The organism is Endozoicomonas sp. SESOKO2 (assembly GCF_024606245.1).
GTDB lineage: Bacteria > Pseudomonadota > Gammaproteobacteria > Pseudomonadales > Endozoicomonadaceae > Endozoicomonas_A.
The window spans coordinates 1-57,671 of sequence record NZ_JAHHPQ010000636.1 but is presented as its reverse complement, the minus strand read 5'-3'; the positions used below and the strand labels follow the sequence as shown (position 1 = coordinate 57,671).

General features: G+C 47.5%; 51 protein-coding genes (1 of these 51 running past the window's edge). 28 read left to right on the top strand and 23 right to left on the bottom strand.

Going from position 1 to position 57,671, the window contains the following annotated elements:
* Nucleotides 1-258, top strand: the 3' end of a protein-coding gene (locus KDK17_RS15840; RefSeq protein ID WP_257280078.1) for an LPS O-antigen chain length determinant protein WzzB. 885 nt of this gene lie to the left of the window's left edge; 258 of the gene's 1,143 nt are visible here — the last part of the coding sequence; its start codon lies off the left edge, out of view; the stop codon is at nt 256-258.
* A gap of 4 nt (nt 259-262) precedes the next feature.
* On the opposite strand, the gene hslU is transcribed toward KDK17_RS15840, so the two are convergent.
* The 4 genes from hslU to KDK17_RS15820 form a co-directional block, all read right to left on the bottom strand.
* Nucleotides 263-1,603, bottom strand: coding sequence for an HslU--HslV peptidase ATPase subunit (hslU, locus tag KDK17_RS15835; protein ID WP_257255451.1), 1,341 nt, complete (start codon nt 1,601-1,603; stop codon nt 263-265).
* A gap of 98 nt (nt 1,604-1,701) precedes the next feature.
* Nucleotides 1,702-2,250 carry an ATP-dependent protease subunit HslV gene (gene hslV, locus KDK17_RS15830; RefSeq protein ID WP_257255452.1) on the bottom strand — a complete coding sequence of 183 codons (549 nt, stop codon included), beginning with the start codon at nt 2,248-2,250 and terminating at the stop codon, nt 1,702-1,704.
* A gap of 152 nt (nt 2,251-2,402) precedes the next feature.
* Nucleotides 2,403-4,523: a S9 family peptidase gene (locus KDK17_RS15825; RefSeq protein WP_257280077.1), complete on the bottom strand. Its 2,121-nt coding sequence runs from the start codon at nt 4,521-4,523 to the stop codon at nt 2,403-2,405.
* Nucleotides 4,524-4,591: 68 nt separating this feature from the next.
* Nucleotides 4,592-5,191, bottom strand: coding sequence for an SPOR domain-containing protein (locus tag KDK17_RS15820; RefSeq protein ID WP_257255454.1), 600 nt, complete (start codon nt 5,189-5,191; stop codon nt 4,592-4,594).
* A gap of 330 nt (nt 5,192-5,521) precedes the next feature.
* Here KDK17_RS15820 and KDK17_RS15815 point away from each other — a divergent pair, with 330 nt between their 5' ends.
* A complete protein-coding gene (locus KDK17_RS15815; RefSeq protein ID WP_257255455.1) occupies nt 5,522-5,881 on the top strand; it encodes a hypothetical protein in 360 nt (119 codons plus the stop codon).
* A gap of 89 nt (nt 5,882-5,970) precedes the next feature.
* Here KDK17_RS15815 and KDK17_RS15810 read toward each other — a convergent pair whose 3' ends face one another.
* Nucleotides 5,971-6,912 (bottom strand): hypothetical protein, encoded by a 942-nt coding sequence (locus KDK17_RS15810; protein ID WP_257255456.1) that lies wholly within the window; start codon nt 6,910-6,912, stop codon nt 5,971-5,973.
* 889 nt (nt 6,913-7,801) lie between these two features.
* Here KDK17_RS15810 and leuS point away from each other — a divergent pair.
* On the top strand, nt 7,802-10,399 hold the full coding sequence (leuS, locus tag KDK17_RS15805; protein WP_257288498.1) for a leucine--tRNA ligase: 2,598 nt from the start codon (nt 7,802-7,804) through the stop codon (nt 10,397-10,399).
* A gap of 130 nt (nt 10,400-10,529) precedes the next feature.
* Here the strand turns inward: leuS and KDK17_RS15800 are convergent, their stop codons facing one another.
* Nucleotides 10,530-10,946 carry a response regulator gene (locus KDK17_RS15800; protein WP_257280074.1) on the bottom strand — a complete coding sequence of 139 codons (417 nt, stop codon included), beginning with the start codon at nt 10,944-10,946 and terminating at the stop codon, nt 10,530-10,532.
* A gap of 138 nt (nt 10,947-11,084) precedes the next feature.
* Here KDK17_RS15800 and KDK17_RS15795 point away from each other — a divergent pair, with 138 nt between their 5' ends.
* Together KDK17_RS15795 and KDK17_RS15790 are read left to right on the top strand one after the other, a co-directional pair.
* Complete coding sequence (locus tag KDK17_RS15795) at nt 11,085-11,261, top strand: co-chaperone YbbN (RefSeq protein WP_257280073.1); 177 nt, start codon at nt 11,085-11,087, stop codon at nt 11,259-11,261.
* Nucleotides 11,262-11,342: 81 nt separating this feature from the next.
* Nucleotides 11,343-13,154 (top strand): hypothetical protein, encoded by a 1,812-nt coding sequence (locus KDK17_RS15790; protein ID WP_257288497.1) that lies wholly within the window; start codon nt 11,343-11,345, stop codon nt 13,152-13,154.
* 183 nt (nt 13,155-13,337) lie between these two features.
* Here KDK17_RS15790 and KDK17_RS15785 read toward each other — a convergent pair whose 3' ends face one another.
* Nucleotides 13,338-13,907 carry a YceI family protein gene (locus tag KDK17_RS15785; protein ID WP_257288496.1) on the bottom strand — a complete coding sequence of 190 codons (570 nt, stop codon included), beginning with the start codon at nt 13,905-13,907 and terminating at the stop codon, nt 13,338-13,340.
* Nucleotides 13,908-14,051: 144 nt separating this feature from the next.
* Here KDK17_RS15785 and KDK17_RS15780 point away from each other — a divergent pair, with 144 nt between their 5' ends.
* Nucleotides 14,052-14,210 (top strand): hypothetical protein, encoded by a 159-nt coding sequence (locus tag KDK17_RS15780; protein WP_257288495.1) that lies wholly within the window; start codon nt 14,052-14,054, stop codon nt 14,208-14,210.
* 68 nt (nt 14,211-14,278) lie between these two features.
* Here KDK17_RS15780 and KDK17_RS15775 read toward each other — a convergent pair whose 3' ends face one another.
* From KDK17_RS15775 to KDK17_RS15765, 3 genes are all read right to left on the bottom strand, one after another.
* On the bottom strand, nt 14,279-14,845 hold the full coding sequence (locus KDK17_RS15775) for a hypothetical protein (protein ID WP_257288494.1): 567 nt from the start codon (nt 14,843-14,845) through the stop codon (nt 14,279-14,281).
* A gap of 473 nt (nt 14,846-15,318) precedes the next feature.
* The gene (locus KDK17_RS15770) at nt 15,319-15,726 is read right to left on the bottom strand and encodes a hypothetical protein (RefSeq protein ID WP_257288493.1); all 408 of its coding nucleotides are present in this window, start codon (nt 15,724-15,726) and stop codon (nt 15,319-15,321) included.
* Nucleotides 15,727-16,084: 358 nt separating this feature from the next.
* Nucleotides 16,085-17,743: an ankyrin repeat domain-containing protein gene (locus tag KDK17_RS15765; RefSeq protein ID WP_257288492.1), complete on the bottom strand. Its 1,659-nt coding sequence runs from the start codon at nt 17,741-17,743 to the stop codon at nt 16,085-16,087.
* Nucleotides 17,744-18,202: 459 nt separating this feature from the next.
* Between KDK17_RS15765 and KDK17_RS15760 the strand changes: the two genes are divergently transcribed.
* Together KDK17_RS15760 and KDK17_RS15755 are read left to right on the top strand one after the other, a co-directional pair.
* The gene (locus tag KDK17_RS15760) at nt 18,203-19,069 is read left to right on the top strand and encodes a hypothetical protein (RefSeq protein ID WP_257288491.1); all 867 of its coding nucleotides are present in this window, start codon (nt 18,203-18,205) and stop codon (nt 19,067-19,069) included.
* Nucleotides 19,070-19,186: 117 nt separating this feature from the next.
* Nucleotides 19,187-19,276: a 3,4-dihydroxy-2-butanone-4-phosphate synthase gene (locus KDK17_RS15755; protein ID WP_257288490.1), complete on the top strand. Its 90-nt coding sequence runs from the start codon at nt 19,187-19,189 to the stop codon at nt 19,274-19,276.
* A 36-nt stretch (nt 19,277-19,312) separates the two neighbouring features.
* Here the strand turns inward: KDK17_RS15755 and KDK17_RS15750 are convergent, their stop codons facing one another.
* Nucleotides 19,313-20,023 (bottom strand): DNA-3-methyladenine glycosylase I, encoded by a 711-nt coding sequence (locus tag KDK17_RS15750; protein WP_257288489.1) that lies wholly within the window; start codon nt 20,021-20,023, stop codon nt 19,313-19,315.
* Between the two features lie 151 nt (nt 20,024-20,174).
* Between KDK17_RS15750 and KDK17_RS15745 the strand changes: the two genes are divergently transcribed.
* The gene (locus KDK17_RS15745) at nt 20,175-21,344 is read left to right on the top strand and encodes an alanine--glyoxylate aminotransferase family protein (protein WP_257288488.1); all 1,170 of its coding nucleotides are present in this window, start codon (nt 20,175-20,177) and stop codon (nt 21,342-21,344) included.
* A gap of 127 nt (nt 21,345-21,471) precedes the next feature.
* Nucleotides 21,472-21,681 carry a hypothetical protein gene (locus KDK17_RS15740; protein WP_257280061.1) on the top strand — a complete coding sequence of 70 codons (210 nt, stop codon included), beginning with the start codon at nt 21,472-21,474 and terminating at the stop codon, nt 21,679-21,681.
* 73 nt (nt 21,682-21,754) lie between these two features.
* On the opposite strand, the gene KDK17_RS15735 is transcribed toward KDK17_RS15740, so the two are convergent.
* Nucleotides 21,755-21,925: a hypothetical protein gene (locus tag KDK17_RS15735; RefSeq protein WP_257280060.1), complete on the bottom strand. Its 171-nt coding sequence runs from the start codon at nt 21,923-21,925 to the stop codon at nt 21,755-21,757.
* A gap of 485 nt (nt 21,926-22,410) precedes the next feature.
* Here KDK17_RS15735 and KDK17_RS15730 point away from each other — a divergent pair, with 485 nt between their 5' ends.
* On the top strand, nt 22,411-23,598 hold the full coding sequence (locus KDK17_RS15730) for a hypothetical protein (RefSeq protein WP_257288487.1): 1,188 nt from the start codon (nt 22,411-22,413) through the stop codon (nt 23,596-23,598).
* Nucleotides 23,599-23,637: 39 nt separating this feature from the next.
* Here KDK17_RS15730 and KDK17_RS15725 read toward each other — a convergent pair whose 3' ends face one another.
* The 3 genes from KDK17_RS15725 to KDK17_RS15715 all read right to left on the bottom strand — a co-directional run bounded on the left by KDK17_RS15725 (nt 23,638) and on the right by KDK17_RS15715 (nt 26,246).
* Nucleotides 23,638-24,936 (bottom strand): ankyrin repeat domain-containing protein, encoded by a 1,299-nt coding sequence (locus KDK17_RS15725; RefSeq protein WP_257288486.1) that lies wholly within the window; start codon nt 24,934-24,936, stop codon nt 23,638-23,640.
* A 282-nt stretch (nt 24,937-25,218) separates the two neighbouring features.
* A complete protein-coding gene (locus KDK17_RS15720) occupies nt 25,219-25,425 on the bottom strand; it encodes a hypothetical protein (RefSeq protein WP_257288485.1) in 207 nt (68 codons plus the stop codon).
* Nucleotides 25,426-25,472: 47 nt separating this feature from the next.
* Nucleotides 25,473-26,246 carry a ferredoxin--NADP reductase gene (locus KDK17_RS15715; RefSeq protein ID WP_257280056.1) on the bottom strand — a complete coding sequence of 258 codons (774 nt, stop codon included), beginning with the start codon at nt 26,244-26,246 and terminating at the stop codon, nt 25,473-25,475.
* A 593-nt stretch (nt 26,247-26,839) separates the two neighbouring features.
* Here KDK17_RS15715 and KDK17_RS15710 point away from each other — a divergent pair.
* The 10 genes from KDK17_RS15710 to KDK17_RS15665 all read left to right on the top strand — a co-directional run bounded on the left by KDK17_RS15710 (nt 26,840) and on the right by KDK17_RS15665 (nt 37,413).
* Nucleotides 26,840-27,793 (top strand): LysR family transcriptional regulator, encoded by a 954-nt coding sequence (locus KDK17_RS15710; RefSeq protein WP_257288484.1) that lies wholly within the window; start codon nt 26,840-26,842, stop codon nt 27,791-27,793.
* Nucleotides 27,794-27,835: 42 nt separating this feature from the next.
* Complete coding sequence (locus KDK17_RS15705) at nt 27,836-28,708, top strand: aspartoacylase (protein WP_257255021.1); 873 nt, start codon at nt 27,836-27,838, stop codon at nt 28,706-28,708.
* A 111-nt stretch (nt 28,709-28,819) separates the two neighbouring features.
* Nucleotides 28,820-31,270 carry an aminotransferase class V-fold PLP-dependent enzyme gene (locus KDK17_RS15700; protein WP_257288483.1) on the top strand — a complete coding sequence of 817 codons (2,451 nt, stop codon included), beginning with the start codon at nt 28,820-28,822 and terminating at the stop codon, nt 31,268-31,270.
* A gap of 177 nt (nt 31,271-31,447) precedes the next feature.
* Nucleotides 31,448-32,011, top strand: a complete 564-nt coding sequence (locus KDK17_RS15695) for a hypothetical protein (RefSeq protein ID WP_257280053.1) — start codon at nt 31,448-31,450, stop codon at nt 32,009-32,011.
* Entirely contained in the window at nt 32,008-33,069 is a 1,062-nt protein-coding gene (gene holA / locus KDK17_RS15690; RefSeq protein WP_257253454.1) for a DNA polymerase III subunit delta, read from the top strand. The genes KDK17_RS15695 and holA overlap by 4 nt, the downstream gene beginning before the upstream one ends.
* Before the next feature lie 287 nt (nt 33,070-33,356).
* Complete coding sequence (locus KDK17_RS15685) at nt 33,357-34,244, top strand: hypothetical protein (protein WP_257288482.1); 888 nt, start codon at nt 33,357-33,359, stop codon at nt 34,242-34,244.
* A gap of 172 nt (nt 34,245-34,416) precedes the next feature.
* Entirely contained in the window at nt 34,417-35,808 is a 1,392-nt protein-coding gene (locus tag KDK17_RS15680) for a sodium-dependent transporter (protein WP_257253452.1), read from the top strand.
* A 42-nt stretch (nt 35,809-35,850) separates the two neighbouring features.
* Complete coding sequence (locus KDK17_RS15675; RefSeq protein WP_257253450.1) at nt 35,851-36,468, top strand: LysE family translocator; 618 nt, start codon at nt 35,851-35,853, stop codon at nt 36,466-36,468.
* 277 nt (nt 36,469-36,745) lie between these two features.
* Nucleotides 36,746-36,985 (top strand): type II toxin-antitoxin system Phd/YefM family antitoxin, encoded by a 240-nt coding sequence (locus KDK17_RS15670; protein WP_257253449.1) that lies wholly within the window; start codon nt 36,746-36,748, stop codon nt 36,983-36,985.
* Entirely contained in the window at nt 36,982-37,413 is a 432-nt protein-coding gene (locus KDK17_RS15665) for a type II toxin-antitoxin system VapC family toxin (protein ID WP_257280051.1), read from the top strand. Before KDK17_RS15670 ends, KDK17_RS15665 begins: the two co-directional genes overlap by 4 nt.
* Before the next feature lie 122 nt (nt 37,414-37,535).
* On the opposite strand, the gene ilvD is transcribed toward KDK17_RS15665, so the two are convergent.
* From ilvD to KDK17_RS15635, 6 genes are all read right to left on the bottom strand, one after another.
* Nucleotides 37,536-39,377, bottom strand: coding sequence for a dihydroxy-acid dehydratase (ilvD, locus tag KDK17_RS15660; protein ID WP_257288481.1), 1,842 nt, complete (start codon nt 39,375-39,377; stop codon nt 37,536-37,538).
* 150 nt (nt 39,378-39,527) lie between these two features.
* Nucleotides 39,528-40,238: a DUF3581 domain-containing protein gene (locus tag KDK17_RS15655; RefSeq protein ID WP_257280049.1), complete on the bottom strand. Its 711-nt coding sequence runs from the start codon at nt 40,236-40,238 to the stop codon at nt 39,528-39,530.
* A 329-nt stretch (nt 40,239-40,567) separates the two neighbouring features.
* Nucleotides 40,568-41,275 (bottom strand): GMP synthase, encoded by a 708-nt coding sequence (locus tag KDK17_RS15650; RefSeq protein ID WP_257288480.1) that lies wholly within the window; start codon nt 41,273-41,275, stop codon nt 40,568-40,570.
* Nucleotides 41,275-42,444: an iron-containing alcohol dehydrogenase gene (locus KDK17_RS15645; protein ID WP_257280046.1), complete on the bottom strand. Its 1,170-nt coding sequence runs from the start codon at nt 42,442-42,444 to the stop codon at nt 41,275-41,277. The genes KDK17_RS15650 and KDK17_RS15645 overlap by 1 nt, the downstream gene beginning before the upstream one ends.
* 18 nt (nt 42,445-42,462) lie before the next feature.
* The gene (locus tag KDK17_RS15640; protein ID WP_257288479.1) at nt 42,463-43,851 is read right to left on the bottom strand and encodes an aldehyde dehydrogenase family protein; all 1,389 of its coding nucleotides are present in this window, start codon (nt 43,849-43,851) and stop codon (nt 42,463-42,465) included.
* 23 nt (nt 43,852-43,874) lie between these two features.
* On the bottom strand, nt 43,875-45,248 hold the full coding sequence (locus tag KDK17_RS15635; protein WP_257288478.1) for a glutamine synthetase family protein: 1,374 nt from the start codon (nt 45,246-45,248) through the stop codon (nt 43,875-43,877).
* A gap of 231 nt (nt 45,249-45,479) precedes the next feature.
* On the opposite strand from KDK17_RS15635, the gene KDK17_RS15630 reads away from it, so the two are divergent.
* The 4 genes from KDK17_RS15630 to KDK17_RS15615 are packed head-to-tail and all read left to right on the top strand — an operon-like array spanning nt 45,480 to nt 52,327.
* A complete protein-coding gene (locus KDK17_RS15630; RefSeq protein ID WP_257288477.1) occupies nt 45,480-46,388 on the top strand; it encodes a restriction endonuclease in 909 nt (302 codons plus the stop codon).
* 27 nt (nt 46,389-46,415) lie between these two features.
* Complete coding sequence (locus KDK17_RS15625) at nt 46,416-49,181, top strand: DEAD/DEAH box helicase family protein (protein ID WP_257288476.1); 2,766 nt, start codon at nt 46,416-46,418, stop codon at nt 49,179-49,181.
* Complete coding sequence (locus KDK17_RS15620) at nt 49,181-50,797, top strand: restriction endonuclease subunit S (protein WP_257288475.1); 1,617 nt, start codon at nt 49,181-49,183, stop codon at nt 50,795-50,797. The genes KDK17_RS15625 and KDK17_RS15620 overlap by 1 nt, the downstream gene beginning before the upstream one ends.
* A gap of 27 nt (nt 50,798-50,824) precedes the next feature.
* Nucleotides 50,825-52,327, top strand: coding sequence for a class I SAM-dependent DNA methyltransferase (locus tag KDK17_RS15615; RefSeq protein ID WP_257288474.1), 1,503 nt, complete (start codon nt 50,825-50,827; stop codon nt 52,325-52,327).
* A 115-nt stretch (nt 52,328-52,442) separates the two neighbouring features.
* Here KDK17_RS15615 and KDK17_RS15610 read toward each other — a convergent pair whose 3' ends face one another.
* Nucleotides 52,443-53,087: a hypothetical protein gene (locus KDK17_RS15610; protein WP_257288473.1), complete on the bottom strand. Its 645-nt coding sequence runs from the start codon at nt 53,085-53,087 to the stop codon at nt 52,443-52,445.
* Between the two features lie 23 nt (nt 53,088-53,110).
* Nucleotides 53,111-53,959 carry an ImmA/IrrE family metallo-endopeptidase gene (locus KDK17_RS15605; protein ID WP_257288472.1) on the bottom strand — a complete coding sequence of 283 codons (849 nt, stop codon included), beginning with the start codon at nt 53,957-53,959 and terminating at the stop codon, nt 53,111-53,113.
* 477 nt (nt 53,960-54,436) lie between these two features.
* Here KDK17_RS15605 and phrB point away from each other — a divergent pair, with 477 nt between their 5' ends.
* The 3 genes from phrB (at nt 54,437) to KDK17_RS15590 (ending at nt 57,347) form a co-directional block, all read left to right on the top strand.
* Nucleotides 54,437-55,855, top strand: a complete 1,419-nt coding sequence (gene phrB / locus KDK17_RS15600; RefSeq protein ID WP_257288471.1) for a deoxyribodipyrimidine photo-lyase — start codon at nt 54,437-54,439, stop codon at nt 55,853-55,855.
* 99 nt (nt 55,856-55,954) lie between these two features.
* Nucleotides 55,955-56,149, top strand: coding sequence for a hypothetical protein (locus KDK17_RS15595; protein WP_257255355.1), 195 nt, complete (start codon nt 55,955-55,957; stop codon nt 56,147-56,149).
* A 223-nt stretch (nt 56,150-56,372) separates the two neighbouring features.
* Nucleotides 56,373-57,347 carry a DUF523 and DUF1722 domain-containing protein gene (locus tag KDK17_RS15590; RefSeq protein ID WP_257255356.1) on the top strand — a complete coding sequence of 325 codons (975 nt, stop codon included), beginning with the start codon at nt 56,373-56,375 and terminating at the stop codon, nt 57,345-57,347.
* The last annotated feature ends 324 nt before the right edge of the window (nt 57,348-57,671 follow it).

Below are 57,671 nucleotides of genomic sequence, written 5' to 3'. Positions count from 1 at the left end.
GTATCCGGTCGTGTTTACCAGCTGGAACAATTAGAAAAACTGGACCCGGACTTTTCTTCCATGATTCCAGCCAAGATAGAGCAACCTGCGGTCATGCCAGCTTCGCCCTCTAAACCCAATAAAAAGCTTATTGTCGTTTTAGGCGCTATGTTAGGTCTGATGGCCGGAGTCTTCCTTGCCCTGATCAGGATAGCTCTCAAAAGCAGAGAAGAGAGAAAGCGAGCTGCCGACCATAACGTCCCGAGTATGGTCGGCTAAAAGGTCAGAGGATATAGCGACTCAGATCTTCGTCCTGAACCAACTCACCCAGATGCTCGTTAACATAAGCAGCATCAATCAACAGCGGTGATTCGCTGTGCTTGTGAGAGAGGTCTGCTGCACTGTAGGAGATCTCTTCCAGCAGACGCTCAATAACAGTGTGTAGACGACGGGCACCGATATTCTCGGTGTTCTCGTTGACTGTCCAGGCCACTTCCGCAATTCGGGCAATACCATCTTCAGCAAAGGTAATATTGAGTTCTTCTGTCTTCATCAGAGCCTGATATTGCTTCGTCAGGGATGCATTCGGCTCAGTCAGGATACGAACAAAGTCTCTGGTGGTAAGTGCCTTCAATTCAACACGAATAGGCAGGCGGCCCTGCAGTTCCGGAATCAGATCAGATGGCTTGGCAAGATGAAACGCCCCTGAAGCCATGAACAAAATGTGATCCGTTTTGATCATACCGTACTTGGTGGAAACGGTGCAGCCTTCGATCAATGGCAACAGATCCCGCTGAACACCTTCACGGGAAACATCAGCATTTGAGCTGGAAGAGCGCTTGGCCACCTTATCAATTTCATCGATGAAAACAATGCCATTCTGCTCAACAGATTCTATCGCTCTGGTTTTGAGTTCATCTTCATTGACCAGTTTCGCAGCTTCTTCGTCCTGAACCAGTTTCAAAGCGTCCTTGACTTTTAGCTTGCGCTTTTTCTGCTTTCCAGAATTCAGATTTGAGAACATATTCTGCAGCTGGCTGGTCATTTCTTCCATGCCGGGAGGTGCCATAATTTCCACACCCATGGCTGCTTCGCGAACATCAATCTCGATCTCTTTGTCATCCAGCTGGCCTTCACGCAGCTTCTTGCGGAACACCTGACGGGTTGTATTATCCTGAGGCTTTTCGGCGTCCTCCGAGAAGGAGCGGGGAGGCGGCAGTAAGGCATCCAGTATTCTTTCTTCTGTCGCATCGAGAGCACGATCTTTTACTCTCTCAACTTCCTGCTCACGCAGCATTTTTATAGCTGCATCCATCAGATCCCTGATAATAGATTCAACATCACGGCCAACATAACCCACTTCTGTAAACTTGGTTGCCTCGACCTTGATAAAAGGCGCATTAGCCAGTTTAGCCAGACGGCGAGCGACTTCAGTCTTACCCACGCCGGTAGGACCAATCATCAGAATATTCTTGGGAGTGATTTCATTTCGCAGCTCTTCATCCAGCTGCATACGACGCCAGCGATTGCGAAGAGCAATGGCTACGGCTCGCTTGGCATCATCCTGGCCAATAATATGTTTATTCAGTTCGTGAACGATTTCACGAGGGGTCATATTTGACATGTCACAAACTCTGTAAACGAAAGATCAGCAAACTCACCATTTAAACACTGTCAGCGAGAAGCCATATTGTAACTGACTTCTGCTTTTCAGCCTTTTGGTCAAGACTGCTCTATCTTGATTTCTTCGATAACCCGGTTCTGGTTGGTATAGACACAGACATCTGCAGCTATTTCCAGACTTTTCTCTACGATATCTTTCGCGCCCAAATCAGTATTCTGATAAAGCGCTTTGGCAGCAGACTGAGCAAAGAATCCACCCGAGCCAATGGCCAGAATGCCATCATCAGTGACCATAACGTCACCATTGCCGGTAATGACCAGAGATGCTTTAGCATCAGCTACAATCAACATGGCCTCCAGACGCTGCAATGTCCTGTCGGTACGCCATTCTTTCGCCAGTTCAACGGCTGCTTTTTCCAGACGCCCATGATGCTTTTCCAACTGGGCTTCAAAACGTTCAAAAAGAGTAAATGCGTCTGCTGTGCCACCGGCAAAGCCAGCTATCACTTTACCTTTAAACAGGCGACGCACCTTGTGGGCATTACCCTTAATGACGGCGTTACCCAGTGAAACCTGACCATCACCGCCTACGACCACACTATCGTTTCGACGTACGGACAGAATGGTGGTGCCACGATACTGTTCCAAGGTAGGCTCCTTTTAGCATTTTGCTTGATTCGTCACTTAATATTGGGGAGAAGACAGAATTATCAAGGGGGCGGCCCGGAAAAACTTTCCATACCGCATTGTGAGTAACTAACCAGTTGGTGATGAGTGTAATTTTCGCACTTGGCACTCTGTTACCGCATATCAAAGCATTTCAGGATAAAGGAGTAGTCAAACGCTATATCCTGTATCCACTCGTAACGCCTGCTGGCACCGGCATGGCCTGCATGCATTTTCATATTAAGGATCAGAGGGTTGTCATCGGTTTTCAACGCCCTGAGTTTGGCCACCATCTTGGTCGGCTCCCAGTAAGTGACCTGCTCATCGGATATCCCCGAGTTGTAGAGCGCAGGCGGATAGTTCCCGGCCTCTATATTGTCGTAGGGAGAGTAGCCAGAGATGTAGTCAAAGTCTTCTTTACTCGTTATCGGGTTACCCCACTCTTCCCACTCTGGCGCAGTCAGGGGCAAAGATGCATCACTGATCGTATTGATCACATCAACAAAAGCCACATCGGCAACAACACAACCAAACAGATCAGGTCTCATATTGGTGACAGCCCCCATTAGCAAGCCGCCCGCGCTGCCACCATTGATAGCAATCTGGCCTTTGCTTGTATAGTTACGATGAATCAGGTACTCACAGCAATCGATGAAATCGTTAAAGGTGTTCATTTTATGCTGCATTTTACCATTGAGATACCAGTCATACCCCTTGTCATCGCCACCTCTGATATGAGCAATGGCATAGACAAAACCACGATCAATCAGGCTGAATTTAGGCGAAGAAAAACCTGCCGACATTCCATGACCATAAGAACCATAACCATAGACCATGGTCTTGTTGCTACCATCCAGCTTAGTGCCTTTCTTGTAGATAATGGTCAGTGGCACTTGCTCACCATCCCGAGCCGGGGCGAACTCTCTCTTCACTTCATAGAGCGAGGCATTAAAATTCGGAACATCCTTGCGATAAACTTCTGTCAAAGCGCCATTTTCCAGATTCAGCTCAAACACTGTGTTTGGCGATATAGGTGAATCATAATCAAGCCTGACAACGGTCGCCTGATGATCCCAGTCACCATAAAACTCCAGACAATGAGCCTCCTCAGGCATGGAGATGATTGAGAAGGTTCCGGAATCCATATCCATCACAGCCACTTCGTCGAGCACTTTCTGGTTATTTTTGCGTTCAACAATCAGAAAGTGGCTGTAGAAGTGGATACTGCTCAGGCACAGGCCCTTCTGCTCCGCAATGAAGTCCTGCCAGTTTTCCTGAGCCCACTTTTCATGAGCTACAGGCATTTCATCGGCTATCGGCATGTGAGGAGCTGCCGGACACTTCATGACTTTGAAGTCATTGGCTTCATCCTGATTGGTCAGAATGTAGAAGTCCCCCCTGTAATGCTCCAGGGAGAAAGAGACATCGTTCTCACCCACAGCAAACTTTTCAAACTGATCAGAATTCCGTCCAGCCACATACACGACATGAGTAGAACCACTATCCAGATGAATCATGAAATACTCACGATCATTGGTTCGGGATAACGATAAAAACATACTGTCGTATTCTTCCGGTTTGGAATAGATTAACTCCTTTTCAGTAACGCCCTTGTGAATATCGACTTTGTACACGTCACGACCACGACCCGACTCATCCCGCTCAACAATGTACAGATGCTCATTGCCATGCCAAAGAAAAGACCCGGTACTGTTTTGAAACTCCCATTTCAGATCTTGCCCCGTCTCCAGATCCCGAACCCGGATGGTTCTCTCCATTGAACCGGTCAGATTGAAACTGTAGGCAAAATGAGTCTGCTTGAGGTTAGTGCCTGAAGCACCGAAAATATAAAGTTCTTTACCTTCTGCTTCCTTGTTTACATCAAAGTAGACTTCTTCGTGAGCTTTTCTTGAGCCTTTCTTGCGACAAAGAATCGGATAGTCCCTGCCTTTTTCTTCCCTTGTGTAATAGAAAAAAGCACCTTCTTTGACCGGCCAAGATTCATCATCTTCCCTGATACGAGACAGAACTTCACCGTAGAGGTTTTCTTCAACCTCCTTGTAGCCTTTCATCCACTCATCTTTATAGGCATTTTCAGACCGGATGTACTCAAGAACCGCTGGATTATCAAAATCCAGATCACCGGCAATAAACTTCTGCCAGTTTCTATCTCTCAGCCAGTGGTAGTCATCCACCCTGCTAATACCATGTTGAACGATTTCATGGGCTATTTTTTGGGCTACCGGTGCTTTCATACTTACCACCTGATTGATTTTTCTTCGCTCAAGGCACTGTATCATTCAAGAATAAAAAGTGAATCCAGCTATTTCATTCTCAGCAACAGACCATCAATTTTGAAATCAGCCAGCACCTGCTTTGCCTGATCAATACTTTCTGATGTTTCAAAAGGCCCCAGCTGAACCCTGTGCCATGACTCCCCTGCCCCCACGGTCACCTTGACGACTCTGGGTTCCTGGCCTGCCAACAGCAACTGAGCCTTGAGGCGTTCGGCATCTTTGGCACTTCGGAATGAACCTGCCTGTAACAAATACTTTACACCGGGCTTTGTGGTTGTTTGCGCTTCAGACACGGATTTTGAACCAGTTTTTTCACTGGCCGCTACTGTCGGCGGCGACTGCCGCTCAACAGGTTCAGGCAGAATGACTTCCTGTTCGGGCAGCACGGTATAAAAATCAAAGACCGGTTCCGGACTTTTCTTATCGGGCTGAGCCGCTTCAGCGGACTTGGCAGGCGCATTAACGGAAACAGGAGCCGGTGTCAGATTGATCAGGAAAGCCACAAAAAAGCCAGCCGCAAAACCGGTGACCAGCCAGATCCAGCCTGGCAGCTTTGACTGTTGACTGGATTTCTTTTTCGAAGCGGCCTTGCTGGCGCCTCTTTTTGGTGGAGTACGGGTGCTCATATGTCTGATGCAAAATCTACTTCAAAAGGGAAAAACAAGAGACTCATCCTCACCCATGAACCGGAGTTTTGCACAATATCCTTTTTAAGAAGACGATTTTCACGAACAAGGTCATATTACCACGGATACCCTCTGTTACCATGCAATCACGGCACTTGTGACTTTAGATCTGGTCTTTATGGCCAATCCCAAGCTGAAAACGGGACATTTCAAAACGGTAGAAGAAGGTCATTGCAGAGCGGAGTTGACAGTGGAGCGCACAAAGAAACTGTCTTACCGTTAATCTCTGCTACTCTGTGCTATTCACTCACATTGATTGGAGTTATGCCAGTGAGCGCCAAAGCAAGACCTCAGCCAACAGAGATTGATCATATTCGCAACACTTTGACTGACGTAGTTGATGGTCTGGGTCAAACCCGTGGTGAAATGCACCAAAGGTTTGACCAACAAGAAAAAGAACACAGTCTATTCAAACATGAGGTTAAAGAGCGGTTTGACCTGCAAGAAAAAGAACATAGCCAATTCAAACATGAGGTTCAAGAGCGCTTTGACCTGCAAGAAAAAGAACATAGCCAATTCAAACATGAGGTTAAAGAGCGGTTTGACTGCCTCGAACAGAAAATTGACCAGCAAAGCTCTGAATTTAGTGAAGTCAAAGAAATGCTCCAAGCCTTGCTTACCCGCCAATAACCACGATCAGACGAATGCTTCCAGTTCGTTGGGGCTTCTTGGGGCTTCGCCGCACCACCCGACGTGCCTGTCGGCTCGCGGCTGAAGCCTCAGGTGGACCGGTATTCTATAACACGTTCTCCATTCATGGATGGGGTATAGGCTATTGTTTCTGTTATATCGCTGTTAGATAAACTTTCAGGCATACAGCACATTGCAGCATTAGCTCCTATAGCAATTATTCTAATATCAGGATTTTGTACTGGTGCTTTAAAAACCAACTTTAATTCATTTAAATCACCTTCGGGAAAACACACTAATATAGCTCCTCTTTCTTTATTTTGTAATTTACCAATAAAATCAGCAACGGCATCGGAAGCGTTTACTTTTTCGACATTTCTTAAAAATGGAGAATATCTACTTCTTTCTTTATCAAACCTGGAGAAATTATCCGTAGCAACAATATTGCACCCCCTTAGTTTAAGTTCTGAGGCAAGCCAACCATTACCAGCATAAACTTCCAAGCAAGTATCATCACCCAAATAGTCATGCAATTTAGCTAAAAACACTTGATCGATATTAACACAACTCCTTAAACAAGAAATTCTTACAAATCCATCACACACACTTTTAAATAAACCTGTTGTATCTTCTATTGCCTCTTTTATATTTATTAAATCGGGGTATTTATCTGGCACTTCATTCAACTCATATTTTTCTAAACATGCATGCATCAAGTTGAATAGAGAAATCATTTTCTCCTTATCCTTTATTTTCACTTCATCAGAAAGTGTTATACCACCCCCTAATGCGCCACCCATCTTCGAAACCAATGCTTTAAGTTCTTTTATTTCATCAATGTCAGACGGTTTATTTAAAGACTTTGATTCTATTTTTCTTTTTTTTAGTGCCCATCCTTTCAATTCACTACTATCACCAGCCTTACATTTTTTAGTGGCAGGTAAATCGAGCTCTTTATCAAGCTCTAATTTAGGTGCTAAGCAAAATTGAGCTTGCAATTTAGATACTACGGGCTTTTGACTTGGCAACATAGTTGATATCTCCTAAAAAAAATGATTTAAATATGAGATATCTGTTTATGAAATCTGTTCCATAATTGGTTATCATTGCTAACCATTCAGCAAGGCTACCTTACAAAAATTTCCAGATGGGAGGGGGCAGCACCTGCGGAGCAGCCCCTATAATTGGGTTATATGGCAAGTACACATCAATTAAATATGCTAGTTTCAAATACTTAAAAGAGCTATAGCCCGTGCATATAGACAAAACCGCAATTTTAACCCTGCTTTTTTATACTTTTATATCAGAAGTTCTTTCAGCCGCACCATTAGATAGAGTTGAACGATTTCTCGTTTTTAGCGAGTGCAATGGTTCAGAATTAAGTATCTTTGTCTTTCAATCATGAATCCATCAGTGCGTCAATTGTGTTGGAGGAAGTATATCAAGAGCATTCTGGCACTTGGTTTATTACTGGTCATTCACTGAATATACAAAACTGGAACAAATTAGCCACGTCCAGCACACCCACTTCATCCATTGCATTCAGTACATCACCAAACTTATACTTTGTCGTCCTGTCAGCCTTGTTGTGCTCTGTTGTACAAACCCTATAACAAAAAATCCCGGGAGCCTGCATCTCCGGCGCGGTCCATAAATTTGGCGTTATTTCTACTGCAGAGCCTTATTGTTGGCCATTCAGCGCGAGCTCGACGCTCAGAAAGTGTAGGTGCACCTTCTGTTTCTGCTGAAATTTCATATTGGAAGAGACAAACGCTACCCCCATTGCCCTCACTCATGTATGCTTCGGGGGTTAAACTAAGCACTAGCGTTTCCCTCCACTCTGCGAATTTGCACATTTGTACAAATTTTTAAATGCAGGGCACGAAACCCTTTAAATCCAGATTCTCGCAAAGAGCCATGATGGAAGAGCATTACCACCCGCATAAAATCGAGACAGAAGCCCAGAACTACTGGGAAGAGAACGACAGCTTTGCTGTCACTGAAGAGGCTGGCAAAGAAAAATACTACTGCCTGTCCATGTTCCCTTACCCCAGCGGTCGACTGCACATGGGTCACGTTCGCAACTACACCATTGGCGACGTGGTTTCCCGCTATCAACGTATGCAGGGCAAAAATGTTCTGCAACCTATGGGTTGGGACGCCTTCGGCCTACCGGCAGAAAACGCCGCTATCAAAAACAAAACCGCTCCAGCCCCATGGACTTATGAGAACATTGACTACATGAAAGGCCAGCTGAAGCGTCTTGGCTTCGGTTATGACTGGAATCGTGAGCTGGCCACCTGCAAGCCAGACTACTACAAGTGGGAACAGTGGTTTTTCACCCAACTGTACGAAAAGGGTCTGGTCTACAAGAAGATGTCTTCTGTGAACTGGTGTCCTAACGACGCTACCGTTCTGGCCAACGAGCAGGTAGAAGATGGCCGTTGCTGGCGCTGTGACACCCTGGTTGAGCGTAAAGAGTTGCCCCAGTGGTTTGTAAAAATCACGGCTTATGCCGATGAACTGCTGGCAGACCTGGATCAGCTGGAAGACTGGCCTGAGCAGGTTAAAGCCATGCAGCGTAACTGGATTGGTCGCTCTGAAGGGGTTCAGATGACCTTTGAGATAGCTAACCCGACTGCAGGCTCACCAGAAGAATTCCAGATCTACACCACACGCCCGGACACACTGATGGGTGTCACTTACATCGGCGTTGCCACAGAGCACCCCATCGCCAAAGCTGCGGCTGCAAACAATCCGAAACTGGCGGCTTTCATTAAAGAATGCAAGACCCATGGTGTGACCGAAGCAGAAATGGCCACCATGGAAAAAGTGGGGGTTGATACTGGTATTCGAGCTATTCACCCGATCACCGGCAGAGAAGTACCTGTCTGGGCCGCCAACTTCGTCCTGATGGATTACGGCACTGGCGCTGTTATGGCGGTACCCGGTCATGATCAGCGCGACTATGAATTTGCTAGTCGCTTTGAGCTGCCTGTCGAGCAAGTCATAGAGCCTGCAAATGGCGAACAGTGTGACTTGTCCAAAGCAGCGTTCACTGAAAAAGGCAAGCTGATCAACTCTGGTGAATTTGACGGCCTGACTTCTCAGGAAGCATTCAATGCCATTGCCGACCAGTTGGTTGCTCAAGGCAAAGGTGAAAAGCAGGTTAACTACCGTCTGCGTGACTGGGGTGTGAGCCGTCAGCGTTACTGGGGGACTCCAATTCCCATGCGTTATCTGGAAGATGGCACTGAAGTCACTGTCCCTCTTGAAGATCTGCCGGTACTGCTGCCTGAAGATGTTGAGATGGATGGTGTTCATTCACCCATCAAGGCCGATCCCGAGTGGGCTAAAACCACCCATGACGGCCAGATAGCAACCCGTGAAACCGATACGTTCGATACTTTCATGGAATCCAGCTGGTACTACGCTCGCTACTGCTCTCCCCAGACGGATGAACAAATGCTGGACCCGGCTGCTGCCAACTACTGGCTGCCAGTGGATCAGTACATTGGCGGTATTGAACATGCCGTTATGCACTTACTCTACTCCCGCTTCTTCCACAAACTGCTGCGTGATGCGGGTCTGCTCGACAGCGACGAGCCATTCAAAAAGCTGCTGTGCCAGGGCATGGTTCTTGCGGATACCTTCTACTCACTGGACGAAAAAGGCTTGAAGCACTGGATTTCACCCAAAGATGTAGACTTTGAACTGGACGACAAAGGTCGATTGATCAAAGCCACCCTGAAAAAAACCGGTGAAGCCGTTGAGCACGCGGGCATGAGTAAAATGTCCAAGTCCAAAAACAACGGTATTGACCCACAGGATCTGATCGATAAGTACGGTGCTGACACCATTCGTCTATACACCATGTTTGCTGCTCCTCCCGAACAGACCCTGGAATGGTCAGAAAGCGCTGTTGAAGGGGCCCACCGTTTCCTGCGTCGTTTCTGGAAACAGGTTTCCGAACATCTGGCTTCCGGCGATCTACCGGCTCTGGACAGTAAATCCTTGAGCAAGGAACAGAAAGACCTGCGTCGCAAAACTCATGAAACCATCAAAAAGGTTTCCGATGATTGCGAACGTCGTCTGACTTTCAACACCGCTATTGCTGCCATCATGGAATTGAACAACGCAATTGCCAGGTTCGGGGACACCAGTGATCAGGGCCGTGCCGTTCTTCGTGAAGCCCTGGAAGCCTCCACTCTGATGCTGGCACCTATTGCCCCTCACGCTATGCACAGTGTCTGGCATGCTCTGGGTCATGCAGAGCCTGTGGTTCAGGCTGGCTGGCCAGCAGTGGACGAGTCGGCCCTGGAAAAAGACGCTATCACCATGGTGATTCAGGTCAACGGCAAGGTTCGTGCAAAACTGGAAGTTCCAGCTGGCATGGATAAAGAGGCGATTGAAAAGCTGGCGCTTGAACAAGAGAACGTAACAAGGTTCATCGAAGGAAAGACCGTTCGCAAGGTGATTGTAGTACCGGACAAACTGGTTAACATTGTTGCCAGCTGACCGGTTATTAACCACAGCTCACTGTCAAAAAGGCCAGCATTTCTGCTGGCCTTTTTAATATGCGATGTGTGACTTTTCAGAAAGGATATGAGTTGGACAGGTTTTGCCAGAGTTCAACAGACTGCATAATTCAGCTGAGATAATCCACCAGAGTTTGAAACAAAGCGTCACGTTCAATGGGCTTGGTCAGATAATCGTCCATACCTTTTGATAAAGCCTTGTTTTTAAACTCGTCAATAGCGTGAGCACTAAGACCGATGATGGTATGCCTCTCAATTCCAGCCTCCTGTTCAAACTGCCGGATCGCTTCGGTAGCAGAGTAACCATTCATAACAGGCATTTCACAGTCCATCAGAATCAGATCCCAGTTATCCTGATTACTCTTGAACTGATCGAGAGCTTCCTGACCATTTTCTGCAAAGACAGGCACAATATTGACTTTTTTGAGTAACTTTTTTAGCACCAGCTGATTGGCGGGATTATCTTCAGCCACCAGCACGTTCTTGTTATTCAGCACACCGGACTCAGCAATTTGGGAAACATCCATGATTCAACCTGTTTAGAATAATTATCTTACTTTCAGATTAGCGGTTAACCCAAAGATTGCATTATCAAACACTATTGATAAGTCGCAATACACCCCCACCTATCAAGTACTATTTTTCATGCTCCCCCGGTAAATGATATGTCTAAGCCTGTTCAAATCGTCTGCCCTTTATACAGCACTCCCAACCGGGTTCCCAAAATTCGCTCCATCCCAACCCTGATTCTGTTCAAAAACGGGAAAGAAATTGACCGCACATCCGTTGCCCTGCCCGGGAATCAACTGAAGAAATGGATTAGAAATGCGGCCAAAAGCTAATAAGAAGTGATAATAAATAGAGCAGCTATTAGGTTCTACTATTCTTAAGGGACGGTAAAAAAAACAGCATACAGGGACAGTATGAGCTTAATCGACAAAACCTCAGGTCAGGGTCCGCAATGGATCCAGCCCGAGGGAACCCAGCAGGTTTCTAATGATGGCAGAGTCAGGGCATTACGTAATGTCTTCAACAAGATGCTCCCTCCAGAGGATCAGGTAACTCCTAAAAAGCATTCCATCCATGAACGAGGCGTTCGAGTTATTCCTCCAACGCCAAAACACATTTACAAGACATCGTCCCGACCTCGCAGACCGGCCCCTAAAGCAGCCGATCTTAAGCCGCAACAACAACCTGCTACTGAGCAGAAGGCTCCAACCAGACCCAGAAGCCAGGTGCTTACTAAAAGACCCCCGGAAGCCAAATCACTTGCCAGTCGATCCATCAGCAAACCTGCAACATCTTCAACGAACGCATTGCCTCAGTCGGCTTCTATACAAAAGGCAACCAGTAATCTTCTGGATCATCACCTGGCCAAAATATCATCGGCATCAGACAGGCAGGCGCAATACCGGGAACTGATTGCCACCTTCAAAACCAGCTCCTGTGTTGAGGGTGACGATGCATTCTCTGATATACAAGAAGCCCTCAGGGACGCAGCCAACAAACTGGAAAGCCCCGGAGTCGCAGATGATCCCGCTGCGATACAAAACCTGAAGAAGCATTTTTACCGACGTCTGGTAACAGAGGGCGCAAAACTTCTGAAGCAAGCTCCCCCGGAAAGAACCGTTAAGAAAGTACCTCCAAAACCACCAGTCCGCACCAGCTCACTGCCCAATAATGTAGCTCCGACAGCAAAAAACACAGAGCCTGCGAGCGTGCAGAAAACGCCTGTCACAGCACCAGAGAAAGTTGAAACAGAACCGACCAGCCATATTAGTGAAATTTCTCTTCCGGTTAGACGTCAGAGAAAAAGACAAGCGGCACTGGATGCACCGGCAAAATATATGTCCAAAAGTCTCGCCCAAGGCAAGGACACCCCCTGGAAAGAGCAGATGCCGAAGTTTTTCACCCGATATCTGAGAGCCATGGCTCTGACGGGGGCTTCTGAAAAAGCAAGCGTCGACAAAAAATGGTTCAAGCATGAGGTGCCAGGCGCTTCAATATTCAGTAACAAAAGCAGTGTCTCTGATACCCAGAAAGAACTCAGGAACAGGCTGGAAGATATTGCTTTCCAGAAAGGTGAATCCCTTACCGGCTTTTATCGTTTCTTTGACCAACATCAGCTTGGCAGAAATGTGAGAATGGCAGCAGTCAGCCAGATGATGTTACCCCTGTCCGAGCATGGCCATCTTGATCCCATGAGCCTGCAGGATCTTGAACCCAACTCGGGTAAAGAAGTATCTCAATGGCTGAATCAACAACTGGATGTTATATCCCAACGGGAATATCAGAATTACACGGCATTGCTAGATGACCTTAAGAACAGAACGGAAGGTAAATACAGGGTGAAGCTGGATGACACACCTTTCGGTAAAGTGCCTCTGGAAAGCATTACCGCAAAAACGCATGGCGAAGGTGTCTTCAAAGTAGCCAGGGTGAACAGCTTTCAGTACACCCTTGATCATTGTACGCCCTGGCTAAAATCCGCTCACCCAGTCACCGACAAATTTGCCGAGCTGCGCCTTAAGGACACCACCGGAAAAAATAATCAAAAATTATCAGCAGATCAGCTCGAAGATTTACACAACCAGGCAAAAGGCCTGTTAAGCGAAATGAGCCAAATAAATATGAACAAGGTCCCCAAGAGTGTCCAGGACACTATGGCTTCAGAAAAGAAAAGTCTGGAAAGAATCATCGACAAATATCAAGATCTGGCCAAACAAAAGAACTAGCGCAGTCAAGCGGTACACCTCATACCGTTCGAACCGGGCTTATAAAAGTATCGTGCAACCATCCTTCGACAAGTCAGGGATGAACGAAGCGTCTATATTTCAGCACCTGGCTGCACTGGATAGTCAGCCGCTGATAAGCAATTCCAGAGAACTGATCCCTCCTGACTTTAAAAGTACCAATATTTATTGGGTGAATATTAATGAGAAATTGACAGGAACAGTATCAGAAATCGGAATCTGACCCACGGTTTTTGCCAGCTCTGTCAGGTTTTTAGCCGGAATACCAAATTCTGAAGCTCGAATGATAACAGGCTGAGTGCTGGCTACCGACAATACTTTTCCGCTTTTTACCACATTGACTGAAAATTCCAATTCTTGTGTATGGCCAAACAGAGTTAATTTAGCCGGAACAGTTAGCTGTTGGATCACTAAGTCAGAAGCTAATAATGAGTTGGAAATTTCTGCTGAAACCTTAGCGCTGGGAAATAAATCCGATTGGAAGAATAGCTTATTCAAGCGTTCATTTCTTATTCCAATTCCAGTGTCAATGCCAGAGATTGGAATATCCAGAGTTAACTGACCGGCTTCACTAATGCTGCCAGTCAGAGAGGATATTGTCGCTGGCTCAATAACATACTGTAACTTCACCGTAGCGAATGAGACTCTTGATATGTCTCGGTTTAGTTCAAATTGCGCCGCTTTACTCAGTCCACAAGCAGTGAACAGTAGTAGGAATATAAGAAATTTCTTCATCTTTTTTCCCTTAAAATCACGCGATAAGCCAACTCAAACTCAGCTGTCACTATGTTGTCTCCGGGCCAGGTCAGATTAACTTCCACGAATGATGCGGTGAACTACTCGTCCCTGAATGGAGTGTTTACAGTTCTCAGGACACTCATGAGCACGGCTAATTTAAGAGCCCATCAAGGTGTCCAAATGCCTGAAAAGAAAACGAAACCGTACATTGCTGAGCTCAAAGTATCCGCATTAAAGTTGGTCGTTGAGTTAGGTAAACCGGTGACAGAAACCGCCACAGAGCCTGGAAATAAATATTAGCACCTTACATACCCGGATAGCCAAGTACTCTTTACGGAACCATTTGCCATCTGCCTGGCAGCCAGGAATCAGGGCTCTGTCTTCACAGTCATTAGTGACAAGATGGGAGCCATCGTGATTGAATCGGCCTGAGTAGGATAGACCCCGCTTTCTGACTCAGTATCGTCGCTTGGCTGCCACCTCCCTGGCATGGCGTATGGGGCCATACTGTGCGCACAGCTGAAGGAATCTTCCGAAGCTAACGGCTGGGGCTTGCCGGAATGGGCAGCAACCTCTGGCAGTAGTGGTTTATTATCAACAACATCATCGACGGTGGAGGCAGTTATTTCAGGATTGTCAGTGCTTGTCGTTTTAATCTGAGCATCCGGCTTCGGGGAAAACAGAGACTTAATGGGGATAGGACGTACATGGAACTGAAAGATGCCGTCCAGCATACGAATGTGACAGGTGTTCGCATCGGAAAAGAATACAGAAACCTCTTTGAGATCCTTGACTGACCTACCGGCAAAACAGTGATAAGAGCCATTTCTACGGGCTTGTAACAAAATAGCAGGCTTGCTGAATCTGCTGCCGTAAAGCCTCAATTCAAAAGCTGCGCCGACAGTTTGCTCCGATATGATGGGATGGCTCTGCATACTCTTCTTCCTTTGAGCTGGTTATTTATCTGATGTCGATTGTTAAACCGTCGCGACTGCGTTGTGGACAGTAGCTTTGACAGATTTCCAAAGAAAAAGTTCATCGTTTTATCTCAACTGGATACCCCATGCTTTTAGTAAGGGAGGAATGTTGACTTGCCTGCCAGGGCAAACCAACACTGTTTTTTTGGCGCTTACGCACCGAACCAGGCTTTCACCAGTAAAGTTCACCTCGACGGGGTCGCGTAGACAATATTAAGCAGGCGGTTTCTTGATAGCAGCAATGTGATTAACCCTCAATACACTGTTTACCCACTATCCATAGCGCTTGGGACTGGTCAAGCATCCCAAGGTAACTATGCATTTGCCTCTAACGTAGCCACTGGAAGTGGCTTAGTCTGGTCACTTACATCCCTGAATCCAGCGCGCGTCGAAGGCGGCGTCCTTTGGTACCATTTGGCATGCGCGATTTTTCAGAAACAAACATACAAAACAAATCCTACTGGCACTACAATAATGAGAACAGGAATTGCCAACGCCAATCCAACTGCGCCTATTGAAATCAAAGCACCCATTGCAACGGCTGGAATAGTTACCAGCGACGACCCGACAATTGCTATTCCGGCAATAGAAAAGCCAATTACAGCAACAACAGAAGAGAAAGCTAGCATGGCAGTCGATATAATCGGGCAGTCATAGAAACGACATTCATAGTGATAGCCTTCGCTAACAAAATTAAAATTAGATTCGTCAGATTTAGAGAAAGTACATAATGAAAGCAATACTATAAGAGACAATATTTTAATAACATAATTTACTTTTTTCATTTCTTTGGATGCAGATCTGTGCATTGATATTTCGATGCTGACCAAACTCGACATCCTACCCGCCGTGAACGACGGGGATTCCTACAGCCAGAGGGTCATGCCCGACCGCAGTGTATCCTTAACCCAATACCGGGACACACCTTATTCGACAGTCTGCTCTACCTTTCGGATTGTCCGGGCGACCCCGTTAAGAAACACAAGCAGAGAGCGGAAAGTATTTTACCTTTCATATCAGGTAGCGTAATCGCTAAAAACGCCTGACAGACTGCAAAATAGCACAAGGGGTTTGCTTTGCAAGCCGAGCTTACATCCCCGTCCTCAAGAGGGTGTCGCAAAGCACGAGGTTTTACGCTCATTCGATAATATTCAAAAAATTTCAGTAAAAAGCGCTTTTTTGTGTTTCCTCTGCAGGCTATAACCCACGCTTCTTCAACTCTGTCTCTATCAGCTTCCTGATTTCACCATGACATGCCTCAGGAGCTAACGCTACTGAAGATGCTTCAATATCAGCACCCTGTTCAAGAAGACGTTTAACGATTTCAATATGCCCGGCTTTAATCGCCATCAGTATCGGGGTTTCGCCCTCATTCGTTTTGTGATTTATTTGGACATCAGGTCTGACGAGTAACTTTTCCACTATTTCAGCGTGACCATAATGACAGGCACTGTGTAATGGTATTGCACCATCTTGTCTGGGTAGATTGGTACGGATGCCCGGTTGATCTAACAACTTATGCACGACATTTGTATGATTCATGGCTATAGCCAAAGTCAGGGCAACCTGGCCAAAATGATCTTGCTGATTGAAAAAGCCTGGTTCTATGTCTGCGACCTCTGTGGCTTTAACCATCACTTTTTCAGCCACTTCACTGGGTCCAAATGCAACAGCCAGTAGCAACTGATTGAACTTATGAGGGTTACGATGATTTATGGGTAAAAGCCTGGCTTCCGGAATTTCCGCTAACAGGGTTTCAAGACGCCTGTGTCCTGAGTTGTTGCTGGCTGATGAAACGTTTGTGAATTCCTTGATGGAAAATACGGTATCCGTTGACTCGTTTGGAATGGCCATGCCGGATGACAAGATTTGACTGGTGTTTAAAGATTCGGCTATGCATTTAGCAGCGAAGAAGTCCCGTTCCTTTTTAAATAACTGCTTATAGTTACGAATATTTTGATCCCTGATTTCAAATCCTTCGGAAGTCACTTGCAGAGATAGGATATGCATGCCGGTCCGGAGATGAAAAAGACGGCTGCCCCCGCCTTCCCGAGTCGTTTCTGCGATCTTGTTTAATAATAAGCACAACCCGGATTCGGTAAGCCCAATTGGGTACGAGGGAGTTGAATGTAAGACCGGGGTATTGCCATCAGCCGCCGAGACAATCCATTGTGCAGTCTTCTCTGTATTTTGCTCAGGCACTTCTTCCTGCAACGTTGTTCTACCCGGTGCCTGAAAAGCCAGTAACGATTCACAAAAAGGCCGCAGTTTTAATAAAAAGAGCGTTTGATGATCCTGTGTGGCAGGATCGGCTTTAAACATCTGCTGGGCGTCCAGAATAGCATCCGCCAGATGATCATAGTGGTTATCCCAAAATACCCAGCCCAGTGCCGGATCCTGACTTACAGTGCTCAAAAGTTCATCATATTCCTCTGAACACCCCAACTGCTCGTACAGTACGTAGCTTGAGGCAAGGCCATAGCAACAACCGTCACTAAAATCATAAAGTCTTGCCTTATCTTCACCATCAAACCGGGTCGACAGTGACATCAGATTCATGACCAAAAACGGTAATCTTTTCTGCGGCTCTGATTTCGATTGCTCAATTTTCTGCGCTCTGGTTAACAGAAGCTCTCCATGACCAATCAGGTGGAGCAAAGGCCGTAATATAGTTTGCGTTACCCGACTGAGCAAAGATGTGGATTGAGTGAATGCTGCAAATAGCATGTGCAGAAAAGTTTGGCCGTCGGTACTTTGGACTGCCCGGTGCTTAAAACGCGCTGAATCCAAGTCCTGTTGCCGGGGCATCTGATCAGATTGAACCTGATCAGTCGGCAGGCGTGGTCCCGTTTTCATAGCTATCCCTGAGTCACAGTAATGACCGATTTATCGGCTCTGGGCGAAGTAAATCAACGGATGAGAAATTAACCGACAGGAGCTGGACTACATGACCGATGAAGAGACTGATGATAATCGGGCTAATGAAAACGGGTCCACACCGCTTCTCTCTGAAGGGTGAAACGCTGGAATTTTCAGGGCAAAGCTGAACCACCAGCCACCGGCCAAGGCTCATTTCCACCAGACCCTACTTCGGGCGATAGTGTTTTACCCATTCATCAGTTGATTTTTCCGGGTTTATGGGTATACGGCAATGTATATGCATTACATAGGAGTTAGAAAGCACGATTAACATAAATCACTGAATCAACAGGCATAAACTGACAAGCTGCTCTCAGATACCGGAAATATGGCCGATATAAGCCACATCCCCTGCAAAACAGAGTGTTTTTAAGGTGTAACAGACCGGAAGAGACTATGAATAAAGCAGCTGAACCGATTGATAACGTTATCCCAGAAGAGAGTAATAGCCCTTACCCGGGTTTATCAGAGAAAATGACTCGTGCTGAGCTTAGTCAGAGACTCAAGGATGCCGTAGCTAAGGATCAAACTGAGCTGCTGGAATCCCTTTTCTGCTTCATGCTGGTCAATGAATACACACCCGAACAAATAAATCAGGAGCTGGATTATATTCGCGCTAATAATCCGGCCATCCAGAACTCTCTCATTCGCTGGAGTGAAGAACCAACAGGGAAAAAGAAGCTAAGGATTGCCGGCAAGGCTGCTTTTATTGGGGTCGTAATTCATTACAGTAACAAAAGTTTTGTTCCTGCCATTAAAGCCATAGAGCAATTCAACGCCTTCGGGGATGCCCCCCATGAATTTGCCGAGGCCATTGATGAGCTTGAAATACGCTCCTGGCTGGGCCTACTGAACCATGAACTTGAAAATCAGGTCCCGCTTAAAAACATCATGCGTCAACTTGAAGCCCTGAGGCTGAAGCACATCTGGTCAAAAGATCTGGCAGTTTTTGCCATTCCTGTAACCACAGCTTTTTTCCGTGAGCAGGCTAATGAAAAGCTACTTGATGGTGATTTTACCGGAACTTATCGCGATCTGGAGCAAGCCCTGAGACTACCTGAAAATGACAAGTCAGCGACCTACCAGGCCTATGCTGATTGTATTGTCCGACAGGTGAATGATCCTTTGTTTCGTTCAAGAGCCATCACTGCCGATCTTGAAAAGCTCAGCGCCAAGATGGAATACCTGCATGATGTCGATTTCTGGACACCCGAGCTGGACATCGGGCGCTTTCATCTCAAGAATATGATGGGTGAGATTTAACTCTCTGACTTTAGAAGTCCACCAGGCTCTGAAGTATTATCAGAATCATTTGGTAACCCATTCCAGCGTGTAGATAGAGCGATTGATGCACTTCGCAGCGGCAAAAACGTCATTCTGGTGGATGACGAAAACCGGGAAAATGAAGGGGACCTGATTTTTACAGCAAAAGCCCCTCACAGTAAAACAGATGGTCCTGTTGATCCATGAATGCAGTGGTATTGTCTGCCTGTGCTTAAATTCTATTCAGTGAGCCGTATCCGTCAACGCCTGAACACGGTTATCGCCGACACCAAAAGCCAATATTCTGCTAAGTTCGGTGAGAGATCGACCACTGCTCTCTCTGAGCCGATTGAAAAATAATTGAATGGCTTTCTGACTTTTCTGACTGCCAGCACTGCCTTCAATGATCTTCATGGCTCTGAAATAACCTTCAACATCCCTTGTCATCAAGAAGGTATCTTTGCCCAATGCCCTCAGCGCATAGGGACCAGTATTCCCGCCCAGACGACTGCCATGCTTTTTCAGGTAGGCCCAGAGACCAATGATATTATCTTCAGGCCAGACTGCGACAAACTCTGCAAAGCTGCCTTCTCTCTGTCGTACATCATGGATCATCAGGGCGTTTTCCCGAATGCTCCAGACCTTCTTGAGATGACGAATAATTTTGGGATCAGTCGCTTTTCGCTCCAGCATGTCGTCAGGCATCATCAGCAGCTTTTCAATATCAAAACTCCAGAAAACCTCCTCGAAGTCAGGCCATTTCTGTTCCACCACTTTCCAGACAAAGCCACTCTGAAAAACCTTGCGGGTAAGTTCTGCAAGGAAGCGATCGTCCGGAATGCTTTGTAATTGGTCACTGGAGAGAGGTTTTACCAGCAAAGATTCAACAGCTGCTTCTCCTCCTTTGCGTTCACAGGCACGTTCAAAAATGATGTCATAGCGTTCTGGCTTCATGACCACTCCATACCTCCAACAGCGATTTGCCGGAAAGTGTATACAGTGCTCAAAAAAAATTGAACATTGATACTTAGTGATAAAATGTGTATTACATACGGGCTCCCTTGTCATAAACCTGACCAAAAGGTCAATAACAGTAGAACAAGACATGACCATTCAATCATTTCACCCACCCAAACGAACCCTGATGGGCCCCGGTCCCTCAGACGTGTACCCTCGAATTACAGAAGCCCTGTCCCGCCCCACCATCGGTCATCTTGACCCTGAATTTGTTCGCATGATGGATGAGGTCAAGGAACTGCTTCAGTATGCCTTCAGAACCCGCAATGCCCTGACACTGCCTATCTCGGCACCCGGTTCCGCTGGTATGGAGGCCTGCTTTGTCAACCTGATCGAGCCAGGTGACAAGGTAGTGGTATGCATCAACGGTGTCTTTGGTGGCCGTATGAAAGAGAACGTTGAGCGGGCTGGCGGCGAACCCGTAATTGTTCAGGGTGAATGGGGTCGTGCTGTTGATGTGGCTGAAGTTGAAAAAACTCTGCTGGCTCATCCGGACAGCAAAATTCTGGCCTTCGTTCATGCAGAAACCTCTACCGGTGCCCGCTCTGATGCAGAAGCACTCTGTCGTCTGGCCAAAGAGCATAACTGCCTGACCATCGTTGATGCCGTCACGTCACTGGGTGGATCTGAACTGGAAGTGGATGCCTGGGGGATCGATGCTATCTACTCAGGCACCCAGAAATGTCTTTCCTGTGTGCCGGGTATTTCTCCGGTAAGCTTCAGTGAAAAAGCCGTAGAGAAAATTGCCAGCCGCAAACACAAGGTCCAGAGCTGGTTCCTGGATATGAACCTGATTATGGGTTACTGGGGCAAAGGAGCCAAGCGGGCTTATCACCATACCGCACCTGTGAACGCGATGTATGCCCTTCACGAGGCACTGGTTATTCTGCAGGAAGAAGGTATCGAAAACGCCTGGGGCCGCCATAAGCTTCACCATCAAGCTCTGGCCGCCGGTCTGGAAGCTATGGGGCTGGAACTGGTTGTTCCTGAAAATGAACGTCTGAGCCAGCTTAATGCGGTTAGGATTCCTGATGGTATCGACGACGCACAAGTGAGAAGTGACTTGCTGTCAAAGTACAACCTGGAGATCGGTGCAGGCCTCGGCGATCTGGCTGGAAAGGTCTGGCGGATTGGCCTGATGGGCTGCAGCGCCGACCAGACCCATGTTCTGAGCTGCCTGGGTGCCCTGCAGGCAGTACTGGGTTCTGATAAAAACGGGGCGGCCGCCGCTCTCGCGTTTTATCGCTCACAGAACTGATGGCACGGGTCTCCTTCATCCGGTGAGGGAGACCTGAATTTTTAATAAGAAAATTCTCAACAGTACATCGAGCCTAAAAAAATCATTCTGCTAATATCGAAGAAACGAATTCATTAGGGTATGAAGCATGTACAAACTGATGGCAATTATTCTAGTGGCTCTGGTTGCGATCGTCGGCCTGTCCCGGCATTTTGAAATGTCCATTGGACAGGATTATGCCTATGTGAAAGCGGACTATCCCCGCTTTGCCGACAAAGCCTGGTTTGACTTTGAGGTGGGAAAAAGAGGTGGACTCGAAGGCGTATACGATAACGTTAAAGAAAAAATAAAGCAGTAATCATACTTTATTCGTCTACGCTGATCGTCGTTACTGCGCTTTCGGACCGCACGCCTTCCATTGGATAGCAAGTCTACCCGCAGTAGCCGGTATCACGCTCACTCTGTCTTACATCCAGACTACCTACTTTGGTTGCGGTTGTCTGAACATCAGTGTGTAACTGCTTGCAAATCAGATCGACTTTACCTGCAAGCAGAGTCTCTTTCGTGCTGGCGGTTTTCGCAACAGCGTCAGGTGCCACCATCAAGGTGCTGGCCGGGGATTCGTCCCGGCAAGCTTGATGATTTCAAGCCAAATTCGTATCAGGCAGCTTGAAGATGCATGTCTCTGTTGGGTAGTGGGGGTTTATTGAAAACCAGAATTCCAGTTCGCAGCTCTCCAGGGATCTTCGAGTCATACGTACTGTAAAAATACTCTGACCAGACTTTACCGAATTAACTCAAACGAAGTGACATCGTTGACGCGACTGTGGCATTTTTTCAAGTTACGCCATATCTATGAATATTCTCTCAGATTTATATCAAATATTACTTAAGCCGACCACTCAGTTTCTATTTCTCCCTGTATCAAATGTACCTCGCTCTATCAGAATAATCCGGGATAAAATTTTTTAAACGTGCAGGTACGTTTACCAACTGTTAAAACTCCAAAAATTGTCATTTAAACTAATTGAGCTATTCTTAACTGCCATTCTCTAATATTTGATGAATATTAAATAGAGAGTTAACAATGAAAACAAACGTCAGTTTGATTATTTTATTCTTTCTCTGCTTGCTATCATCTTATTCAAATTCAAAAGAGTTACGCTTTAATTGGAAGCTGGAACAGAACGGGAATTCACTACTAAGTGGAACAACTGTAACATCCACCATGACCAGTCATAGCGATGCGGACACAGCAGGCGATCATTCATCAGTGTTAGATGACTGCACCCAATCCTGTAATGTTTGTACAGTGGATGATTATGTCATTTATGACATCATCTCTTCCACTCTGATGGTTTTTGATCAGAACAACCCTGGTTATATTATGCCGTCACCTTTTGATACTTTATTGGGGAATTTGCAAACTGGCAGTTGTTCTATTCAACATAGCTTTCGTACTCAATACATACTGAGAGGTCAAACGACAACAGCAGCATATGAAGCTGCTAAAGTGTTCTGTTGCGTGTTCTGTTTCCCTATATATTTGAAGTTCTGGGCAAAAAAAGTGCCCCATAGACCATACGATGAGTTGGACAGAATCAGAGTATTGAGAGCAGTAATACCCAAGGATTTACCAGAAGTTGTCATTGTTCAAAAATGCTCTTTATTTCATAGGGCTAGCAGTGATAGCCAAATATTTTCATCGCCAGGCACACTGGTTACAGACAGCAAGACTAAAATATTTGACCTTTTCCTGAATACTCCGGAAACACAAAAATGGATAATAGAGCATCTAAACCCATCGACCAACCAGAGGTTAGATTTGATAATACCTCAGTTATCCCATACAGCTGTGCCAGCTGTAATTCTTGTGCGAGAGCAAAACGACGTAAGTAACAGTGGAAGCCGGAAACCATCACATTTTATAACAGTAAATTTAACGAACGGAATTAAGGTAGAATACCACTTTAATCGAGTATCCGACGATGGTGTTCCAGTGTTGGCGATTGTGGCTAGCGCTCATGGTTATACGCTGACTCTCGCGGTTGATAATTACGATGTTATGGCTAACCACCCCCCTCCACATTATGCAGAATTAGATATCATAGCTAACCAACCCCCTCCACAATATTCAGAATTAACAGAATCCTGTCATTGTAACGGCGCATGTAATTGTGCTGCTCCAAGGGAAAATGACACCGATAATTCAGATAATCAGATTCATGTTATTAGTATTCTGAATCAACATCTTTTTTTCTCAAACAGCCAATAACAAGCCTTTAAATAAGTGCCTCTAACGGGTAGTGGGCATTTATCGGAAATTATCCTTAGAATCATTCAAAATCGAGTCAACTCTGTCTCGGTTGCTGTCTGTGACTTGAGCGCCTCTGTCAATGAGCTGTTGCAATGCTTCCTTGTCCTTAGCTCTGAGAGCATATTCAAGAAGGCTGGGACCTGGGTCGCGACCTGAATGACCTGCCGGTGCATTAATATCAGCAAAGCCATTAATAGCAGACGAGAGTAACAATTTAATAATTTCCGCCCTGACGGATGGATTTCTTTCATAATCGACTCCGTCAAAAGCTGTGTAACCGCGTCCGGTGCGAAGCTCAACTTTTGCCCCCGCATTGATCAGCATCCTGACCAGGCCTAAATGGTTTTTCTTTTTTGGGTAACTTTGATGTAAACCAAATACCATTGCGTAGTGAAGGGCGGTACGTCCATCGCGAGCAGTTGCATTCACATCGGCTCCGTTTTTAATCAGAGTTTCAAGTGCCAACTCATGGCCAGCATCAACAGCTATATGGATTGCCCTGTGACCGTTTTTATCTGGAATATCGAAACGGGCTCCATGCTCCATCACAAGGGTAAACAAATCAGGACATTCAGGCTTTTGGGCAGCCAGATGCAGAGGTGTATAGCCACACTCGTTGCGGATGTTCAAACCAGCATTGAAGTCAAGTAATGTTCTCACCGTCTCCAGGTTATGATTGCTGACTGCGTAGTGCAGTGCTGCGTTGCCCTTTGTGTCTTGAACGTCAATATCTACATCAATGTCAGGTACTTCGTCGACACCAATACCTTCATCCGCTTCAATATCTTCATTGATGTCAGGATCCCCGGCCAGTAGTCTGGCTATATTTTGGTCGCCCTTTATCGCTGCAATGTGGAGGGCTGACATCTTCGCTTCCTGCCATGAGTGTTTCGAGCCCGGCTCTTCATGCTCCATCAGTTGCAGGGCGTGATCTATCTGGCCAGATATTACCGCATGAGCCACCGATGAAAATTCTAATGCCCGGCCAAAGTCTTCCTGACAGCTGGGGCATATTTTCCGGGAATGAAGATTCTGCTGGATGGCTGCAAGTTCCCTGCGGCAGGAACCATGAAAAAGATGGAGGTTGATTGACTTTACAAAAAAACCCGATGGAGCGTGTGCAACAACGACGTTGTGAGAGCCAAACACCCCCTTAGAGCAAAAGCCACACTCTTTAGAAACATCATCTTCAGTCAAATTGTTGATTTTTCTTGTATCGTCTTCAAAGAAACGATTCGATTCCAGTATCAATTGTTTCAAATTTGCCAGATTGAAGGTGTGAGAATTTATATCCATTATCAAATCCTTATTGTGTTTTAGATCAACGCCAAATAATAATGCCAGTTAATAGCAGACATGCTTTGTTCGGGAACTCATTGCTGCAGCTGTTAGAGCCTGTGCCATCAGGATGATTATTTCTTACACAGTGCATTAATAAATTCATCCCAACAGAACGTAAGACACAATAATTAGCCGAATGTTCATTTATTCATGCAATTTTATCTTCTGGAACATAGAGTCAGGGGTAGGATAGCCAACCGCACAACGAAAAAGTTTGAACAAAAATTCAATGTTCAGCTATTTGAGCGCATTGGCAAAAGACTTCAGCGGAATGGCCTCGACCACCGGATTCAGCCGGAAGCCGAAGCACTTCTGGAAAAAGCCCAGCCGCTTGACCAGAAACTTTTCAATAAAACGCAGACATGACAGATCAAAGTAGGCGCTCATCTGACCAAAGGCAACTACCTGACCATTCAGATCGTATCCCAAATAATGAGAGACCATCCGGGCACACATATTGGCTGGTTTACGACAGCCTGTTCTGGAAAGGATTACTTCTCCACAAAAGCTCTTTCGATAACATAGTGCCCCGGATTTCCACCACGGGCTTCCTTAAAGCCACGCTGATCCAGAATACGGCATAGATCCTTCAACATGGCAGGGCTGCCACAGAGCATGAAGCGATCATTTTCCAGATTGGGCTCTGGCAGATCGAGGTCCGCAAACAACTTGCCACTTGCAATCAAATCCGTCAGACGACCCTGGTTACGGAATGGTTCCCGGGTAACCGTTGGGTAATATTTCAACTGTTTTTTAACCATTTCACCAAAGTATTCATTTTCTGGCAGTTCATTCTGAATCCGATCCTGATAAGCCAGTTCAGAAACATAGCGAACGCCATGGGTCAGAATCACATTGTCGAACTGCTCGTAGATTTCAAAATCCTTGATAATGCTCATGAAAGGAGCCAAACCGGTACCGGTGCTGAGCAGATAGAGATTCTTTCCGGGCAGTAGATGATCAGCTACCAGAGTACCCACAGGCTTGGTGCCCACCAAAATATCATCTCCCACTTCCAGCTTCTGCAGGTGTTGGGTCAGGGGGCCATCCTGTACTTTGATGGAGAAAAACTCCATCTCTTCTTCATAGTTGGCGCTGGCAATGCTGTAAGCTCTCAGCAGAGGTTTGTTATCGATTTCCAGACCGATCATGGTGAAATGGCCGTTCTTGAACCTCAAGCCCTGGTTGCGTGTGGTGGTGAAACTAAACAGGGTATCATTCCAGTGATGTACACTGGTCACTGTTTCCCGAATAAGATTACTCATGGTCGATATCACTCCTGGTGTTCGATCTTACTGCCTGACTATTTGCTGCATCCTGAATAGTTATTGACTCTTATTAACCATTCAAAACGGCATCAACTTCATCGCGGGCGCGGTCTCTAACTCGAGCCCCTCTGTCAATGAGTTTTTGAACCGCTTCCTTATCCTTAGCTTCGAGAGCATATTCAAGAAGGCTGCTGCCCCAAGCACTTTTTTCTTGTACTGTCTTTACCGAAACGATTCGATTCCAGAATCAATTGTTTCAAATTTGGCAGATTGAAGGTATGAGAGTTTATATCCATTATCAGATCCTTATTGTGTTTTAGATCAATATCAAACAATCACATCTGATAGCAGATATCCTTTGTTCGACGTCGCATTGCTTCGGCTGCCAGAAAAGTGGAGCCAGTGCAGTCAGGGTGAATATTTCTTACGCACAGCCTTAAAACATTCATCCCAGTCGAACGTTAGAGAGAAAAATTAGCCGAAAGTTCATTTATTCATACTATTTTGTCTTCCGGAATATACTAGTCAGGGGTAGGATATTTGTGAAACAGATAATTCTTATAAGATTATTCGATTAAATCGATTAGCTCATGAAATTCACTCTCCGACAACTGGAGGTTTTTCTGGAGGCTGCCCGCCAGCAAAACCTCAGCCGCGCCGCTAAAGCCCTGGTCATGTCCCAGTCAGCCGCCAGCAGCGCACTGAAAGAACTGGAACAAAAGTTCAATGCTCAGCTCTTTGATCGCATTGGCAAAAGACTTCAGCTGAATGACCTCGGTCAGCAGATTCGACCGGACGCCGAAGCCCTTCTGGAAAAAGCCCGGCAGCTTGAGCAGAAACTCTCCGGTAAAACCCTGACAGGCCAGATTCGGGTCGGTGCCACTCTGACTATTGGCAATTATCTGGCCGTCAACATTGTTGCCCGGATGATGAGAAACAAACCGGGCACCCATATTGATCTGGAAGTGGCCAATACCGCCAACATTACCGGGAAGGTTCTGAACTTTGATCTGGATATCGGACTGATCGAAGGAGAGTTGCACCACCATGATCTGAATGTCATTCCCTGGTGCGATGATGAACTGGTTGCCTTCTGCGCACCGGGCCATGCCTTCGAGCACAAAACCCAACTGACAGATCAGGATCTTTTGAGTGCTGGCTGGATTCTTCGTGAAGCCGGTTCGGGTACCCGTCAGGCGTTTGATCGAGCCATGCATGGCATTTTACCCAAACTGAACGTGGTGATTGAATTGCAACACACCGAAGCTATCAAACGGGCCGTTGAAGCGGGTCTGGGAATTGGCTGCCTGTCAAGAATTACGCTTCAGGATGCCTTCAGTAGGGGCAGTCTGATACCTTTGTTAATTCCCGACAGAGATTTGAGCCGACGATTCTATTTCATCATGCATCAACAAAAATACATCAGTCAGGGAACCAGGGAACTCATTCAACTCTGTCGTAGCTGGGCCGCCGACGCTTCAGAACCTCAAAGTTCTGCGGACGCCGTTATGCCTTTCACTTCTCAGGAAGTTGTACAAACCTGAAGCCGGGATTAGTCTTGTAGCCAGTGCAAAAAAGGTCTGATTATGATAAAAAAAATCACTATAGTGGGCGGAACCCATGGCAACGAGTTGATTGGGCCCCATCTGATCAGAAAGTTGGAGCAGGACGGCAGCTTCAAAGAGAGCACCATTCCAGTGGATTACCTGCTTGCCAATATTGAAGCTCATAAAGCAGTCAGACGGTTTATGGATGCCGACCTGAATCGATCTTTCACGGATGAGGTTCTGGACGGCGATGATGATTCGGTCTACGAACACCGCCGAGCCCGGGAAATCAATCGGCTGCTCGACCCCAAAACCAACGATGGCCGCTTTATCATTGATCTGCACAGTACCACCAGCAACATGGGAATGACTTTAATCATCAAAGATCAGGCTGCTTTTAACCTTCAGGCCGCCTCCTATGTGCAACAACATATGCCGGATGTAAAAATCATTCTGAGTGACCGTGATAGCCAATTCAGCCGAACGCTCAACAGTCTTTCTGATTATGCAGTGACTATTGAAGTCGGCCCTCTTCCCAACGGCGTTTTGCGACACGATCAGTTTGCAGATACTGAATCAGTGATCCGACACCTGGTCGACTTCACCCATTTATCAGAAAGCGAATGGAACAACGCCCTGCCCGCCACCACTGAAGTTTATACCGTCACGGATCGAGTCTTTTATCCTAGAAACGACGATGGACAAGTATCCGCCATGGTTCACAGCTCTCTACAGGACGGGGATTTTGAAGAGTTGAAGCCGGGCATGCCGATGTTTCAGAATATGGATGGTACCGTCACCCCTTATCAGGGTGAACCCGGATACCCTATCTTTATCAATGAAGCAGCTTACTATTACGAGAACACGGCTTTTGTCATGACAAATAGGAAAACGGTTAGTCCGGGCAATTAATAATCAAAAACAAAGCGTTTATTATTACTATTTGATCTGTAAGAAAAACGAAAGCCCTGCATTTCATTGCCTAACCTATCTATCCTCTGCCTATGAAATGCAGGCAACATTATGCCAGACGACAGACGCCCTTTGACCCTGAAGTCTCTTTCTTACCTCAAGGCTCTCAGGCTTTTTTTCAGCCCCACTCAACTATCTAACGTTTTGACACTGACCAGCCTGTTATTTCTCTCCGGTATTAATCAGGCTACCGTCTTCTCACTGCCCAATCAGAGTCAGTTTTCCAGTACTCTTAATTTTCTCCCTGTTGAGGATGAAGAGATTCCGGGTCTCACGCTGAATCAACTCAGAAAAAAGGTTCTCAAACAGGATTTTCTCTGGCCCAAAAATAAAGAAGGACATAACTCATTATTTTTCCGCTCTGAGGTGTCCAGCGCCTCAGGTACAGGAAGTCTCAACATCTTTCTGGTACCTTCCATTATTCATGAGGCATCCTTTGAAGAGACACCTTTTTCTATTGATCTGCTCACCACTTCGTCTGAAAGCCGTTACTGTTCAGTGGAAACCTGCCATAAAGACACTCATGCATTACCACTGGAAAAAATCATCAGCAGCCACGAAAACTATCATTCCAATACCTTCCCGGTTTTTCATGCTACATTGCCCTCGGTATCCCGATCAGAGATTAATTTTCATAGCCCTCTGATTTGGCAGGGCAACAACCATTGTCGCATCCATGGCAACAAGCCTGGCTCCAGATGCTCAACCATCAGCTCCGTCGTCATGCACTTCAAACCCGACAACCCGAATCAGCAGGAGCAGCTGGCCGTTCATATTCTAAACCGCGAAACGCTGGCCACCAGAGAAGCCATCATTGATGAAATGGAAGCGTTTCTGGGCGATGACCAAAAGATCGAAAAAATGCTGGATGTTGTTCTGGAATTCCGTGATGTCAAAGTAGGGGATCACAGAATCAAGGAAAAAGGCCCCTGGTATCCTCTGGGTTATATGAAATGGCTTTATATACGACATTGGATGTATCCGGGAATCACTCATTTCGCTCCCATCTATAAAGAAATTCCTGAGGAACCGGAGCCTCTCTGGAAAATCAGGAATATCGCTCAGGGGTTCAAGCAATACGAAGATGAACTCTGGGAAGAAGGGACTGTGTCAGGCTCAGTCTACAGTGGTAATCATGATCACTATGGCTTCCTGAATGAGATCTTTGGCATGTTCTCCCACAGCAATGCCATTCAGAAAGACCTGAGCCCAAGCGCGATGTACTTTGAGAGCTGCGTCGTTAACATGATGCTGGAAGCTCTGGGCGGAAACAGTATTCAGGATGAAGGTCTTGGTAAACCGGACGGAGTGATCACCAGTAGCGGCTCCATGAGCATCAAAGCCGCTCTGAAAGCATACAGAGACAGGGCTGTGGCCATGGGCATCAGGAATCCGGAGATCATTATTCCTTCCACGGCTCACCCAGCCTTCAAACGGGGGCCCGTCGACCTTGTCGTCAAGGTGGCCAAGGTTCATGAGGACACCGAAGGAGCGTCATACACTGTAGACCTTGATGAAGTGCGCAGCCTGATAGATCCTGAAAAAACGGTGCTTCTGGTTGGCTCTGCAGGCAACTATCCGTACGGCACCATTGACCCACTGCCAGAGTTGAGCAAAATGGCCAGGGAGTATGACATTGGCCTGCACGTGGATGCCTGTCTGGGCGGATTTATTCTGGCCTGGCTGGGTCAGGAACATTACCCACATTTAAAACCCTTTGATTTTCGCCTTCCGGGGGTTACCAGCATCAGCGTCGATACTCACAAGTACGGTTATTCTCTGAAAAGTAACTCAGTATTACTGATGCGAAACCGTGACTTATCCGATTACCTGGCGTTTGTCGATACCGAGTGGAAAGGCGGTATGTATGCAGTTGCCAACCTCGAAGGCAGTATCTCCACAGGACTCTTCGCAGCCCCCTGGGCAGCCATGCTGAAGTATGGAAAAAAAGGGTACAGACTCAGGGCTCAGCAAATCTATGATACTGCGGCCAAAATGGTAAAAATCATCCAGAACTTTCCCGAACTGCACGTCATGGGTGAACACACCATGTGTCTGGCTTTCAAATCAAGAGAGAATACGTTCAAGGTGAACCACATTAAGGATTACATGGGTAGAATGAAGCCAAGATGGCGCTTTAACGGGCTGAATCACCCCGAAGCCCTTCACTTCTGTGTGACCGGCCCACAGCTTGATAACGTTGACTTTATCGAGCGATTTAACAAACACCTCTCAGAAGCCGTCGAGTACGCCAGAGAGATGACCCGGAAAGGGATTGAACCCACTAAAAGTAATGTCTATGGCGTCAGCGGTGTCGACATCGAACTGGAAGAGGTCATCAATAAACAGGCCTTTGCCCGGGCCGGTGGTTACCTGATCCGGGATACCGCTGACAGGAATGAACAGATAAAACAGTTCAAGATGGATATGCGAAGAATCGTCCACAAAGGACTCGGGATTCGTCGCCCTATGGAAAAGCACTTTAATCCCGATGAGATCTGAACCAGTAAACTCTTTGAGGCAACGATACACAGGCAGGCATTCCAATGTTAACCTTTAGGGGATGGCGTGCTAGCATGCCGCCCCCCTGAGCTTTAACAGCCCTGAGCTAAAACAGCCCTGAGCTAAAACAGCCCTGAGCTAAAAAAAACTGAGCCCTGAGCGCGATTTGGAGAGATCATGACAAGACGCTTTCATACAGGAGCCATTCTGCCCCTGCTACTGATCACCAGTCTGCTGACAGCCTGCGGCTTTCAGCTGCGGGGCAAGGTCGATATTGCCAGTGAAATTGCCCAGCTGTCTGTCTCAGGGAGTGACCTCCCTTTTGTCAGGGAGTTAAAAAAAGCCCTGACACTGAGTGGTATTGAGATCACAGACAATGCCCACTACCACCTGCAACTGGTAAGTCTGGAGCGCACGACTGGCGATGAGATTCAGGCCAGTGCCGGTCAGTACGAACGCCTGCTGACCCTGAAAGCAACCTACCAGCTCAGCACGAATGATGGTCTGAAACTCTTTGACCCCATTGTACTCTCCAATGAGCGTTTCATGTTCCAGGACAGGAACCTGACCAACGCAGCTCAGAGCGAAGAAGCCATCATCTTTGATCAGCTTCGTCAGGAACTGTTGTTGACCAGTGTCCGCAGGGTAGCCGGTATTTCCGGTGAAGTGCTTCGCCAGGAAGAAGAGCGAGCCCGCAAAGCCCGTGAGACCGAGCGCGAGGCGCTCAAAGCACAACAATGAACATCAGACCCGATCAACTCGGTGCCCAGCTCAAGCGACAACTCTCCGCTGTTTACATAGTCAGTGGCGATGAACCCATGCAAGTCTCGGAGTGTTGCGATCAAATCCGGCAAGAAGCAAGAAAACAGGGTTTCACCGAGCGTCACGTTTACCATGTCGACAACAGTTTTGCCTGGGGTGATTTTCTGGAAGCGGCCAACAGCCTCTCACTGTTTGCTGAAAAGCAGATCCTTGAGGTCAGGATGCCCAATGGCAAGCCGGGTGATGCCGGCCGCAAGGCCTTTCAGGAATACCTGAAACATCTTTCCCCTGACAACCTGCTGCTGATCATTACCGACCGCCTTGATAATGCCAGTCAAAAGGCGAAATGGTTCAAGACTCTGGAACAGAAAGGACTGTTTATTCCTGTCTGGCCTATTGAACATGACAAGCTGCCGGGCTGGATTGCCCGACGTCTGAAAAGTCAGGGGTTTGAGGCCAGTCAGGACGCTCTCTCGTTGCTCTGCGAACGCATTGAAGGAAACCTGCTGGCCGCCTCACAGGAAATTGAAAAGCTGAAGCTACTGGCGGACGGTAAAAAGATTGAAGTGGAAACCGTCAGGGAAGCGGTTTCTGACAGTGCCCGCTACGACGTTTTCCAGCTGGCTGACTCAGCATTGAATGGTGATTCGAAGTCCGTGGTCAGAATACTGGGTGGATTGAAAAGCGAAGGCATCGAGCCACCGGTTGTACTCTGGGCTCTGGCACGTGACGTGCGGCTGCTCAGCCATCTCAGCCGCTTAAAATCCCGGGGTATCTCGTCCAATGTGGCTTATGATCAGGCGGCCAAAATTCATGGCATGTCACCCTTTATTCTCAAGAAACGCAAAAACCTGCTGGAAAAATGTATGGGTCGTCACAGTGAACGTGCCTTTAGACAAATGCTGATCCACACCGGCCATATTGACAAAGGTGTCAAAGGGCTCGAAAAACTCAACAGCTGGGATGAATTACTGACCCTGAGTCTCAGCCTGGCCGGCATGCCAGCCTTCACGCCAGAATCTGCCTCAAACGCTTGAGGCTATCTCCATGATGACTCTCCGTGAGTTTCACTGATTGCCATCACCAGCGACCTCATGTTTTTAATGGCATCAAGCAGAAAACTGTTACCGTCAGACGTCTGGCTAAAAATTTTCTTCAGACTCAAACATTAAACTCATTCTGTCTTTAATTAGTCGCTTATAATTTCTTATTGCACTAAATAACCCTGCCTACTAGACGCATTCGCAACAAGCGAACGACTTCTATAAAGGCTCCTAAAGCTGAGCCGATGGTTCGAGAGATCCGAAACCGCGCACAGGAGTGTATGGATATGATTTTTCGAAACCTGCTGGGAGCAGCTGCTGCAATGCTGATAGCAGGCTGTGCCTTCAACCTGTCAAACCATAAAGGGGCCTATAACGAAAAATGGTCCAAGGCCAAAAACCTGACTTATGCAGGCGGCATGCACGAACACGTGCATGACCAGCAGTTGCCGGCAGGAGCTTATAGCAAGGAAGGCAAGCTAGAGGATTACAAACTGGGTAATATCTCCCACCCTGCCTACGGTGCCGCCAGCGGTGTTGTGGGTGTAAATGTCAAACCTTATGGCGCTTTTGAACACTTTTACTGGGGATGGACTGTACCGGGCGCCAGCCATTATGACCACCACAGATTATTTGCCTGGATGCCCATCACCATGGCCGAAGATGAGATCCGAGCCAGAGAAACGATGGAGCGGATGCTTACCCGCTCCGCCATGACCGTCCTTAACGACATGAATTACAAGTACAAGCCGATCAAAACGCCTTATCAGCATAATGGTCTGGCTTTCAAGCAGTGGTACCTGGAACAAACCGGCGCCACTTGCTCTTTTGCCCGTATGAACTGTGTTCTGAGCCTTTATATCCCGGTTCCAACAGCTGTAGACCAGGCTCCTCCTTTCTCCTATTTCAGCATCGCGGGAGAGCCAGCCTGGTTTTTCTCAGCTATGGATGATGACGCTTTCCCACGACTGTCCATCACCCAGGGTGAAGGACTGGAAAGCATTAGCGAGAATGTCTTCTATCAGAAGCTAAGTGCCCGCCTGCCAGGATGGACGTACTTTTACATGGCACCCAAAGAAGTAGGTATTGGAGATGACAACAAAACCATTGCCTACCCCTATATACTGGAAAAAGGCAAGCCTCTGCTGTTCATTCGCCCCAACAAGTAGATAAAGACAAAAAGCAAACCTCAAAATCGTTGCTATAGTTTTGAGGTTTACTGATACAGCGGATCCCCTGTTAGCCCTGTGCAGATAAATCCGGCTCATCAGACAATGGGTAAGCTGCATTGAACAAGCCATATCAAAAAATAAGCAGGCGGACTAACAGTCCCTGAATGGAATGTCTGACCACAATAGATCCACTCTGCCACAAGCCTGCAACAACATTCAGGCCACCAGGGGCCAGTTCAGTAGCAGACTGGGCTTTATTATTGCCGCTGCCGGTTGCGCAGTGGGCGTCGGCAACATCTGGAGTTTTCCAACCCAGACGGCACAAAATGGCGGTGCAGCCTTTGTTCTGGTCTATCTCTGTTTTTCATTCATTCTTGCCTACCCAACTCTGGTGGCTGAACTCACTATTGGTCGATACAGTCAATCCAACTCGGTCACTGCTATGACCAACCTGGATAACAGAAACTGGGTCAGAGCGCTGGGCTTTATCACCAGCATCATGGGGTTGCTGACACTGACTCTGATTTACAGCTTTTACAGCATTGTCGGGGGCTGGTTCACAGGCTTCTCTCTGGCCCCGATCTTCGAATTGAGTGGCCTGCACACGGTGGCCACCTGGCTGACCGATTTCAACATATACTCGACGGTTCTGGTCACTCTGATGTTCATGGCTCTGACAACATTGATCGTCAACGGAGGGGTTAAAGAGGGTATAGAGCGATGGTGTAACAGACTGATGCCCGCCCTGTTCATTATTCTGTCTGTGCTCATTGTTTTCGCGCTCAGCCGACCCGGTGGTATGGAGGGTTTAAAAGTCTATCTGATTCCAGACTTTTCCAAACTGCTGAATCAACAACTTTTGATTTCAGCCCTCGGGCAATCTTTCTTTTCCATGTCTCTGGGTGTGGGTTGCATGATGGTTTATGGCTCCTATTTGAGTAAAAAAGCCAACCTTCCACTCACTGCTTTTCAAGTTGCACTGGTCGACAGTTCAGTGGCGTTTCTGGCCGGCATGCTAATCATTCCCTGTATGTATGCGGCCATGCAGCAGGGTATAGAGATCTACACTGCTCAAGGACAACTCCACAGTGCTGACACGCTGGTGTTTAACGTACTGCCAACCTTATTTAACCAACTGGGAGTGTCTGGACAGCTGGTTGCCCTGGCTTTCTTCGTGCTGCTAACGATTGCCGCGCTGACTTCATCAATTTCTCTGACCGAGCCGACCGTAGCCTTTATGGTTGAAAAGCTCTCTTTCCAACGCCACCGTGCCAGCTGGTGTATTACGGTGATCTCAGCCTGCTTGTCGGTTTTGATCATTTATCACATTGAAACGCTTCTTGGCTTGACCGTTAAGATCGCTACTCAGTATCTGCAACCCGTTCTGTGCCTGATAATTGCCATCTACGGCAGCTGGATCATGCGTCAAAATCGCCTGCTCAAAGCGTTGAGTCAGGGCTTTCCTGAAATCCGGAAGAGTCTGTTCTGGAAGATCTGGCCCTGGTATATCAGGACCATTTGTCCGGGTCTGATTCTGATAATCTTTCTGAGCAATCTCTGATCCCTTATACTGCGCAGCCTTTTTGACAATGAAGTTGAATCCATGAGCGCATCATCCTGGTTATCCCTATTGGCAGTCTGCGTCCTCGGGGCGATATCTCCGGGTCCCAGCCTCGCTGCAGTCATGAAAAGTACGCTCCAGGGTTCAAGACATCATGGCCTGGTGACCGCCCTCGCTCATGCAGCGGGTATTGGTATTTATGCTTTTCTGGTAGCCGCCGGTATAGCGGTTGTCATTACCCGGACTCCATGGCTGTTTAAGCTGATGACCTGGCTGGGTGCCGCGTACCTGATCTGGCTGGGTTACAAAGCTATCAGCGCCAGTGGAACATTGATTGGTGATGCATCAGGACAACATGCCTCATCACTTTCTCTTCGTCAGGCCGCTTTGGATGGATTCCTGATCTCCTTTCTTAACCCCAAGATCGCCGTCTTCTTTTTGGCTCTGTTCAGTCAGTTCGTTAACGCTGAAACCACATTGACAACGCAGCTGCTAATGGCTCTTATGGCGACTCTATGTGACGGCCTCTGGTACTGTTTGATTGCTGGTGTTGCTGGACACGCCAGTATCCTGCCAACATTGAGAAAAAGAGCAAAACTGATCAGCGGGCTGTGCGGTGGATTATTGATTCTGGTGGCGTTGAGAATTTTAATGATCTAATCCCCGGATCAATCCATGCCTCCATTTTGTGTCCCTATGAGCTCGACCGAGAATAGACTGCTCTTCGCGGCAATTGCTCCTGCTCCTGCTCCTGCTCATGCCTCAATGCAGTCGTGCGCTGTCAGCAAATTAGTCTAAAAATCCCGGTTTATAAAACCAGTCTATCAATCGTTGAGTTTCCCTTTGGGTATGAGTATTTCAGACGGTTCATTTATGTTGCACAGAAACAATAGACTAGTATACTGGTCTATACAATCCAAAAAAAGAGGCCGCTGAAATGCCAGAAGAAATTGGCTCTTATGATGCAAAAACCAAGCTCCCAGAAATTCTTCGCCGTGTTGAGGCTGGAGAAGCTTTTACCATAACTAACCGTGGTAAACCTATTGCTGACCTGATCCCCAGTCGAGCTAAAAGTCGTTTGAGGGCTAAAGCAGCCATTAATAATCTACTAAAGATGAAGAAACCAACCATATCTGATGTTGATTTGAAAGCTCTGCGTGAAGAGGGTCGCCGATGATGACAGATTTCGTGTTAGACAATTCTGTAACTATGCGCTGGCTATTGAAAACAGAAGATGCTGCTGATCAGCAGTATGCCGAGGATGTTATGGCCACACTGGTTTCGGTTGACGCAATTGTTCCAAATCTCTGGCATCTGGAAGTGTGTAATGTAGTGTCTCGGTCAGAGCACAGAGGTGATGTAGAGATTGCCCTGTCTGAAGGATTTCTTGCTCAGCTGGAAAATCTGCCTATTTTCGCTGATCCGTTAACGGCTAATCAGGCGTTTAGTCGAACACTGGGGCTTGCCAGAAATTACAATCTCAGTAGTTATGATGCAGCCTATTTAGAATTGGCAATTCGTGAAGGTCTGCCACTTGCCACTCTGGATGATGCACTGGCGAATGCTGCAAAAAAAGCAAGCGTGAAGCTATATCTCAAAAGTTAACCAGTGCAGAGAATGTTCTCGCCATCAGAAAGACTCGTTGTCCTGAATTTTTTATTTTTTAAGATATGTAAAGTACACGACAGGCTCTATACAAAATACAACCTGTCGTTCATCAGTCACAATCAGTCGAGAAGTGACACGTCTCTGACAGCACCTTTATCGGCACTGGTCACCATAGCCGCATAGGCTTTCAGTGCGGCAGAAACCTTACGAGGCCTTTCTTTCAGAGGCCTCCATGCGGCTTTGCCTTTCGCTTCCATCTGGGTGCGACGCTCAGCCAGCTCTTCATCAGACAACTGTACGTCGATGGTACGGTTTGGGATATCGATACGAACGATATCACCCTTTTCCACCAGACCAATGTTGCCACCTGCTGCCGCTTCAGGAGAAGCATGACCAATGGAAAGCCCGGATGTACCGCCAGAGAAACGACCATCAGTCAGCAGCGCACACTCTTTACCCAGACCTTTGGATTTCAGGTAACTGGTTGGGTACAACATTTCCTGCATACCCGGGCCACCTTTAGGGCCTTCGTAACGGACGATGACAACATCACCGGATTTTACCCGACCTTCGAGAATATCACTGACCGCATCTTCCTGACTCTCACAGATATGAGCAGGTCCTTCGAAAACCAGAATACTCTCATCGACGCCAGACGTTTTTACCACACAACCGTCCAAGGCAATATTACCCGTCAGAACCGCCAGCCCCCCTTCAGTGCTGTACGCACTTTCCAGTTTCCGGATACAACCTGACTCGCGATCATCGTCCAACGTTGGCCAGCGAGTGTCCTGACTGAATGCCTGTGTCGTACGAATACCCGCAGGACCCGCCTTGAAGAAAGTCCGTACCGATTCGTCACCGGTCTGTTTAATATCCCATTTTGCCAAACCTGCGGCCACAGTTTCACTGTGAACCGTGGGGATATCGTTATTCAACAGTCCTGCCCGATCCAGTTCACCCAGAATGCCAAACACTCCACCAGCACGATGGACATCTTCCATATGGTATTTCTGGATATTAGGTGCCACCTTGCAAAGCTGAGGCACCTTACGAGACAGAGCATCAATGTCCTTCATGGTGAAATCGACTCCAGCTTCCTGTGCCGCAGCCAACAAATGCAGAATGGTATTGGTGGAGCCGCCCATGGCGATATCCAGACTCATGGCATTTTCGAAGGCCTTATAACTGGCAATAGCGCGAGGCAGGACAGACTCATCATCCTGATCGTAGTATCGCTTAGTGATATCGACAATCCGTCGACCGGCTTCGAGGAAGAGTTGCTCACGATCAGCATGAGTGGCGAGCATGGAACCATTACCCGGCAAGGACAGACCCAATGCCTCCGTCAGGCAATTCATGGAGTTGGCCGTAAACATGCCGGAGCAGGAGCCACAGGTTGGGCAAGCTGAACGCTCATACTCAGCAACCGTTTCATCATCAGCATCCGAAGCGGCAATCACCATGGCATCGACGAGATCCAGGCCGTGCTGAGCCAACTTGGTTTTGCCGGCTTCCATGGGGCCGCCTGAGACGAATATAACAGGGATATTCAGTCTCATGGCAGCATTGAGCATTCCGGGCGTAATTTTGTCGCAGTTGGAGATACAGACCAGAGCATCTGCAGTATGAGCATTCACCATATACTCAACGGAGTCAGCGATGATGTCACGACTGGGCAGGGAGTAAAGCATGCCATCGTGACCCATAGCGATACCGTCATCGACGGCAATGGTATTAAATTCTTTGGCTACACCACCGTGCTTTTCAATTTCTCTGGCCACCAGCTGTCCCATGTCTTTTAGATGAACATGGCCGGGAACAAACTGGGTAAAAGAATTGGCTACGGCAATAATAGGCTTTTTGAAGTCATCATCCTTCATACCCGTGGCACGCCAAAGCGAGCGGGCTCCAGCCATATTACGACCGTGGGTCGAGGTTCTTGAACGGTATGCAGGCATGACTCACTATCCTTTCTCTCTGGTTCTTGATCCTGATGTTTGAGAAGCTCTCTGGGAAGGAGGCTATCTATTGTCTTCCTTGGCGGATTCGGGATTATAACAGAATGACGGAAGCCTGATAGGCTCCCGAAAGATAATGCAGGACAAGAATTAAACTGCGTGCTCTATCCGGCGGCGATTATACTCATTGACCATACTGTCTATGGTAGACTGATCGTATTCCCGCAAGTTGGCCAGAACCATGGTTTTCTTCCCCTGTCCCACGACTTTATCACCATCCTTAAAGATAAAACCCAGGGTGACATTGCCACGTTTGCCATTCACTTCCAAAGAAGACTGGGAAGCCTCTATCACCGGATCTTTCAGATCAATCCTTTCCAGATGAACCGACATGGTTTCATAGATAACCAGAGGCCTTGCCACATTAATCATGACATTCTTTTCTTTCATCAGTGGCACCAGCACATGAGGAAAGTTTTCACCCGAGAACGCCACATATGCCTTGACCAGCTTTGCAATCATATCGGCATCGTTTGTTTGCTCACCACTGTGCTCAACCCGGAGGTATTCCTTCTCACTCTGGTCACAAATAATCTTGTCACCATTCCTGGCATCTGCTATTGACAGGGTAACGCCATCGCTGACCATACCGCTGAAAATCACCCTCATGTCGGGATACAGCCCTTCAGAGCTCAGGATTTTGGCGAAAAGAAGATCACCGGGCACACAAAACTTCTTAGTGTCCACATCATGCAGCGGGTTGAAGTCATTGGCGATATTCTTGGCAAAATCACTGGACTGCTGGCGACTGAATGAGAACTGGTTATTTTCCAGCTCCGTACAATATTGGTCTAAAAACATAATCTTATTCTGTTGGCCTGATCTTGCAGGAGCATGACCAGCGCTCAATCCATCTCATATGGACCTCGATGTCCTCAGGGCGGTGATAATCAAACACTCCAGATAGCCAGAGAACCCGATCGCTCTCTGGCAACTGACTGATATCATACGTCAAACCTGGATAAGACTACTGTTACTAAAACGTAGCTGTTTGTTTCAGCATTTCATATATTAATATAACTATTTGATTAATAAACTATTTTTACTGTTAACCCGAAGATTAAATGCAACATTCCGCTATGCTCGACCGTCATCGAGACTCAAAACGTTGTTTAAATTTCCGGGTTAGATCACGACTTCTGCCTGAAAAACTGTACGATCCATTGAGCAACAAGATCACTGTCAGGATCATCTCTCAGTGAATCCATGCCCATAAGCACTCTGTCCCCGGGAATCAACTCCCGACGCGAGTTCATCAAGTCCTCAGAGTAGGACTTACTGAACTCCGGGTGCCCCTGAACGCTGACAAAACAGTCGCCATATTGCAGCATATAATTGGGGCAAAAATCACTGCTGGCCAATACTTCAGCAGAAGATGGCAGATGAATGACCTGATCCCTGTGGCTAACCAACAATTTGAAGTCCTGAACCGCAGGATCCATCCAGCTGGTCTGCCGGGTGATGTGATTGTACGACATACCAACACCCCAGCCTTTATCAGCCAGCGCCACCTTCCCCCCGAGACTTTTTGCCATGACCTGATGACCAAAACAGATACCCGCCAGCTTGCAACGATCTTCATACAACCTCCTGACGAACCCCTCTAGTAAAGGTATCCATGGAAAAGGGTCGTAAGCACTGTGACGACTGCCCGAAATAATCCAGCAGTCACACTCATCGGTGGTTTCAGGAATCTCACCATCCACTACCCGATAGGTGACCATCTCCACATCAGGATCCTGTTTTCTCAGCAAAGCCAGAAACATATCCGGATAATTGTTGTGCACCTTTCGCAGCTCCGGTGCAACGTCATCACACAACAGCAAACCGATCTTCATCACAGTTCTCCACGAAAAGCATCCTGACATATCCGCTGATATTCAGTCGCAGAGAAAGGGATTGGGTTTCCGGCTGCAGAAGGATCGACAAATGCCATCCGCCCGACTTTATCCAGCTGGCTATCGTCAATGCCGATTTCAGCCAGCGTATGGGGGATTTCCAGCTGTTCCCTGAGCTCTATCACCCAATTGAAGAAAGCATCAAAGCCCGGAGTCGGCAGATCAAGGTAACGACTGAGAGCAGCCATTTTATGCCCGATGGCGGCTCTGTTTGCTTTCAGAACATAGGGCATTAGAACGGCATTCAACAACCCATGATGAGTGTCGTATAAAGCCCCGAGCGGATGCGCCAGAGCGTGCATGCCACCCAGACCTTTTTGAAAGGCCGTTGCTCCCATACCGGAGGCCACCAGCATTTGATGCCGGGCCTCAAGATCACTGCCCTGCGCCACCGCTCTGGGCAGATAGTCTTTTACCAGACGAATGCCTTCCAGTGCGATGCCCTGAGCCATAGGATGATGAAAAGGCGAACAGTAAGCTTCAAGATTATGGGAGAGAGCATCCATTCCAGTAGCTGCGGTGAGTCTGGGAGGCAAACCACAGGTCAGTTCCGCATCGAGAAGCACGATGCCGGGAAGCATACCCGGGTGAAAAATGATCTTTTTCACCTGTTCATCCTGATGGGTGATCACGGAAGAGCGCCCCACTTCCGAGCCTGTACCGGCAGTGGTGGGCACGGCCACAACAGGCAGCATCCCCTCCACATTCACTCTCAGGTAGTTATCACCCTCATCTTCAAAATCCCAGATTGAACGACTTTGGCCAACCATCAAGGCTATTGCTTTGCCTGCATCCAGGGCAGAACCTCCGCCAAAAGCGATCACGCCATCATGGTTGCCTTCCCTACAGGCAGCCACACCAGCTGACACATTCTCACCGGTTGGATTACCCTTGATGCCGGAAAACAGACCGCACCCGTCAAGAGCAGAGCTGACCAGTAAACGAGCCTCCTGAATCATAGGCAACTGAGACAACCCCGGATCAGTAATAATGAGTGGTTTTTTCATCCCCAATTCAATACAGGCAGCGGGCAGATCTTTGATACGGCCAGCCCCTGCACGAATAGCTGTCGGAAAATTCCAGTTAGCTGTGTACTGTTCAATGTCCATTGACGTTTCCTTACTGCTTCAACCGTGCTTGATGTGAAAGGATTTGGGTCGGGTAAGGGCATCAAAACCCAACACCGACAAAGTACAGCCCCGACCTGAGTTTTTAATGCCAGTCCAGGCCAGGGCCGGGTCAAGATAATCACAGCGATTGACAAAAAAAGTGCCGGTTTGCACCTGACGGCCCAGTTCAACGGCTCGCTCAATATCCCTTGAGAAAATAGCGGCCGTCAGTCCAAACTCACTGTCGTTCATCAGGCGGACCGCTTCTTCATCGGAAGAGACTTTTTGAATCCCCAAAACAGGTCCGAAACTTTCTTCCGTCATCACCCGCATAGTGTGGTTCACGTGTGTGAGCAACTGGGGAGCAAGATAGGGAGTGCCCGGCTCATGCTCTGGGAACAAGGCCGGGTCAATATGGGCAACCGCCCCCTGTGAAATAGCTTCTTCCACCTGCCCCCTGACAAAGTCCGCAGCACTGCTTTTCACCAGCGGGCCCAGAGTGGTTTCAGGATCATCGGGTCGTCCGAGACGATACTGCTTCACCAGAGCAACAGCTTTTTCAACAAATGCATCATAAACATCTTCATGTACATAGAGCCTTTCTATGCCGCAGCAAGATTGACCGGAGTTAAAGAAAGCACCGTCTATCACCGTGTCCGTCGCTGCATCCAGATCAGCATCAGCTCTGATATAAGCAGGATCTTTGCCACCCAGCTCCAGCCCCATACCGATAAATCGTCCGGCAGCCGCTTTTTCTACTTCGACTCCAGCACGGACTGAACCAGTAAATGCCACATGCTTTATGGCGTCACACTGAATCAAATATTCGGTGCTGTCATGGGACATGTGCAGGTACTGAAAAAGCCCCTCGGGCAGACCTGCGTCAAGAAACGCTTTGACCATTCGCTCAGCACAGAGTGGGGTTTGGGCAGAATGCTTCAGCAGCACGGCATTACCGGCCAGCAGTGCCGGCATAACGCTGTTGATGGCGGTCAGGTAGGGATAATTCCAGGGCGCTATGACCAACAGAACTCCCAGGGCTTCCTTGCAGATATAACGGGTAAATCCTTCTTTTTCAGGTATTGTGACGGGCTTCAATGCTTCACCTGAGGCTTCAATCATATAACGGGCACGCTCTTCAAACCCTGCTACTTCTCCGGCAGAGTATTTAACCGGTCTGCCCATCTGCCAAGTGATTTCACTGGCAATGTCGTCTTTTTGACCGACAAAGTTATCCACTGCTTTACTGCAGATTTTTTGCCGCTCAGCCAGTGCGACACTCTGCCAGTCAAGCTGCGCTTTCTGAGCCTTCGTCAGAGCCAGATTTATGTCGGAAACATCAGACAGTGGACGTTCAGCAACCACTGAACCATCGACCGGTGAAAGAGTGATCTGTGTTTTATTCATTGTTCTGAATCCGTTGGAAGTAATCAGATAATTTCGAAATAACGATCCATTTCCCAATCCGTAATATGTTTTCTGAACTCCCGCTCTTCCCACTCCCTGGAGGCGGCATAGTGTTCGACGAAAGCATCACCCAACATAGTTCGGGCCGCTTCGGATTGTTTGAATTTCTGTGCGGCATCCCAGAGTGTTGAAGGCAGTGCGAATTCAGGTGAGTGCCCTTGATCGTAGGCATTACCTTTAACCTGATCCTCGGGCTCCCATTGGTGAATAATTCCCTGAAGGCCAGAAGCCAACGCCGCAGAAAGTGAAAGATAAGGGTTAGCATCTGCAGAGCCCAATCGGTACTCCACTCTCTGTGACTTCTCTGAGCCCGGAATAACACGTAATGCGGTGGTTCGGTTTTCAACCCCCCAGGTCGCGTCGGTAGGTGCCCAGAAACCGGGAATGAGTCTGGTGTAACTATTGACGGTAGGGGCCAGCATGGGCAGGAATTCAGGCATTAATCGCTGCAAACCGGCAATAAAGTGCCTCTGTGTCTGGCTGATATTGTGTTTCTGGCCAGGATCAAAGAACGCCGATTGCCCATCTTTTTTGTTGAACAAAGACAAGTGAATATGACCGCTCTGCCCCGGATAATCCGGTGACCACTTGGCCATAAACGTCGCCATCAGATCGTTACGCTGTGCCAGCACTTTCATAAACGTTTTAAACAGTGCCGCTTTATCTGCGGCATTTTCTGCAGAGTCAACGGCAATGGCTGCTTCGACCACGCCCGGCCCGGTCTCTGTATGAATACCTTCGATGGGAAAGTCCATCACCTCAGCCATTTCCAGTATCTGGTGATACAGATCGGAATGCACTGAGTTTCTGATCATGGAATAACCAAACCAGTCAGGCGTCAATGGTTTGAGGTTTCGAAAACCTTTTTCCCGAACCGATTCCGGTGTTTCCTGGAACATAAAAAACTCATATTCCAGCGCTGCACGGGCATCAAAGCCCATGTCGGACGCTTTTTCGATCACCCTTCTCAATGTCCCGCGGGGACAGAGAGCTTCTGACTGATCCTTGAATTCTGCGATGAACAATAGCATGCCATTTTCAAAAGGGATTTCCCGGCAAGAGTGTGGCAAGATTCGAACGGGAGCATCAGGGTATCCGGTATGCCAGCCGGTGTACTTTACATTGTCATAGAGCTGGTCTTTACTGTCCCAGCCCAGGATAACGTCGCAGAAGGCAAAGCCGCTTTCCAGCGCTGAAAAAAACTTGGCCTTGCTCATGTATTTGCCGAGCATGATTCCGTCATTATCGAAAAGACCGACCTTAACGTGGGAGAGTCCTCTCAGTTCAACAATTTTTTTAGCATCTTCAATCGTTCTGACATCTCTGGGGTTCTGCATAGTTGGTACTCGTTTTTTTTAGTTTTGCTGGTAGCAGGATGGACGACCACCCATCTCAGAGTCATGCCCTATTATTCGGGCAATATCGGATTGATGCCAGTCAAGAGAGGCTTTAAGCTGTTTTTCTATTGAATGAGCGTAATGAGTAGCAATTGACTTTTAAAGTAACGGGCTTGCGGGGTACTTGCTTGTCGGGCACTCATTTGCCCTATCATATAAAGGTTCGTCTCTATGTCCATACCCGATTATCGGTCCACTTTCCGCCCTTTGCTCTGTGCCATTGAACATGGTGCTGAAGTCTCTTTCAATGATGCTTTTGAAGCTGTTTGTGCGCACTTTCAATTAACAAAAGAAGAAATTCAGCAACGACTTCCCTCAGGTCGGCAAACCGTTATCAAAAACCGGGTTTCCTGGGCAAGAACCTACATGAAAAAAGCCGGTCTGGTTCTGGCGCCACGGGGTAAAATCCAGATTACCGAACGAGGCCGTCAGGCACTGCTGGATTGCCCGGAGAAAATCACACTTAAATACCTGCAACAGTTCCCGGAGTTTCGGGCATTTCACACCAGTAAAAAAAGCAACACAACCGCCACCTCCAAAGAATACGACGAAGAGTCATCCAGCACTCCAGAAGAACAAATGGCAGAAGCCTATAAATCCGTTCTGGAGTCTCTGTCGTCCGACCTGCTGGAGAACATTCAAAAACAAACACCCGATTTCTTCGAACAACTGGTCGTCGATCTAATGCTCAAAATGGGCTACGGGGGTTCTCGTGAAGAGGCAGGCAAAGCTACTCAGCTTTCAGCAGACGGCGGAATTGATGGCGTCATTTATGAGGACCGCCTGGGATTGGACACCATCTACCTGCAAGCCAAACGCTGGGAAAACACGGTTGGCCGCCCGGAAATCCAGAAATTTGCCGGAGCCCTGCAAGGAGAAGGTGCCAGCAAAGGCGTATTCATCACCACCAGCAACTACAGCAAAGAAGCCAAAGATTATGCCGACAGGGTCAGCAGCCGAATTGTGCTTATAGAAGGCCACCAACTTGCACAGTTAATGATTGATTACGGTCTTGGCGTCAGCACCCGCCAAACCTATGAGATCAAGTCTGTTGATAGTGACTACTTTAATGCAGAATAGGGACAGTCCGTCAGGGGTAGACAAAATATGCCAACGATTAACCAAACACCGGAACAAATAGCCCGCGATCATATCGACAAAATGCTGGAAACGGCTGGCTGGGTCGTGCAAATCAAAGAAGAACGGGACTGGAATGCTGGCCCGGGCATTGCTGTTACTGAGGTCACTAACGACACTGGCAGAGCCGACTATGTGCTGTTTGTGGATCAAAAAGCAGTAGGCATCATCGAAGCAAAGCCCGTACACAAGGGGCAGAACCTTACGACGACTGAACAACAGTCGCAACGATACGCTGAGTCAAAGCTGAAGCATATCCCCGATAAAAGTCATTTGCATTTTATCTACGAAAGCACTGGTATCATCACCTACTTCAGAGATTTAAGAGACCCCAAACCACGCTCCCGTGAAGTGTTCAACTTCCACAGGCCAAGCACTATCAGGGAGTGGATTCAGCAGGACAAATCCCTTGCTGGTCGCCTCCATGACATTCCTGCACTGGACACCAGGGGTCTGCGTGATTGTCAAATCAACGCCATCACAAACCTGGATGCATCCTTCAGAGAAAATAAGCCCCGCGCACTGATCCAAATGGCAACAGGTTCCGGTAAGACCTACACAGCCATCACCTTTATCTACCGCCTGCTGAAGTTTGCCAAAGCCAAAAGGGTGCTGTTTCTGGTGGATACCAAAAACCTCGGTGAACAGGCCGAGCAGGAATTTATGGGGTATACCCCGTCGGACGATAACCGCAAGTTTACCGAGCTGTATAATGTGCAACGGTTAAACTCCGGTTTTATTGCCCCCCATAGCAAAGTCTGCATCAGCACCATTCAGCGCATGTACTCCATCCTCAAAGACGAGCCAATGGATGAAGACGCTGAAAAAGAAAACCCGGCAGAAAAAAAGACGCTCACAAAAGAGCCCTTGCCCGTTGTTTACAACGAGAAAATCCCGCCGGAGCATTTTGACTTTATCCTCATTGATGAGTGTCACCGTTCCATCTACAACCTCTGGCAACAGGTGCTGGATTACTTCGATGCCTACCTGATCGGACTCACTGCCACCCCCGATAAACGCACCTTTGGTTTCTTCAAAGAAAACGTCGTCAGTGAATACGATCACGAAAAAGCCGTCGCAGATGGTGTCAACGTCGGGCACGATGTTTTCCTGATCAATACCCGCATCAGTAAACAGGGTGAGACCCTGAAGGCAGAGCAACAGATCGAAAAGCGGGATAAACTCAGTCGTAAAAAACGCTGGGCTCAGCAGGACGAAGACGAACAGTACTCCGCCAGACAGCTGGATAGAGACATCGTCAACCCCAGCCAGATACGCACCATTATCCGGGCCTTCAAAAACAGCCAGAGCAGTATGTTCCCAGGGCGAGATGAACTGCCGAAAACCCTGATCTTTGCCAAAACCGACAGTCACGCCGACGACATCATCAGAACCGCACGGGAAGAGTTTGGCGAAGGTAACGACTTCTGCAAAAAAATCACCTACAAAATCGACGGTGATCCCAAGTCCGTACTGTCACAATTTCGCAATAACTATAATCCCCGCATTGCCGTCACAGTGGATATGATCGCCACCGGCACCGACATTAAGCCGCTGGAATGTTTGCTGTTTATGCGTGATGTGAAAAGTAAAAACTACTTTGAACAGATGAAAGGCCGTGGCACCCGCACCCTGGGCGAAGACGACCTGAAAAAAGTCACCCCCTCGGCCACCAGTGCAAAAACACACTTTGTGATTGTCGATGCCATCGGTGTCACCAAATCGGTGAAAACAGAATCACGCCCACTGGACAGAAAGCCAACGATTCCTCTGAAAGATTTGCTGGAGGGTGTACTGATGAACGTCAGGGATGAAGACACCGTCACCACCCTGGCCAGCCGCCTGTCACGGCTGAACCAGCAGCTGACACCCGAACAGCAAACCCAGATTGCAGAAGTTGCCGGTCAGCCGTTGTCTTCTACTATAAAAGGGTTGCTCAATGCCTACGATCCGGACGTTATCACCCAGACTGCCAGAACCAATAACGGCCTCACTGAAGAGCAGCAACCTTCAGAAGAACAGTGCCAGCAGGCACAGGAACAACTGACCCGCGATGCCTGCAATGTCTTTACCGGAAAACTCAACAACCTGCTGGAAAATATCCGCAAAGACAACGAACAGACCATTGATGTAGAAAACCTCGATGAACTGGAACAGGCTGAATGGGCAGGCGATGCCAAAGAGAATGCTGAAAAGCTGACCAAAGAACTGTCTGACTGGTTGCAGGAGCACAAAGACGAAATCACCGCACTGAGTATTTTCTACGATCAGCCGCACCGCCGCCGTGAAATCACCTTTGATATGATCAACGATCTGCTCACTACCCTGAAGCAGGATCGCCCTGTACTGGCACCGGTCAGAGTCTGGCAGGCATTTGCCCAGCTCGATGAAGTGCAGGACAAACAACCATTGAACGAACTAACGGCACTGGTCGCCTTAATTCGTAGGGTCTGCGGAATTGATGGAAAGATTGACACCTTTGGTGATACCGTCAACCGCAATTTTAAAAACTGGATTTTCAAACACCATCAGGGCAACCCCGACAAGTTCACCGAAGAGCAGATGGACTGGTTACGTATGATCCGTGACCATATCTCCAGTTCCTTCCACTTCGAGCGTGATGATCTGGACTATTCACCCTTTAATAAAAAAGGGGGGCTGGGGCAGATGTATCATCTGTTTGGGGAGCAGATGGATGGTTTGATTGATGAATTGAATGAAGAGTTGGTTGCATAATGCAGTTAGTATTAACAGATGATAACAAGCTCCCAGAAGGCTGGTTATTAACGGGTTTAAGCGAATTCAGAAATTCAAAGTCTGAATCATTCAACCCAAAAAATGAAGCAGAAAGAGAGCTAGAGCTATACAGTGTACCAAGCCATGCAACTGGAAAACCTGAGTCTATACCTTGCTCTGAGATTGGTTCCAATAAACAGTACGTAGCAACTGGCGATGTACTTATTTCAAAAATAAACCCTCGCTTAAATAGAACATGGGTTGTGGGGGATTTTACTGTCAATGATAAAATAGCTTCTACTGAATGGATTGTGTTCAAAAAACACCCAGCAGTATCTTCTACTTTCTTGAAGTATCTGCTTGAGAGCTATCGAGTCAGAGACTTCTTGGCACATAATGCGTCCGGAGTTGGCGGCTCATTAACACGAGTGAAGCCAAACATCTTTGATCGTATTCAGATTGCCCTCCCTCCAGCCAACGAACAAACTCGCATAGTTGAAAAAATCGAGGAACTGTTCTCCGAGCTGGACAAGGGCATGGAAAGCCTGAAAACAGCCCAGCAACAGCTCAAGGTCTACCGTCAGGCACTGCTCAAGCAAGCCTTTGAAGGCAAGCTGACCGAACAGTGGCGGGCGGATAATCCTGATAAGGTTGAATCGGCAGAAAAGCTGTTGGATCGCATCAAAACCGAACGGGAAGCCCGCTACCAGCAGCAGTTGGAAGAGTGGAAGCAAGCGGTGAAAGAGTGGGAAGCTGCTGGTAAGGAAGGGAAGAAGCCCGCGAAACCTAAGAAGCCTAAATCTATTGATTTGCTAAAGCCTGAAGAGCACAACCTTCCATCGACACCAGATTCATGGATATGGGTTAATTATGGAATGTTGTGTGAGCTTGTTCGAAATGGTATTTCAAAAAAACCCGTTGGCGAAATCGGTGATAAGATTTTCAGGATTAGTGCTGTTCGACCTATGTTCTTTGATATGGAAGATTACCGCTATATTCAGAATACTAAAGGCGAGTACAACAGCTACTACCTCCAAAAAGGAGATATTCTCTTTACTCGTTATAATGGTTCAAGACGTTATGTTGGTGTTGGTGCTGAGTATAAAAGCAATGAAAAAAGACTATACCCTGATAAATTAATTCAAACCAGAATCGCTAACACATCTATTTCCCCATCATTTATGGAGAAAGCTGTAAACTCAGGTTTTTCGAGAAAAGCTCTTGAAAAACAGATAAGGACAACAGCAGGGCAGTCTGGTGTTTCTGGTGAAGATATCAAAAATATCCCTGTTCCTTTGTGCTCACATGAAGAGCAGCAAGCATTGATCGTTTTGCTTGATGGCCAGCTTTCAGTGATAGATAGTATGGAAAAAGATGTGTCAATACACATCCAAAAAGCTGAAGCCCTGCGCCAAAGCATCCTTAAAAAAGCTTTCTCAGGCCAGCTGGTCAGCCAAAACCCAGACGATGAACCTGCATCGGAACTACTGGGACGTATCCGCCAAGAACGGGAAGCCGCAGAACAGGCAGCAAAAGAAGCCAAAAAAGCGGCAAAGAAAACCACACGAAAGCAAAGCCACCCTGGTTCAAAAAAACCGAAAGCCTCTGCCGCCTGAGCCCCTGAATTATTTGAGTAAAACATTATGACAACCAACGCCATTACCAGCCGTGTCTGGAACTTCTGCCACTCCCTGCGTGATGTGGGCGTGGGCTACGGGGATTACCTTGAACAGCTCACTTACCTGATCTTCCTGAAAATGGCAGATGAATACAGCAAACCACCCCATAACCGTGATATGGGATTGCCTGCCGGTTACGACTGGCAGAGCCTGACCTCTAAAAACGGTGCTGAGCTGGAAGGCCATTACATCGACCTGCTCCGTAAACTGGGCAATGAAGACGGAATGCTCGGGCAAATTTTCACCAAAGCCCAGAATAAGATCCAAGACCCTGCCATGCTGGAACGGGTTATCACTATGATTGACCAGGAAAACTGGGCAATTATGGGTTCTGACGTAAAAGGCGATATTTACGAAGGGCTGCTAGAAAAGAACGCTGAAGACACTAAGTCTGGCGCAGGCCAATACTTCACCCCTCGCCCACTGATTAATGCCATCGTGGAATGCGTGTGCCCGCAACCAGGAAAAACCATAGCCGATCCGGCCTGTGGTACAGGAGGGTTCTTCCTGTCCGCTTATGACTATCTGGTAAAGCACAATCCCAGAATGGACAAAAACCAGAAGAAGTTTTTGAAGTACGACACCTTTCACGGCAATGAGATTGTCGCCAATACCCGCCGCCTGTGTCTAATGAATATGTTCCTACACAACATTGGCGAGATTGACGGTGAACCAGCGGTACTCTCTGCCGATGCCCTGATTGCTGACAGCGGCCTGCGGGTTGACTATGTGCTGGCAAATCCACCGTTTGGTAAAAAAAGCAGTATCACTGTCACTAATGAAGAAGGCGAGCAGGAAAAAGAGGACTTTGTCTACAACCGCCAGGACTTCTGGGCAACCACTTCCAACAAACAGCTGAACTTCGTCCAGCATATTCATACTCTGCTGAAATCCACCGGACAGGCAGCTGTGGTGGTGCCCGATAATGTGTTATTTGAAGGCGGTGCAGGTGAAACTGTTCGTAACAGCCTGCTGAAGCAAACCGATCTACACACCATCCTGCGACTGCCGACGGGTATTTTCTATGCCAACGGCGTTAAGGCAAACGTGTTGTTTTTTGACAACAAACCCGCCAGCAAAGATAACCAGACCAAAGAAGTCTGGTATTACGATTACCGAACCAATGTCCACCATACCCTGAAGAAAAAGCCCCTGCGCCTCGAACACTTGCAGGACTTTATCAACTGCTACAATCCGAAAAAACGCCACGGACGTACCGAAACCTGGAGTGAGGAAGCCGTTGATGGAAAGAATCCTGAAGGCCGCTGGCGCAAATTCAGCTATGAAGAAATCATCAAACGGGACAAAACCAGCCTTGATATTTTCTGGCTGAAAGATAAGTCTCTGGTTGATCTGGATAACTTGCCAGAACCGGATGAATTGGCAGAAGATATCATTGAAAACATGGAGGCTGGATTGGATAGTTTCCGGACTATTGTTGCAGCCTTGGCCACCACCCCTAAGTGAAGAAGGTGTCGCTGAGATAAACTATGGGTTCCCATGCTGGGAACCACAGAACCTAAAAGCATGGGAACCAGAGTTTCGTGACAATCTCAAGTGCATAGGGAGAAAGAAAACTAAGTCATATATACCATGGCTTATGATTGTAAGCTAACACCCCCAAGCCCTGAACCACCTCTTTGGAATAGTCTACCAATATACTGGTGACGGTCTTTTCTTCTGACTCTCGATCCTTGCTGAATGCAACCCGCAGAACCTGATCACATCGCTTGGCGGGTACGACTCGCTTCAGAACATATGGGAACTGGTACGAATCAACCAGACAAAGCAACAGATGTTCAAGGCAAATCAATCGCCCCTCCAGAGAAGTGCATATTTCCAACAACTCACTATTCTTCGAAAGGCTGGAGTAAAAACGCTTATCGCCTGAAATCAGAAGTGCTGACCCGGTTTCAATGGCACTGCAAAGCATTAATGCTTCACCAGGATCTATACCAGGAACACTGGCTATTTTAGCCAGCAAAGTGAAGTCCTTCGGAGTCTCGGGGATTCTGGAAGCGCGGGTAAAGGCTTCTGCTAATCGGTTCTGCACTTCAGGCAAGTCGTGCCCGTAGCACTGATTTTTCTTAAATGTCTTTTTTCTGAGCACATGTGGAAAGGTATCCAAAACCTGATGGCCATCCAGCCTGAGATAATCCAGTGTCTCGTCCAAAAGACTACAGCAAGTCAGTTTGTAAAAAATGTCATTGTCTACAAGACCAATCATTTAAAGAACTACCTTGCTACTACTTACATCAACCTCTCAAGAATATCTTTACTGTCTTCAGGCAGGAGATCCAAATCTATTTTTTGGTAGAGAACTTCAGTTATATATTCAGGTGCAGAGTATTGTCCTGGCGGTTCTTTTAAGGCTGCCTGAGCATCTTTGACTCTCGTTAGAAGATGCATGCCATATTCAGTTGCCTCTTCTTCTTTTTTATCTTTGTCTGAGCCTTCTACTTTTTCATCAAAAAAAACAGCGCCTTTATCAACATGCCCATTACCAATATGGCCTGTCTCATGAGCAAGGATAAATAGCTGCCAGGCTGGGGCTTTGTTGACTCGGGTCAATACAATGACCGGACGACCATCGACGTCGACAACCATTCCGTCAAACTTCTTTGCCCCTGCCGGAAGCTGCTTGAGATGAATGACGGGTACACCGTGTTCCCAGAGATAGTCAATCAGAGCTTCAAGACTCACCCACTTATTGGTATTCAGTATTTCTCTTCTGACTTCTTCAGGGTTTTTAGGGATTGGAACGTAAGGCTTAGGGGTTGCAGAGGCAACCAGCCGGGCCAGGCTTTCAGCCAAACTTTGTGCCACAACAACATCTTTCTTTGATTTGCTTTGCGTCAATCTGTAGTGAGTATGACCAGCCGGAGCCAAACGGACTGACTTAGCGTCATCCACCAAGCTGGCCAGATCAAGTCCAAGATGCTTGGATAAATGCATTTTCAGCATCAGTATTGATTGCGCTGATTCCCCAAGACTCTTATCCCACCAGTCAGGCATTACTGTTTTGATGAAAGCTTTTGGGAAACCTGAATCTGCAAGACGTCGCTCAAGCCTCTTTATAGGAGTTGTTATAGTTGTCATAACCAGCCCCCTTTATGTTGACAGATAATTTAGAGTCGCAGAATTATAGATCCCTATGCACTGAAGACAACTCTAGCGCAGTAAAACTCAAAAAACCAAACAGAACAGGCAGCCGTTGGGTTACATTGACCGTACTATCAAAATCTTTCTGCGTGCTACTCTCAAATCTTCATCCACTCTTAGGGTATTCGCTAATTTTTATCACAATCTGATCATCAAGCTCCAGAAGCCTCGGACTGACCTCACAAGCCAGATGTAGTCTTTTACACAAAGCAGAACCCTTAGCCGGATCAACTATGAGCTTTTTCAACGAAACAGGATCCTGAGAGGATCCACTTCCTTCCACGAGCCGTAACAAGGTCATAACTTAAAAAACAGAACTGAGGATGTTAATAAGACTATGAAAACCCAGCTCAATCAGGCACCGTATCCATTGTCACATTCAGGGGGTGGGCTGAAATACCTGCTCATAGCTATATGAGTCGAACACTGGTCTGGTTCAGAAGCGATTTGAGAGTGGGAGACAACCCTGCTCTGTACCACTCCGCAGTTAAAAATGAAGTTGTGGCCGTCTATTGCCTGTGCCCGGATCAATGGCAGGAGCATAACGACAGCCCGAACAAGCTATGGTTCTGGATGCAGAATCTCAAACAACTGGAACACTCTCTAAACAGGCTCAACATTCCACTGGTCGTCATTCAACCGATTCGATTTGAACACTGTGCCCAATTACTGTTACAGACAGCCCGACAACTCCAGTGCGACGGCATAAGCTTTAATAACGAACATGGGCTCAATGAAGAAAACAGAGACAGGGCTGTCGAACAAACCTTTGCCCGGCAACAACTGAAATGCCTGCGTTTTTCTGACCAGACTCTGATCCCTCCGGGTCATCTGTTAAATGGCAGCGGTGATTATTTCAAAGTCTTCACGCCTTTTAAAAAAGCACTGTATCGAACCCTTGACCTGCACCAGATTCAGCCACTGCCCGCCCCTGAACAACAAAAGCCTCTGGAACTGGCTGATGTTCAGCCCGTCGATTACCTGAATCTGTTTACGCCATTGGAAGGTCTTCAAGCACTCTGGCCTGCCGGTGAAGAAGAAGCCGCAAACCGGCTCAAATCCTTTATCGAGTCTCATAGTGAAGGTTATAAAAAGTTTCGGGATTTTCCGGGTATGGATGCCACCAGCACCCTCTCTCCCTATCTGGTGTCAGGAACAGTCTCCCTCAGACAGTGTTTCTATGCTGCATTTCAGGCCAACAATGGAGAAATGGATTCAGGTAGCGATGGCCTGCAATGCTGGATGAGTGAATTAATCTGGCGGGAATTTTACAAACATATTTTGCATGGATTCCCAAGGCTTTCCAGAGGCAGGGCGTTCATCACAGAAACCGAACATCTGCCCTGGAATCAGGATAACGAGGCATTCAGTGCCTGGTGCAAAGGTGAGACTGGCTTTCCATTGGTGGATGCAGCCATGAAACAATTGGTGAATACCGGCTGGATGCACAACCGCCTGAGAATGGTCACAGCCATGTTCCTGACCAAAAACCTGATGATTGACTGGCGCCTCGGAGAAACCTTCTTCATGCAGCATCTGATCGACGGTGATTTGTCCGCCAACAATGGTGGCTGGCAATGGTCTGCCAGCACAGGCACCGACGCGGCCCCCTATTTCAGAATGTTTAATCCTGTCAGTCAGTCGGAGAAATTTGATTCAGAAGGTCAGTTTATTCGCCACTGGCTACCCCAGCTGAGCAGACTGAGTAGCAAGGAGATTCACGCTCCCTGGCAACATCATGTTAATGAGATCAACTACCCGGCACCGATTGTCGACCTCAAAGCATCAAGAGAGAGGGTACTCTCTGCTTTCAAAGCCTTGAAGCAGCCTTAAAAAAAATCGGATAGTTCATGCTGTTTATAACGCCTCTGAATTTGCGGGTTATGACAGCCGCCTACTAGACTGTGAGATTATGATCATTTGAGGATCATCATGACTGACGTCAAAACTGCTTCGTCCATATTGCCTCTCTGGAAACGATGCCTGATTACCCTTGCAGTGATGTTGGTGGCCAGTTTCTTAATCGGTTTGTTGGTTCGCAGTCTATTCGGTTTTTCCCTGCCCGATTATGTGTCTGGGGTTGTGGGTGGTTTCTCAGCAATAGTGATATGGGAATTCCTTAAGTGAGCGCAACCCACCCCCTCATTATTGTCGGTTTTATACGTGCCGGGTATTATATCAGCCTATCGTGCTGTCATTTGTACCCGGGTCTCGCTGTGCGCTTACAACGAAAAAGATAGCCGCTCTTTCTGGAATTCAGATCGAACTTTCCTACTGTCCGATAGGCTCCAGGGGGTTGCTCTAAAATAAGTTACATAGAAAGCAAAAGGATAATAAAGAGGAAGTTTTAATGGCTATCGTCTCAATTCCAGAACCCGAAAAAGACATCAAACTCGGCATCAGCGCCTGCCTGATGGGTCAGAAAGTCCGATACGATGGTGGGCACAAGCGCTCTTCGTTTTGTATGAATACCCTGAGTCATTTCTTCCAATTCGAGTCTGTCTGCCCGGAAGTGGCCATCGGACTGGGCACCCCCAGGGAACCTATTCGTCTGGTTGGGGATATCCAGCAGGTCAGGGTTGTGGGTACCGATCACCCAGATGTGGACGTTACCGATCAGCTGACTGATTATGGCTACAGAAAAGCCAGAGAATTAACCGATATCAGTGGCTATATCCTGATGCAAAAATCCCCCAGTTGTGGCATGGAAAGGGTCAAGGTCTACCATGAAAACGGCTTCCCTTCTGGCGTCAGTTCTGCAGGTGCATACGCCAAAGCCCTGATGGAAGCACAACCTCTTCTGCCTGTGGAGGAAGAAGGCCGACTCCATGATCCCGTTTTGAGGGAAAATTTTTTCACCCGGGTGTATGCCTACCACCGCTGGCACAGCGAAGTACTGAAAAATCCCAGTCATGCCGCTGTGGTTCATTTTCACTCAACCCACAAATATATGATCATGGCTCACAATCCCAGCGATTATAGTGCCCTGGGACAGCTCGTTGCCAAAGGCGGCAAGATGGAACTGCAACCTTTGTTGGCACAATACTTCGAAGAGTTCATGAACACCCTGAAAAAAAGGGCAACCCGGAAGTCCCACACTAATACCATGCTGCACATTCTGGGCTACGTAAAGAAGACTGTGGACACCACAGAGCGAAACCAGTTTCTCAAACTGGTCGAAGAGTACCGTCAGGGTATCCTGCCGTTAGTAGTGCCAATGACCATGCTACGTCATTTCATTGAAAATCATGGCAACGACTACATCCAGCAGCAGACCTATCTTCTCCCTCACCCTGATCAATTAGGGCTCAGAAATCAGATCTGAAGCCTGACCTTCCAAAATAAACGCCGGGCGCAAGTGTCTGGCGAACTTGCAACGCTCAATAGTACAGTCTGAAAAAACGGTCTGCTGTAAATTCAGCTCTTTATGCCAATTCATTTGTAATAACCTATTTTATAAAATTTAAAAATTACTTATTACTAATTTTATGAGCGTGCTGACAGGATTTACATCGACCTTTAAGGTTTCGGGAACGGTATCTTGACATCCTCTCGCCCCTGAAGGAGCGAGATTCCCGTTAGTCACCTAACAGGCTTCCTGTTTCAACACGCCTTCCCTAGATGGTTGCTTACGCAGCCATCCCCGTTC

Coding starts and splice junctions, on each gene's coding strand:
- hslU (WP_257255451.1), bottom strand. CDS start 1,603: ATGTCAAATATGACCCCTCGTGAAATCGTTCACGAACTGAATAAACAT.
- KDK17_RS15825 (WP_257280077.1), bottom strand. CDS start 4,523: ATGAAAGCACCGGTAGCCCAAAAAATAGCCCATGAAATCGTTCAACAT.
- KDK17_RS15820 (WP_257255454.1), bottom strand. CDS start 5,191: ATGAGCACCCGTACTCCACCAAAAAGAGGCGCCAGCAAGGCCGCTTCG.
- KDK17_RS15810 (WP_257255456.1), bottom strand. CDS start 6,912: ATGTTGCCAAGTCAAAAGCCCGTAGTATCTAAATTGCAAGCTCAATTT.
- leuS (WP_257288498.1), top strand. CDS start 7,802: ATGGAAGAGCATTACCACCCGCATAAAATCGAGACAGAAGCCCAGAAC.
- KDK17_RS15800 (WP_257280074.1), bottom strand. CDS start 10,946: ATGGATGTTTCCCAAATTGCTGAGTCCGGTGTGCTGAATAACAAGAAC.
- KDK17_RS15795 (WP_257280073.1), top strand. CDS start 11,085: ATGTCTAAGCCTGTTCAAATCGTCTGCCCTTTATACAGCACTCCCAAC.
- KDK17_RS15790 (WP_257288497.1), top strand. CDS start 11,343: ATGAGCTTAATCGACAAAACCTCAGGTCAGGGTCCGCAATGGATCCAG.
- KDK17_RS15785 (WP_257288496.1), bottom strand. CDS start 13,907: ATGAAGAAATTTCTTATATTCCTACTACTGTTCACTGCTTGTGGACTG.
- KDK17_RS15780 (WP_257288495.1), top strand. CDS start 14,052: ATGAGCACGGCTAATTTAAGAGCCCATCAAGGTGTCCAAATGCCTGAA.
- KDK17_RS15775 (WP_257288494.1), bottom strand. CDS start 14,845: ATGCAGAGCCATCCCATCATATCGGAGCAAACTGTCGGCGCAGCTTTT.
- KDK17_RS15770 (WP_257288493.1), bottom strand. CDS start 15,726: ATGTCGAGTTTGGTCAGCATCGAAATATCAATGCACAGATCTGCATCC.
- KDK17_RS15765 (WP_257288492.1), bottom strand. CDS start 17,743: ATGAAAACGGGACCACGCCTGCCGACTGATCAGGTTCAATCTGATCAG.
- KDK17_RS15760 (WP_257288491.1), top strand. CDS start 18,203: ATGAATAAAGCAGCTGAACCGATTGATAACGTTATCCCAGAAGAGAGT.
- KDK17_RS15750 (WP_257288489.1), bottom strand. CDS start 20,023: ATGAAGCCAGAACGCTATGACATCATTTTTGAACGTGCCTGTGAACGC.
- KDK17_RS15745 (WP_257288488.1), top strand. CDS start 20,175: ATGACCATTCAATCATTTCACCCACCCAAACGAACCCTGATGGGCCCC.
- KDK17_RS15740 (WP_257280061.1), top strand. CDS start 21,472: ATGTACAAACTGATGGCAATTATTCTAGTGGCTCTGGTTGCGATCGTC.
- KDK17_RS15735 (WP_257280060.1), bottom strand. CDS start 21,925: ATGGTGGCACCTGACGCTGTTGCGAAAACCGCCAGCACGAAAGAGACT.
- KDK17_RS15730 (WP_257288487.1), top strand. CDS start 22,411: ATGAAAACAAACGTCAGTTTGATTATTTTATTCTTTCTCTGCTTGCTA.
- KDK17_RS15725 (WP_257288486.1), bottom strand. CDS start 24,936: ATGGATATAAATTCTCACACCTTCAATCTGGCAAATTTGAAACAATTG.
- KDK17_RS15720 (WP_257288485.1), bottom strand. CDS start 25,425: ATGGTCTCTCATTATTTGGGATACGATCTGAATGGTCAGGTAGTTGCC.
- KDK17_RS15715 (WP_257280056.1), bottom strand. CDS start 26,246: ATGAGTAATCTTATTCGGGAAACAGTGACCAGTGTACATCACTGGAAT.
- KDK17_RS15710 (WP_257288484.1), top strand. CDS start 26,840: ATGAAATTCACTCTCCGACAACTGGAGGTTTTTCTGGAGGCTGCCCGC.
- KDK17_RS15705 (WP_257255021.1), top strand. CDS start 27,836: ATGATAAAAAAAATCACTATAGTGGGCGGAACCCATGGCAACGAGTTG.
- KDK17_RS15700 (WP_257288483.1), top strand. CDS start 28,820: ATGCCAGACGACAGACGCCCTTTGACCCTGAAGTCTCTTTCTTACCTC.
- KDK17_RS15695 (WP_257280053.1), top strand. CDS start 31,448: ATGACAAGACGCTTTCATACAGGAGCCATTCTGCCCCTGCTACTGATC.
- holA (WP_257253454.1), top strand. CDS start 32,008: ATGAACATCAGACCCGATCAACTCGGTGCCCAGCTCAAGCGACAACTC.
- KDK17_RS15685 (WP_257288482.1), top strand. CDS start 33,357: ATGGATATGATTTTTCGAAACCTGCTGGGAGCAGCTGCTGCAATGCTG.
- KDK17_RS15680 (WP_257253452.1), top strand. CDS start 34,417: ATGTCTGACCACAATAGATCCACTCTGCCACAAGCCTGCAACAACATT.
- KDK17_RS15675 (WP_257253450.1), top strand. CDS start 35,851: ATGAGCGCATCATCCTGGTTATCCCTATTGGCAGTCTGCGTCCTCGGG.
- KDK17_RS15670 (WP_257253449.1), top strand. CDS start 36,746: ATGCCAGAAGAAATTGGCTCTTATGATGCAAAAACCAAGCTCCCAGAA.
- KDK17_RS15665 (WP_257280051.1), top strand. CDS start 36,982: ATGATGACAGATTTCGTGTTAGACAATTCTGTAACTATGCGCTGGCTA.
- ilvD (WP_257288481.1), bottom strand. CDS start 39,377: ATGCCTGCATACCGTTCAAGAACCTCGACCCACGGTCGTAATATGGCT.
- KDK17_RS15655 (WP_257280049.1), bottom strand. CDS start 40,238: ATGTTTTTAGACCAATATTGTACGGAGCTGGAAAATAACCAGTTCTCA.
- KDK17_RS15650 (WP_257288480.1), bottom strand. CDS start 41,275: ATGAAGATCGGTTTGCTGTTGTGTGATGACGTTGCACCGGAGCTGCGA.
- KDK17_RS15645 (WP_257280046.1), bottom strand. CDS start 42,444: ATGGACATTGAACAGTACACAGCTAACTGGAATTTTCCGACAGCTATT.
- KDK17_RS15640 (WP_257288479.1), bottom strand. CDS start 43,851: ATGAATAAAACACAGATCACTCTTTCACCGGTCGATGGTTCAGTGGTT.
- KDK17_RS15635 (WP_257288478.1), bottom strand. CDS start 45,248: ATGCAGAACCCCAGAGATGTCAGAACGATTGAAGATGCTAAAAAAATT.
- KDK17_RS15630 (WP_257288477.1), top strand. CDS start 45,480: ATGTCCATACCCGATTATCGGTCCACTTTCCGCCCTTTGCTCTGTGCC.
- KDK17_RS15625 (WP_257288476.1), top strand. CDS start 46,416: ATGCCAACGATTAACCAAACACCGGAACAAATAGCCCGCGATCATATC.
- KDK17_RS15620 (WP_257288475.1), top strand. CDS start 49,181: ATGCAGTTAGTATTAACAGATGATAACAAGCTCCCAGAAGGCTGGTTA.
- KDK17_RS15615 (WP_257288474.1), top strand. CDS start 50,825: ATGACAACCAACGCCATTACCAGCCGTGTCTGGAACTTCTGCCACTCC.
- KDK17_RS15610 (WP_257288473.1), bottom strand. CDS start 53,087: ATGATTGGTCTTGTAGACAATGACATTTTTTACAAACTGACTTGCTGT.
- KDK17_RS15605 (WP_257288472.1), bottom strand. CDS start 53,959: ATGACAACTATAACAACTCCTATAAAGAGGCTTGAGCGACGTCTTGCA.
- phrB (WP_257288471.1), top strand. CDS start 54,437: ATGAGTCGAACACTGGTCTGGTTCAGAAGCGATTTGAGAGTGGGAGAC.
- KDK17_RS15595 (WP_257255355.1), top strand. CDS start 55,955: ATGACTGACGTCAAAACTGCTTCGTCCATATTGCCTCTCTGGAAACGA.
- KDK17_RS15590 (WP_257255356.1), top strand. CDS start 56,373: ATGGCTATCGTCTCAATTCCAGAACCCGAAAAAGACATCAAACTCGGC.